A 57,671-nucleotide genomic window follows, 5' to 3' on the forward strand; every position below is an offset into this window, starting at 1 on the left:
ACCGTCACCACGCCACTAGAGGACGAAGATCAACCGGCCAGGCCTCGGGACGAGGTAATTGGCATCGATTTTTGACACGCTGTTGAGTTCTCAAGAATCGGACACACACCATCAACCACCTCAACGAGGAGACCTCCGGGGCAACCCTTCAAACTTACCCGCCTCGATGCGCTGGTCCAAATCGGCTCCGGCTCCGAGGAGCAGACCCAACCGGCCACGCCAGACACGCGGGCATCCACGTCGATGAGACCGAACGAACGGTCCTTCACTCTGTGGTGCCAACCCCGGGACCGGCCTACTTCGCGAGCGAAGTTTCGCTCAGCGGTGGCGTCCGGTGCTCCCTGTCGGGCTGACGAAGAGAACGTTACAGGGCATCCCCCGAGATCTCATAATCGGGCCTCCGGACCCCCGCCCGAGGGCCTGCCGAGGGCCTCCCGAGGCCCTGCCGAGGCCCTCCACCGAGCCGTCGGGGAGACCCTTCCGGACACCCCGGCGAGCCCACCGAGAGCCCTCCGGGAGCGGTTCCACCCCAGGAAGGCGCGCCGCAGGGACGCCGGTCAGCCGAGGCGGGCGAGGTCGACGGTCCAGACCGGGTTGCCCGGCAGGACCTTGACCCGCTCGCCGCTCGCGAAGCGCGTCGACGGCTGGAGGAGGGGGACGAACGGGCTGCGCTGGTTCATCGCGAGCTGCCAGGCGGCATACGCCCCCGCCCGGTTGTCACCCACGGACGAGCGCGCCGCCTCGGTGAGGTCGTCGACGAGCGGGTCGGTGCCGCGTGCCCACCCGGCGCGCGACCCGACGAGCTCGCCGGGCGCGAAGGCGAGGTAGTTCTCGGGATCCGGGTAGTCGGGGTTCCAGCTCCACAGGCTGAACGCGGTGCGTCCGCTGCGGTAGGCGGCGACGGCCTGGGCCGCGGGCGCCGGGTTGAGCCGCACCGTGATGCCGACCTGCGCGAGCTGCGCACGCACGGCCACCGCCAGCGCGCTCGTCGGGATGCCCTGGATGGGCAGGTCGGCGGCGTACGACAGGGGGATCGGCTGGCCCCGGTAGCCCGAGCGCCGCAGCGCCGCCTTGGCCGCCGCGAGGTCGCGCTGGGGCACGACGGGCAGCGTCACCACGGGCGTGGGTATGCCGTCCGCCCCGGTCGTGAGGATGCCGTCCGGAGTCGCCGTGCTGCCCGACGAGGACGGGGCCGGCGTGGCCGCGGTCGTCGACGTCGTGGGGGTCGGGGTCCCCGTGCCGTCGGTGCCGGCGCCGTCACTGGGCGTGGGGGCGGGCGAGGGCGCGAGGTCCTCGAGCGCGCCGACGATGCCGGCGGGGATGAGACCCGCCGCGGGCATGGATCCGGGTGCGGCAGCCTTGCCGAGCGCCACACGATCGAGGCCACGACGCACCGCCTCGGCGAAGTCGGGGTCGGCGGTCCACGGGTTGAGGGCCTTGTCGCGCCCGAGCGCGAGGTAGACGAGCGAGCTCGACCGCATCGTCGTCACCGTGACCGCCGACCGCTGCGGCCGGCCGGTGGCCGCGTCGGCCTGGCTCGGCGAGAGGTCGAGCACGAGGTCGGCGCTGCCGGACCCGATGGCGGCCAGCTGTTGGCGCGCGTCGAGGTTGCGCACGACGATCTCGGGAAAGGCCGGGGTCGCCCCCGACCACATCGGGTTGGCTGCGAGCCGCACCTCGGAGGTGCCGCGGACGCTCTTGATGACGTAGGGACCCGAACCCGCCGAGTGCTGCGACAGGTAGGAGCTCGCCTCGTCACCGGGGCCGATGGTGCCCCGGTGCGCCTTGACCGCCGTCGCGTTGAGGATGCCGAAGGCCGGGTTGGCGAGGATCGCCGGGAGGGCGAAGTTCGAGCCGGGAGAGCTGAGCGTGAAGGTGCGGTCGTCGACCTTGACCGCCGAGACGGTGCCGAGGATCGAGCCGGCCGGACCGGACAGCCCTCGCGCGCGCTGGAGCGTGAAGAGGACGTCGTCGGTCGTCACCGGTGTGCCGTCGGAGAAGACGAGGCCCTTGCGCAGCCGCAGCGTCAACCATCGGCCCTCGGGGGACAGGGTGTACTCGGCCATCCCGGGCACGACCTTCGTCGGGTCGTCGGGGTCGAGCGTCGTCAGCGTCTCGTAGAGCGCGTGCGTGAGCATCGACCCGCTGCGGTCGAACTGCCGCGTCGGGTCGAGCGTCGTGTGGTCGAAGACCGCCCCGACGACGAGCGGCGCGACCGCGGTCGTCGGTGCCGCCGTGGGGGTCGTGCTCGCCGTCGTGCCTCGCGTGGGAGCCGGCGTCGCGGTGCTCGTCGTGCACGCGGCCCCCGAGGCCAGCGCGAGCACGCCGAGGGCCGCCACCGCGGTGGGGCGGACGAGACGTCGACGCATGGACTTCCTTCGGGGCACCCGGACCGGAGACCGGACCCGGGACTTCGGCGGGCACGGAGAGCACGGTGGCAGGTGGCACCGACGGCGACCCGGAGCACCCCTGTCCGTGGTCCGAAGTCTAGCCGCCGGAGCCCGCCGCGGCGCCCGCCTGCTCGGCCGTCGGCGCGAGCACGAGATAGGCCTGCGCGACGAGCACGACCCCGATCGCCACCCACTTGCCCGTGGGCAGCTCGACGCCGTAGCGCCAGCGGTCGATGAGGACGAGCCCGACCTGGAGCATGACGACCCAGCCCATCGTCACGAGGGCCAGCTCGGCGTACCTCAGCGACGACGCATACACCCAGAAGAGGACGAGGAAGGCGCCCGCGCCGAGCACGAGGGCCCGCACGCTGCCGTTCTCGGCCCACTCCTTGGCGAGGACCGCCCCGAGCAGGTCGAGTCCCGCGAGGCAGACCATGGCGACCGTCGCGACGACCGGCACGGGCCAGGCGTCGGGCGCCTTGATCAGCGGGAAGACGTCGGTGACGCTCATGGCTCGTCCTTCGGGGAACGGGCCCGCTCGACCCACGGACCCCTACGCCTCAGAGGACGCCGGTCGCGTCGCTGATACCCCTCAGGCCTGGCCGCCCTCGAACCAGGCGACGAGGGCGGGCTCGAGCGCCGGTACGTCGACGGCGCCACCACCGGTGCGCAGCGACGTCGTGGCCGAGGCCCCGGCCGCCACGGCCTCGCGGGCCGCGACCGGAGAGGTCATCGTCGGGCCGCCCTCGCGGGCGAAGCGGACGAACTCGGCGATGAGCAGCGGGTCGGCGCCCCCGTGACCCGTCGTGTCGGCCGCCGGGATCTCGATGACCTCGTCGGCGTCGTCGCGGTAGGTGTCGGTGCGGCGGGTCCACACCTTGACGAGCGCGCCGGGGCCGTCGCCGAAGTTCTCGAGCCGACCCTTCGTGCCGATGACGGTGTAGTTGCGCCAGTAGTCCGGCGTGAAGTGGCACTGCTGGTAGCTGGCGAGCACGCCGCCCTCGAGGACGAGGTTGGCCATCGAGATGTCCTCGATGTCGACGACGGGGTTGAGCTCGCGCTGCTCGGTGGGCGGCCAGTTGTCGAGGGAGTACCAGTCAGCCATCCGCCGGTCGGAGTTGTCGCGGTGGTCGGTGATGTCGCCGTAGACCGCGAGGGCGCCGACCGCGCTGACCCGGCGGGTGTAGGCGCCGGCGAGCCAGTGGATGACGTCGATGTCGTGGGCGCCCTTCTGCAGCAGCAGACCCGTCGTGTTGCGCCGGTCGGCGTGCCAGTCCTTGAAGTAGTAGTCGCCTCCGGCCGAGACGAAGTGGCGGCACCACACCGCCTTGACCTCGCCGATCGTGCCCGCCTCGATGACATCGCGCATCGCCCGGACCACCGGCATGTGCCTCATGTTGTGCCCGACGTAGAGGCGCGTGCCCGTGCGGTGCGCGGCCTCGAGCACCCAGTCGGCGTGGGCGACGCTCGTCGCGAGCGGCTTCTCGACGAACGTCGGTATGCCGGCCTCGAGCGTGCGCACGGCATGGTCGGCGTGCGCGTGGTCGGGCGTCAGGACGAGCACCGCGTCGATCTCGGCGCGCACGTCGGGAGCGAGCAGCTCGTCGAGATCGTCGACGACGCGTACGCCCTCGATGCGCTCCGCTGCGTCCGCGCGGCCCCGCTCGGCCGCGTCGCAGACGACCGTGACGCGGCTGCCCTCACCGGGACGGTGGGCGTACCTCGCGAGGCTGGCCCGCAGGCCGAAGCCGATGATGGCGATGCGCAGGTCGGGCTGGTCGGGCCGGTGCGGCTGGCGGGGCTTGTCGGTCATGGGTGGGGGCACCTTCCGGGTGGTGGTGGTTCGAGGGTCTCAGCCCTTGGAGCCGCTGAACGCGATCCCCTGGATGAACTGCTTCTGGAGCACGACGAAGAGGAGGAGCACCGGCAGCGTCGCGAGGACCGAGCCGGCCATGAGCGTCGTCGTGTCGACGGAGAACTGGCCGATGAGAGAGGCGAGGCCGACCGACAGCGGCATCTTCGTCGGGTCGTTGTTGACCACGAGCGGCCACATGAGGTCGTTCCACGACCAGAGCACGTCGAGGACGGCGAGCGCGATGAGGCCCGGCTTGGCGAGCGGCAGCATGATGCGGGTGAAGATCTGCCAGTGGTTCGCGCCGTCGAGCTTGGCCGCCTCCTCGAGCTCGCGCGGCAGGCTGAGGAAGAACTGGCGCAGCAGGAACGTCCCGAAGGCGCTGAAGAGGCCCGGCACGATGAGCGCCTGGAGCGAGTTGAGCCAGCCGAGGCCGGCGACGATCTCGTACTGCGGCAGCAGGAAGAGCTGGCTCGGGACCATGAGGACCGACAGGAACAGGCCGAAGAGCAGGCCCCGGCCCCGGAACTCGAAGCGGGCGAACGCGTAGCCGGCCATCGAGCAGAGCACGAGCTGGCCGAGCACCCGCCCGAGCGTCTGGATCGTGCTGTTCCAGAACATCTGGCCGAAGGGGAGCGTGTCGAAGACGTCGCCGTAGTTGCCCCACTGGGGCGAGCGGGGGAAGACGGTCGGGGGCACGGTCAGCGTCTCGCCGAGGGTCTTGAGTGAGGTCATGACCTCCCAGAAGAACGGGCCGACCATGACGACCGAGCCGAGGACGAGGACGGCGTGGACGCCGAGGTGTCTGCGACGCAAGGGCTTCGGGCGCTGCCGGCGGGGGAGCCGGGTCGTGAGCTCAGACATAGTGCACCCACTTCTTCTGGAGCCGGAACTGCAGGGCGGTGACCGCGACGATGACGACGAGGATGACGAGGGCGATCGCGGCGGCATACCCCTGCTGGTTCTCGACGAAGCCCCGCTGGTAGAACTGCGCGACGATCGTCTCCGTCTGCGGGTAGGCCGGGTTCGTCGGCCCGGTCATGACGAAGATGAGGTCGAACGTCTGCAGCGCGCCGATGACGGCGAGGACCGAGATGAAGAAGACGCTCGGGCTGATCTGCGGGAGCGTGATCGACCAGAACTGCCGGATGCGGCCCGCGCCGTCGAGCGCGGCCGCCTCGTAGAGGTCCTTCGGCACGCCCTGAATCGCAGCGAGGAAGATGACGATCTGTGTGCCCAGGCTGAGCCAGATGCCCACGGCGGCAATGGCATACAGAGCCGTGGCGGGGTTGGAGAGCCAGTTCGTGCCCTCGATGCCGACGAGCCCGAGCAGGGCGTTGATGACGCCGACGTCGCCGTTGTAGAGCGTGCGCCAGATGAGGCCGACGGCTGCCGGCATCGTCACGACGGGCAGGAAGTAGAGGACGCGGTAGATGCGTACCCCGCGCAGGCCCTCGGTGCTGAGCAGGGCCGCGATGACGAGCGCCACGGGGATGCCGAGGAGCGCGACGACCGTGAACTTCAGGGTGTTGAGCATCGTCTCCCAGAGCCGCGCGTCGCCGAACAGCTCGCGGTAGTTGGCGAGCCCGACGAACTCCGACCCACCGAACGGCCCCGTCTCCGTGAAGGAGATGAGCAGCGTGCGCACGACCGGCCACAGGTAGAAGACGACGAGGCCGAGCAGGGTCGGGAGGATGAAGACCGCCGCCCAGAAGAGGTCGTTGCGCCGCATCCGCGACATGCCGCTGCCGGATCGACCGGACCGACCGGACCGACCGGGCCGGCGGCCGGGGGCCGGGGTGTCGCCCCGGCTCCCCGACCCCGAGGGGGAGCCGCCCGGCGCGGTCGCGCCGTCGGTCCCCGACGCCTGCTCCCTGTCGGTGAGCACGCCCGCCACGGTCACTTCTCCTTGGCGAGCGCCGCGTTCATCTGGGTGGCGAGGTCCTTCAGGCCCGTCGCCGCGTCGACCTCGCCGTTCCACACCTTCGTGAGGAGGTCGGTCTGGAGGGTCGTCCACGCCTTGGTGTTCTTCGACGCCGGGTAGGGCACGGCCGTCGCGACCTCGTCGACGTAGGCCTTGAGGTTGAACTGCGGCATCGACTTCACCCAGGCCTCCTGAGTGCCCTCGTAGGCGGGGATGACGGCGCCGGCGTCGGCCTGGATCTGCGCGGCGCGCTCACCGCCGAGGAAGCCGACGAACTTCTGTGCAGCGTCCTGGTGCTTCGTCTTGGCGTAGATGACGTTGCCGAGGCCGTGGATGACCGAGACCTGACCCTTGGGACCGGCAGGGACCGGTGCGACGTTGACGGCGTCCTTGAGCTCGGGGACGCCGTTGTACTCGACCGCGGCCCACGAGCCGTTCCAGTACATCGCGACCTTGCCGGCCTTGAACATGTCGCCGGGGCTCGTGTCGGTCATCTGCTGCACCGTCGGCGACGCCCCGTCCTTGACGAGCGAGGTCCAGAACTCGATGCCCTGGAGCGCCTCGGGTGAGTCGAAGCCGCTCTTGGTGCCGGCGGCGTCGATGACCTGGCCATCGGCCGAGGGGATCGTGTCGTAGAAGCCGGCCTGGTCCTCGACGGGAGCCGCCGCGCCGTAGACGCCCTTGGTCTTGTCGGTGAGTGCCCGGGCGGCGGACTGGAAGTCGGCCCAAGTCCAGTCGTCCTTGGGGTAGGCGAGCTTCTTGGCGTCGAAGAGCGCCTTGTTGTACCAGACGCCGATCGTGTCGAAGTCCTTCGGGATGCCGTACCTCTTGCCGTCGTAGGTGTAGAGGTCGACGAGGGCCTCGGGATACTTGGCGAGGTCGAGCTTGGCGCGGCTGATCGTCTGGTCGAGGGGCAGCAGCTGCTGGTTCGCGGCGTAGAGCTTGACGTTGGGGCCGTTCATCCAGAAGACGTCGGGGGCGCCACCGCCGGCGGCGGCCGTCTGCAGGGTCGTGAAGTACTGCTTGAACGGCGTCACCTGGATCTTGACCGTGACGTTCGGGTTCGCGGCGTGGAACTCGTCGGCGATCTTCTGCATGGCCGGCACCTGGTTCTTGTCCCAGATGCCGTAGGAGATCGTGACCGGCCCCGACTCGGGCTGGGCGTCAGCCGTGGCACCGCCGGTGGACTGGCCGCACGCGGCGAGGCCGAGCACGAGCAACGGGGTGAGCGCGGCCGTGGCGGCCAGCGTGGACGTTCTGCGCATTCGCGACTCCTTGGGTGGGGGGCCCGCGGCTGGCTGGAGGCCGCTGCGGTCCGGTGCACGTCATCGGGCAACCCAAGCCTGATCGCTCGTTTGTGCTTGGGCGGGACTACAATCGAGCACATTCGATCACCTGTCAATCCGTAGAGCAGGTCGGATCCCGACCCGGGACAGGTCTGTGGAGCAGGCCGCCGCGGGCCCCTGCGTGCTGTCCGGATGCGTCGACGACCGCGTCGGACGTCGCGGCCGGAGGTCCGCGATGCGGACGCCTCCAGGGGTGGGCGTCAGTCCGCCATGACCTCGCGGAGCCGCTGCGCGACCGGCCACGCGACGTCGCTCCGGTTGGCCAGGACGCACCACGTCACGGCCCGCGACGGTTCGTGCCGGGTCACCGCCGAGACGCCGGCGTCGTAGCCGTTGAGCACCGCCCCGTCACCCGCCCCGTCGAGCCAGACGCCGAGGCCGTAGCGGCGGCCGTCGTCCATGACGTCGGTCCGTGGGCGCAGCATCTCGGCGACCCAGGTCGGGTCGACGATGTGACCCCCGAGGAACGCGTCCCACAACGCGTGGAGGTCGGCGACCGTCGTGTACATGCCACCGTCACCGCTGCCACGGACGGGGAGGTGCAGCACGTTGGTGCGCAGCCCGTCCGCGTCGAGGTAGCCGAGCGCGGCGCGCCCCGGCAGCTCGTCGGAGCGGAGGTATGCCGTGTCGACCATCCCGGCGGGAGCGCAGACCCGCTCCTCGACCGCCTCGTGAAAGGGTGTGCCGGTCAGGCGCTCCACGACGAGGGCGAGCACGACGAAGCCACTGTTGCAGTACGAGAAACGCTCTCCCGCAGCGAACTTCGTCGGTCGTCCACGGAGGGCCGGCAGGTAGCCCTCGGTCGTGGCGAACCGGTGCACCGGCAGGGTCATGACGTAGTCGGACGCATCGAGGTCGGTGTCCTCGTCGAGGTAGTCGCCGATGCCCGAGCGGTGGGAGAGCAGGTGCTCGATCGTGACGTCGCCCCCGATGTCGGGCAGGTCGTCGCCGACGACCGCGCGCACGGGGGTCTCGAGCCCGACGCGACCCTCGGCCACGAGGCTCACCACGGTGAGCGCGGTCAGTCCCTTGCAGACGCTGGCGGTGCCGAACTGCGTGTCGAGCCTGTTGGGCAGGCCGTGGGCACGGTCAGCGAGACCGTGAGCCGAGGCGTGCACGACCTCGCCGCCGCGGTCGACCCGGACGACGCCGGAGAAGCCGTGCTCACGCACGACGTCGGTGACCGCGGCGTCGAGGTCCATGGCAGCCCGGTCCGTCAGGCTCCGACGTAGGTCGCGAGGTGCTCGCCGGTCAGCGTCGCCCGGTCGGCGACGAGGTCGGCGGGCGTCCCCTCGAAGACGACGTTGCCGCCGTCGTGGCCGGCCCCGGGTCCGAGGTCGATGATCCAGTCGGCGTGCGCCATGACGGCCTGGTGGTGCTCGATGACGAGCACCGACTTGCCCGACTCCACGAGCCGGTCGAGCAGGCCGAGGAGGTTCTCGACGTCGGCGAGGTGCAGGCCGGTCGTCGGCTCGTCGAGGACGTAGACGTCGCCCTTCTCGGCCATCTGCGTCGCGAGCTTGAGGCGCTGGCGCTCGCCGCCCGACAACGTCGTGAGGGGCTGGCCGAGCGTGAGGTAGCCGAGTCCGACGTCGGCGAGCCGTTCGAGGATCGTGTGGGCGGCGGGCGTGCGCGCCTCGCCGGCGTCGAAGAAGTCGAGCGCCTCGTTCACGGGCATGGCGAGGACGTCGGCGATGTTGCGCCCGCCCAGCTCGTACTCGAGCACCGCAGCCTGGAACCGGCGGCCCTCGCACTCCTCGCACGTCGACTCGACGGTCGCCATGACGCCGAGCTCGGTGTAGATGACGCCCGCGCCGTTGCAGGCGGGACAGGCCCCCTCGGAGTTGGAGCTGAAGAGTGCGGGCTTGACGCCGTTGGCCTTGGCGAACGCCTTGCGGATCGGCTCGAGCAGCCCGGTGTACGTCGCGGGGTTGCTCCGGCGCGAGCCGCGGATGGCGCCCTGGTCGACGACGACGACCCCGTCGCGCTTGGCGACGGACCCGTGGATGAGCGAGCTCTTGCCCGACCCGGCGACCCCGGTGACGACGCAGAGCACCCCGAGCGGGATGTCGACGTCGACGTCGCGCAGGTTGTGGGTCGACGCGCCGCGAACCTCGAGCGCCCCGTTCGCCGTGCGAAGCGAGTCCTTGAGGCTGACCCGGTCGTCGAGGTGGTGGCCGGTCGTCGTGTCGCTCTTGCGCAGTCCCTCGACGGTGCCCTCGAAGACGACCTCACCACCGGCGGTGCCGGCGCCCGGACCGAGGTCGACGACGTGGTCGGCGATGGCGATCGTCTCGGGCTTGTGCTCGACGACGAGGACGGTGTTGCCCTTGTCGCGCAGCTGGAGGAGCAGCTGGTTCATCCGCGCGATGTCGTGGGGGTGCAGCCCGATCGTCGGCTCGTCGAAGACGTAGGTGACGTCGGTGAGCGACGACCCGAGGTGACGGATCATCTTGGTGCGCTGGGCCTCCCCACCGGACAGCGTGCCGGCGGGCCGGTCGAGCGAGAGGTAGCCGAGCCCGATCTCGGCGAAGGAGTCGAGCAGGTGCTGCAGCCCCCGCAGGAGCGGTGCGACGGACGGGTCGTCGACGTCGCGCAGCCACTCGGCGAGGTCGCTGATCTGCATCGCGCACAGCTCGGCGATGTTCTTGCCCTTGATCTTCGAGCTCAACGCCTCCTGCGACAGGCGCGTGCCCTTGCACTCCGGGCAGGTCGTGAACGTGACCGCCCGCTCGACGAAGCGCCGCACGTGCGGCTGCATCGCGTCGAGGTCCTTGGACAGCATGGACTTCTGGACCTTCGACAGGACGCCCTCGTAGGTGAGGTTGACGCCCTCGACCTTGATCTTCTCGGGCTGGCCGTAGAGCAGCTTCTGGAGCTGGCGCTCGGTGAACGTCCCGACCGGCTTGTCCATGGGGAGCCCCGCGCCGCTGAAGATGCGGCCGTACCACCCGTCCATGCTGTAGCCGGGGACGAGCAGCGCCCCCTCGGAGAGCGACTTGGTCTCGTCGTAGATGGCGGTGAGGTCGAAGTCGTTGACCGACCCCATCCCCTCGCAGCGAGCGCACATACCGCCCTGGTAGACGGCCTCGCGGACGATCGAGGTCTCCTGGCGGTTGCCCTTGTCGGTCTTCATGACGCCGCTCGCGACGCGCGTCGGCACGTTGAAGGCGAAGGCCGTCGGCGGCCCGATGTGAGGGGTCCCGATGCGGGAGAAGAGGATCCGCAGCATCGCGTTGGCATCGGTCGCGGTGCCGACCGTCGAACGCGGGTTGGCCCCCATCCGCTCCTGGTCGACGATGATCGCCGTCGTGAGGCCGTCGAGGTAGTCGACGTCCGGGCGCGCGAGCGAGGGCATGAAGCCCTGGACGAAGGCGCTGTACGTCTCGTTGATCATCCGCTGCGACTCGGCGGCGATGGTCGCGAAGACGAGCGAGCTCTTGCCCGAGCCGGAGACACCGGTGAACGCCGTGAGGCGGCGCTTCGGCAGGTCGAGGCTGACGTCCTTGAGGTTGTTCTCGCGCGCGCCCTGGACGCGGATCATGTCGTGGACGTCGGCCGGGTGGGACCCACCGGAGGGGCGCGACGCGGTCTTCGCAGCGGTGCTCTTCGACTCCATGCGACGTACGCTACGGCCCCGAACCCACCCCGGGCCTCCCGATTCCCGACGACATCACGCGTGACCGGACGGCCACGCGACGGGAGAGGGCGTATGCCGTCAGGGGAGCAGGTCGTCGAGGTAGAGCGGGAGCATCGCCCACCACGTCGGCCAGTCGTGGTCGTAGTCCGTGCCCCAGTCGTCGACGCGGTTGGGGATGCCCTTGCTGCCGAGGACGTGCGCGACGGCCCGGGACTCGCCGACGTCCTCCCAGCGACCACTGCCCGAGGCGAGCACGATCATCCGAGTGCGGAGCACGTCGAGCGCCGGACCCTCGAGACCGGGCAGGAAGCGCAGCGGCGAGCTGAAGTAGAGGTCGTCGTTGACGTGGCCGCCGAGGAAGCGCTCGATGGCGTACGTGCCGCTCATGCACACGGCGGACTGCACGAGCTCGGGGTAGCGGCACGTGATGGCGAGGGCGTTGAAGGCGCCGATCGAGGCGCCCGCGACGGTGACCGGCATCGGCTGGCCGCCGAGGTCGGAGTAGATCGCCGGGATGACCTCGCGGGCGATCGCCTCGTGGAAGCCGTTGAAGAGGGCGAGCTGGTAGTCGGGCGTGCCACGCCCCTCGGCGAGGGCGCGCCCCGCGACGCTGTCGACGGAGTAGACCTTGGCACGGCCGGCCGCGATGAGCGGCTCGAGGTGCGCGATCATCTTGTGCCGCTCGACCTCCTCGGCATCACCGCCGGCGGTCGGGAAGAGCAGCACGGGCGCGCCGTAGGTGCCCCACCTCGCGACGCTGATGTCCTGGCCCAGACGGTCGGAGTACCACCGGTCGGTGACCTTCATGGGTGACCTGCCTTCTCACTTGCGCTCGTCACTCGTAGACGAACTTCTGGGGTCCGGGGAAGAGCCACGCGAGCCCGTCACCGAGACGGTCGCGCCAGTTCTCCCAGTTGTGGCCGTCACGTGACTCCGTGTAGCGCACCGTCATGCCCGCGTGCCGGAAGACCGGGACCATCGACCGGTTCGGGGTGATGAGCGGCTCGTAGACGCCGCACGACATGAAGAGGCGGTCGACGACCGCGGACGGCTTCTCGCGGAAGCGGTTGACGAACTTCACGACGGGGTCGAAGGCCGGGCCGCCGCCGTGGTCGAAGCCGATGTCGGTGAAGACGAGCGAGGCGGACTGGAGCATGAGCGAGCCGAAGAAGCCGGGGTAGCGCACCGCCGTCGAGAGCGACGCGATGCCCCCGAAGGAGCTGCCCATGAGGCAGCGCGCCTCCGGGGTGTCGATGAGGGGGAGTCGCTGGGTGAGCAGCGGCACGAGCTCGCGCGCGATGAACCGGGCGTGCGGCGCGTGGTTGGGGTACTCCTTGAGCCGGTCACGCGGCGGCACGAAGACCGCGACGAGCGGGTCGACGTCGAGCCGGTGGATGAGGTTGTCGAGGACCGTCTTCATCGCCGCGAACTGGAGGTAGTCGGTGCCGTCGTGGACGACGAGGAGCGGGTAGCGCTGCGCCCGGTTGAAGCGCGCCGGCAGGTAGATCTGCACCGGCTGGTCACGTCGCAGGGCCCTGCTGTGGACCTGCTCCTCGACGAGGGTGCCCGGTCGGGCCTCGGGGTCGTGCGCGACCCACTCGGGCACGCGGTAGCCGATGGCCGCACACACCGACGACGATCCCATCGGGCTGTGGGCCAGGCGCGGGTTGAGCGGGTCGTTGAAGCGTTCGTAGTGCTCGCCCTTGCGGATCTCGATCTGGTACTCGACCCGCGACCCCTCGGGCAGCACCGTCGTGACGGCCCAGAGGTCGGACTCGCCGATCCGCTTGAGCGGCAGGGGATCCGGCAGACCGACGACGCGGTGGCGCACCCACACCTCGTCGACGTCGCCCCGGTAGAGGAAGGTCGCACGCTCGCCCTCGATGATCGGGCACCCGTAGCGCTCGACGAAGCGGTCGATCGTCGGGCCGTCGAGCGGCAGTCGCTCGCGGAGGCGGTTGACGGCGAGGCGTTCCATGGCGCTCACGCGACCCCCACCACCGAGACGTGACCGGTGCGGTCGATGACGCGGGCACCGGCCGGCAGCTCGGTCGCGCCGTCGGGGAAGCGCACGACGGCCCCGTCGTCGAGCAGGAGCAGCCGGTGCTCGGCGAAGCGCCGGGCCAGCACCGACATGCGCTCGTGGTCGTCGAGCATCAGCCGCCGCTTGGCGTGCGGCAGGGCGACGATCCCGGGCAGCCGCCCCAGCCCCCGGTCGTGGAGCTCGGCCGCGGCGACGCCGTGCGGCGTGAAGTCGTGAAAGAGGACGACCTCGTCGGTCAGGGCCATCGCGCCGGCCGACCACGCGACCACGGACTGCTCGGGCCGGAGGGTGACGTCGAAGACGCGCAGCGTGCGCAGCAGGGTGCGCACGTTGCCACCGGCGATGACGACCGCCTCGCACTCGTCGAGGAGCGCACCGATCTCGCCCCGGTGCCAGCCGATGGTGCCGCTCTCGTCGAGGGGTGCGGTGGCGCGGACCGAGCCGTAGAGCTCGTCGAGCTCGGCGGCATACCACCGGTCGACCTCGCGCACGGCCTCCATGGCGGACTCCTCGGCGATGGGGCCGACGGCGTGGATCGAGGTGCGGTGCGCGACGGCGTGCACGGCGTCGATCGCCGCCTGGAGGCGGATGCCGTAGAAGGCGCGCAGCTCGTCCATCCGGTCGCGGAAGGCGACCGCCGCCGCCGCGAAGTGCTGGTCCTTGGTCAGCACGTCCATCATCCGGTGGTGCAGGCGCAGGTTGACGCCGCGCCCGTCGAGGTGGCCGGCGAGCTCGCCGTCGTCGGACTCGCGCTCCTCCCAGCCGGAGTTGACCATGGCGATGCGGCCGGTCACGCCGAGGGAGCGCACGGTGGCGCCCACGGTCGTCGTGAACCGCTGGGGGCCGAGCAGGATCGTCGTCGACATCGAGGCAGGAATCAGCCGTGCTCAGCCCGCGTGCACGTGGATCGTGCGGCCGATGTCGTCGAGCATGGCGCGCGCCGTGTCGAAGTCGGGGTGGCGCAGTCGGACCCAGGCGTTGGCCATGTAGCCGGCCTCGACGCCCTGGGTGCCGTGCCCGACCGGTGGGAAGTGGCCGTCGATGACCCACTCGCCGTAGCGCGACTGGATCTCGTCGATGCCGCTGTAGCCGGTGATCGACCCGTCGCGGTCGGGGCGGAGCGCGACGATGCCGGCGGCATACGTGCGCTGCATCTGACGCTCGGGGGCGCGGTGGGTGATGACGTGCGCCCACTCGCGGTAGACGTCGACCTCGTTGGCCGCGGAGTAGACGTCCCAGGCGCCGACACCCGGGGGTCGGGCGCCGATCTCGCTGAACTTCAGACCCTTCGGGCCGTAGAACCACTCCATGTGGGTGGCCGACGTCTCGATGCCGAGCGCCTCGATGACGCGGCGCCCGAGCTCACGCACCTCGCTGTAGAAGGCGTTGCCCGGCTCGTCGATGCGGTTCGTCGTGATGAACTGCGGCGAGATCCAGCGCTGGCGCATCGCCTCGAGGACGTTGGGGTAGTAGTGCGTCGCCCAGTCGTGCACGACCCGGCCGTCGAGGCTGATCGTGTCGTAGAAGCCCTCGTGACCCTCGACGAACTCCTCGATGGCGATCGAGCTCGCACCCTCGCGGGCGTAGCCCTGGAGCGCCTGCTCGAGCTCGTGGTCGGAGTCGACGCGCACCGTGCCCTGGGCGCCGGCGCCCGCGCGGGGCTTGAGGATGAGCGGGTAACCCTCGCGCTCGGCGAACGCGCGCGCCTCCCCGGCCGAGTCGACGGCCGCGCTCGCCGCGGTGGGCACACCCGCCTGGCGCAGCGCCTCCTTCATCGACGGCTTGTCACGGCACAGCCACGTCGTGCGGACGCTCGTGCCGGGGATGCCACAGATCTCGCGGACCTGCGCCGCCGGCATCGTGTGCGCCTCGACCGTCGCCTCGAGCGCGTCGATCCAGACCTTGTCCTGGAAGTAGCGGACCGCCTCGACCATCTGGTCGACGTTCGTCACCGAGCCGACGCGGTAGTAGCCGCGAAGCGCACCGAGCACCTCGTCGCCGAGGTGCGCCTCGTCGGACTCACCGACGCCGTAGACGTTCGCGCCCACCGAGGCGAGGGCGTGCACGAAGCGACGCTGGTTCGCCGGGAACGACGGCTCCACGAAGATGATGTTCACGGCGTCGACGCTATCGGTCCACCGGGAGGCCCGCCACGGACGGCCGCGCGCGCCTCCTGCCGCCGCGCGGGTCGAGCGGCAAAAGCGCGCGCCGGACACTCAGGAGGACGAGACTGGAGCTGCCGCACCTCGGGCAGCACCTCACCCCTTACGGAGGAAGCCATGTCGAGCACCGTCCCGAACGCAGCGTCACCCGACCCGACCGACCCCGCCCCCGACGCACCGAGGACGCGCCGCGAGGCCGCCGCCACGTGGGCGTCCCCCGCGACCTCGTCCGGGTGGTCGGGCGCCCTCATCGCCATGGGCATCCTGTCCGTCATCCTCGGCATCATGGTGCTCGTCTGGCCCAAGGCGACCCTGCTCATCGTGGCCATCCTGTTCGGGCTGCAGCTCATCGTCGCCGGAGCCGTCCGCCTGTCCGTGACGCGCGACCTGCCGAGCGACCCGGGCTGGATCAAGCCGCTCTCCATCGGGCTCGGCGTGCTCTCGATCATCGCCGGCATCATCTGCCTCTTCCGACCCGGCACCTCGCTCGCCGTCATCGCGATCTTCATCGCGATCGGCTGGATCGCCGAGGGCATCGCCGCGCTCGTCCAGGGCTTCGGCTCCGACCGGACGACCGGCACGCGCGTCTTCCTCATCGTCAGCGGCGTCGTCTCGATCCTCGGTGGCCTCGTCGTCGCGATCTTCCCGGGCTCGTCGCTCGTCGTGCTGACCCGCATCGCCGGCATCGCGCTCATCGTCATCGGCATCGTCGAGCTCGTCGCGGCCTTCATGGCGCGCCGCGCCGCCGGCCACGGGAGCACCACGGCGCCGGCCACCGCCTGACCCGCCCGGGGCCACCGGACGGCATACGACAGCGTGGAGGTTCGCGCCCCGTCGAAGGGGTGCGAACCTCCGCGACGCCGGTCGGCTCAGGACGGCTGCGGCAGGTCCTCGAACTCGTAGACGCGGCGGACCTCGACCGACACCTCGTCGAAGAGCGAGGCGAACCTCCCGGCCAGCTCGAGCGCCTGCTCCTTGCTCTCGACGTTGACGAGGGCGAAGCCGCCGATGACCTCGCGCGCCTCGCTGAACGGGCCGTCGGTCACCGTGACACCGGCGCCCTCGGTCTTGCGGACGATCGCGCCGTCCTTGCTCTGCGTCACGCCCTCGGCGGCGAGCAGGACGCCCGACTCGGCGTACTCGGACATGAGCGCGCCCATCGCGTCCTGGAACTCCTGGCTCGGGTTCCACGCCTCGGGGCGGGACTCGTCGATCTTGTGGATCATGAGGTAGCGCATCGGTCTCTCCTTGCGTCTCGTGCCGGGTCCGTCCCAGCCTTCACCACGACGTCGAACGGGCGCGGCCCGACTCGACACTTCGATATTCGAAAGGCTGGCTAGAGCCAGCCGCGCTCCTGGGCCACCCGGGCGGCCTCGGCGCGGGTCGACGTGCCGGTCTTGCCGATGGCCGAGCTGAGGTGGTTGCGGACCGTGCCCGGCGACAGGTGGACGACCCCGGCGATGGCGGCGACGGTGCCACCGCGCAGCGCGACCCCGAGGACCTCGCGCTCGCGCTCGGTCAGCGGGTTGGCTCCGTCGACGAGCGACTCGGTGGCGAGCGACGGGTCGACGACCCGCAGCCCGGCGTGAACCCGCCGCACGGCCTCGGCGAGCTGGCGGGCGGGAGTGTCCTTGACGACGAACCCGGACGCGCCGGCCTCGAGCGCCCGACGCAGGTAGCCCGGGCGGCCGAAGGTCGTGACGACGAGCGTGCGCACACCCGGGAGTGCGTCACGGACGGCGGCCGCGGCGGCGATGCCGTCGATGCCGGGCATCTCGATGTCGAGGAGGCAGACCTCGGCGGCCGAGGCACGTGCGGCGTCGACGACCTCGTCGCCGCGCCCCACCTCGGCCACGACCTCGAGGTCGGGCTCGAGCGCGAGCAGAGCGGCGAGCGCCCCACGCACGAGGGCCTGGTCGTCGGCGAGCAGCACCTTGATCGTCGCGCTCACAACGCCACCTCCAGCACGGTCCCGTGGCCCTCCGGGCCCGTCTCGATCGAGAGCCGACCTCCCGCGGCCTCGACCCTCTCACGCAGCCCGCGTATGCCGTTCCCCTCCGGCCGCTCGCCGAGGCCGCGTCCGTCGTCGCGGACGGTCAGACGGTTCGACTCGAGCTCGACCCAGCAGGCGTCGGCGTCGCTGTGGCGCACGACGTTGGTCGTCGCCTCGCGCAGCACCCAGGCGAGGACCGTGCGGTGGCGCGGGTCGACCGCGCTCGGGTCGTCGGGGACGTGGCCCTCGATGCCGGCGCCGGCGAGCGCCGTGCGCGCCGAGGCGAGCTCGTCACCGAGGCGGGCCACCCGCAGGCCCCCGACGGTCGCCCGGATCTCCGCGAGCGCCTGACGGCTCAGGGCCTGGATCTCGGCGAGCTCGCCCTTGGCCCGCTCGGGGTCGAGGTCGACGAGACGCTCGGCCAGCTCGGCCTTGACCGTGACGACGGTGAGCGAGTGACCGAGCACGTCGTGGACGTCGCGGGCCACGCGCTCGCGCTCCTCGACGATGGCGAGGTCGCGCGACATCCGCTCGTAGTCCTCACCCCGGTCGGTCATGAGCCGGACCGCACCGGTCATCGCACCGACGGCGAAGACGATGATGGCCACGACCCAGGTGCCCTCGTCACGGTCGACGAAGACCGCCACCGCCGTCGCGACCGCCACGCACGCGATGCCCAGGGCGATCGACCACGCGAGCGGCAGCGCGAACATCCCGAACGACACGACGAACGGCAGGAGGCCGAGGCTGCCGGCACCGATGAGCGGGGCCAGCCCGACCGCGCAGCCGATCAGCACGAGCAGGTAGCCGACACCCCGACGCTGCGTCGGCGCGCACCTCCGGTGCAGGCGCTGGAGGTGCTGGGCGCCGAGGCCGTAGACGACGGCGAACGTCAGCACGAGGGCCAGCCCGAGCACGACCTGCCAGACCGGCAGGCCGCTCGAGACGAGCGCGATGACGGGGAAGACGAGGAAGACCAGCCACACCGACTGCACGACCCAGCCGAAGCGCTCCCACGGGCTGCGCCCCGGCGCCGGGGCGGCGGCCGGGGCACCCGGGACGTCGGAGACCGACGCCGACTGGGTCACTGGCGCTCCCGGCCGCGGCGCACGAGGAACACGGCGGCGGTCCCGAAGATCGCGAGCCAGGCGAGCACGTTGACGATCGGCAGCCACAGCGGGTCCTGCGACCCGTCGGGCAGGTAGCCCTCGGTGAGCGGATAGCGCGCCAGGGCGGCATACCCGTAGAGCGGCGTGAACTTCGCGAACGCCAGCAGGGCCCCCGACAGCGGGATGAAGACGTTGCCGAGGAAGGCGAAGATCACCATGGTGCCGCTCGCGGCACCGACCGCTGCCTCGGAGCGGAACGCCGTGCCGACGAGCAGGCCGTAGACGGCGAAGACCGCGGACCCGACGAGGCAGAGCGCCGCACTGAGCACCCAGGCCCGCGCCGACCCGCGGGCGCCGGTCGCGGCACCGAGGGCGAAGGTCAGCAGGATCGGCACGGCCGCGACGGTCATGGCGATGAGGGCCTTCATGGCGATGTAGGAGGAGTCGGCGAGCGGGGTGAGGCCGAGCTGCCGGCCCCAGCCCTGCTGGCGCTCTACGGCCGCGTTGCCGCCGATGCTCGTCGTCGCGGTGACGGCGCCGTAGGCAGCCATGCTGATCATGACGTACATCGCGACGTTGCCGTTGCCGATGGTCGCGTCCTTGGCGTCGACCGTCGCGCCGAAGATGAGGTAGAAGAAGGCGGGCAGCACCGCGGTGAAGAACATGCCCGCCCAGTCGCGCGTGATCCGGCGCATCTCGAGCAGCGTGAAGGTGGCGTTCATCGGACGAGCTCCTCGTCGTGGGTCGTGGCGTCGCGGGTGGCGCGGGCGCCACCGGTGTCATGGGTGTCGCGGCCGTCGCCGGTCAGGGTCATGAAGGCCTGCTCGAGACCGGCGGTGACGATCTCGAGGTCGGTGCCGCCGAGCTCGAGCAGGAGCAGCCGCGCGACGGCGTCGGAGTCGCCGGCCGTGACGAGGACCCGGCTGCCGCGCTCCTCGACCTGGTGCACGCCGTCGACCGTCCGCAGCCTCGCGACGGACTCGGCGACCGAGCCCGGCGGCAGCGTCGCGGAGACCGTGCGCCCGCTCGCCTGCGACCGGATCTCTGCCGTCGTGCCGTCCGCGACGATGCGGCCGCCGGCGACGAGGACGATGCGGTCGGCGAAGGCGTCGGCCTCCTCGAGGTAGTGCGTCGCGAAGACGACGGTGCGGCCCGCACTCGCGTCGGCGTGCATCGTGTCCCAGAAGTCGCGGCGGGCCGTGACGTCCATGCCCGCCGTCGGCTCGTCGAGGACGAGCAGTCGCGGGTCGGGCAGGAGCGCCAGCGCGAAGCGCAGCCGCTGCTGCTCGCCCCCGGAGCACTTGGAGACGCGGCGGTCGGCGAGCGACCTCAGCCCGGCACGGTCGATGACCTCGTCGACCGGTGAGTGGACGGCATACGTCGACGCGATCATCCGGACCGTCTCACGGACGGTGAGGTCGCGCAGGAGCCCGCCCGTCTGGAGGACGGCGGACACCTGCCCGCCGACGACGGCCTCCCGGGGCCGGCGGCCGAAGACCTTCGCCGTGCCGCTCGTCGGCTCGGTGAGGCCGAGCACCATGTCGAGGGTCGTCGTCTTGCCGGCACCGTTCGGGCCGAGGAAGGCGACGACCTCGCCGGGCTCGATGCGCAGGTCGATGCCGTCGACGGCACGGACCTCCGCATCCTGGGACCCGCGGCGGGCAGGGAAGCTCTTGACGAGCGAACGCAGCTCGATCGCCGGCGCCCCCGAGGCGCCGTCGACCGGACGAGGTGTGGTGGTCATGACCCAACTCTCCCGCTCGGCGATGCTCCGCGTCAGCAGCAGGCGTCACGTCCTGCGCGTGACAGGTGTCACGGGGCGGCGAACCGGACAGACTGGCCCCATGGCCGACTTCGAGGTGCACCTCGACTCACCGCTGTCCGCACCCGAGGCGTGGCGGCGGATCCTCGACCTGCGCGCGCACACCGCCGTCATCCCGCTCACGACCGTGACCGGCGAGGCGATGGGCGCGAGCGAGCTCGTCGAGGGGTCGCGCTTCGTCGCGCGGACCGGCGTCGGGCCGGTGGGCTTCGACGACGTCATGGTCGTGCAGTCGATCGTCCAGCCGACGACGCACTCGGCCGGGAGCGCCCGGATCCACAAGGAGGGCAAGGTCGTCCGCGGACGCATCGACCTGCTCGTGACCCCCACGGCCTCCGGGTCGACGGTCGGGTGGACGCAGCGCATCGGGGTGCGGGGCCTGCCCGCGCTCCTGGACCCCGTCGTCGCGAAGGTCGCCGGGGCGGCATACGGCTCGACCCTCCGCAAGCTGCTCGCGCGCGGCTGAGGTGCAGGCGCCCGGCCCGCGCGACACACGAAGTGCCGCGCGGACGCGAGCCGCGTGCGGGGTCACGCCAAGTTGGACGGACTTCGTGTGTCGTGAAGGACCGCGGCGGTCAGCGCCAGCCGAGCTCCGGAGCGACGTGCGTCAGGAGGCTCTCGATGACGTGCGCGTTGTAGTCGACGCCGAGCTGGTTGGGCACGGTGAGGAGCAGCGTGTCGGCGGCGGCGATCGCCTCGTCCTCCGCGAGGTCACGGATCAGCTGGTCGGGCTCACCGGCATACGTCTTGCCGAAGCGCGCCGTCCCGCCGTCGATGTGGCCGACCTGGTCCTGGCTCGCCGACTCGCGGCCGAAGTACGCGCGGTCCCGGTCGTCGACGATGGGGAACACGCTGCGGCTCACGGAGACCCGCGGCTCACGCTCGTGCCCTGCGGCCGTCCACGCGTCGCGGAAACGCTGGATCTGCTCGGCCTGGAGCTGGTGGAAGGGCACGCCGGTGTCCTCGGTGAGGAGGGTCGAGCTCATGAGGTTCATCCCCTGCTCGGCCGTCCACTCGGCGGTGGCCCGGCTGCCGGCGCCCCACCAGATGCGGTCGCGAAGACCGGGCGAATGCGGCTCGATGCGGAGCAGCCCGGGCGGGTTGGGAAACATCGGGCGCGGGTTCGGCTCGGCGAAGCCCCGGCCGGACAGGACGTCGAGGAAGACCTCGGTGTGCTGTCGGGCCATCGCGGCGTGGTCGCCGTCGGTGGGCTCGTAGCCGAAGTAGCGGAAGCCGTCGACGACCTGCTCAGGTGACCCACGGCTGATGCCGAGCTGGAGGCGTCCGCCGGAGATGAGGTCGGCCGCGCCGGCGTCCTCCGCCATGTAGAGCGGGTTCTCGTAGCGCATGTCGATGACGCCGGTCCCGATCTCGATCCGGCTCGTGCGCGCCCCGACCGCGGCGACCAGCGGGAACGGCGACGCGAGCTGGCGCGCGAAGTGGTGGATCCGGAAGTAGGCGCCGTCCGCGCCGAGCTCCTCGGCAGCGACCGCGAGGTCGATGGACTGGAGCAGGGCGTCCGAGGCCGACTGCGTGCCCGAGTGCGGCGAGGGGTTCCAGTGCCCGAACGAGAGGAATCCGATCTTCTTCACGTGCGGTCAACAACGGCGGCGCCCGTGCTCTTCCCGCCGCCGCACACCCACCGGCGCCGGGCGACCGACAATCCGGATCGCCCTCTCGCACCGAACGACGAGGCATGACGCGCCTACGATTTGCCCTCAGCGGGATCCTCGCCGCGGTCGCCGGGATCGCTGCCGGCCACCTCGTCGCAGGCTTCCTCGCTCCCGCATCGTCGCCGGTGCTCGCCATCGGGTCAACCGTGATCGACCTGACCCCCACGCCCGTCAAGGAGTGGGCGATCGCGACCTTCGGCACGAACGACAAGGTGATCCTCCAGGGGTCGGTTCTCGTGGTGACGCTGGTCCTCGCCGCCGTGGCCGGGCTGCTCGCCCGTCGTCGGATGCCCGTCGCCATCGGCTTCATCGTGCTGCTCACCGGCCTCGCCGGTGCGGCCGCGCTGCTGCGGCCGGCGGCCCGCCCGCTCGATGCCCTGCCCGCCGTCGCGGCGATGGCCGCCGGGGTCGCGACCCTCGTCTGGCTCACCGGCCTCGCCCGGACCGCCTCGGGCGACGTCGCCCGCGAGACCACCGGCCCACGGGGCTCGGTCATGACGAACGCCGCCGAGCCGGGGCGCACGTCCACAGCAGGCTCGACCGCCGGACGTCGCCGCTTCCTCGGAGGCGCGCTCGGCGTCACGGCCCTCGCGGTGCTCGCCGCCGTCGGCGGCCAGCTGCGCGCCGGCGCCCAGTCGGTCAAGAAGGTCGTCCTGCCCGCCGCCGCCGACAAGGCGAAGGCGCTGCCGAAGGGCCTCGAGGCGACGGTCTCCGGCATCTCCCCGCTGCGCACCCCGACCGACACCTTCTACCGCGTCGACACCAACCTCGTCGTGCCCCGGGTCGACGTCGACACGTGGACGCTCGAGGTCGACGGCATGGTCGAGAAGCCCTTCACGATGACCTTCGCCGAGCTCGCTGCCATGCCGCTCATCGAGCGCGACATCACCATGACGTGCGTCTCCAACGAGGTCGGCGGCGGCTACATCGGCTCCGCCCGGTGGCTCGGCGTCAAGCTGACCGACGTCCTGGACCGAGCCGGCACCACCGGCAGCCCCGACCAGGTGCTGAGCACCGCCGTCGACGGCTTCACCATCAGCACCCCGCTCGCCGTCGTCCGCGACGGGCGCGACGCGATGATCGCCATCGGCATGAACGGCGCCCAGCTCAGCGACACCCACGGCTTCCCGGCGCGCCTCATCACGCCGGGCCTCTACGGCTTCGTGGGTGCGACGAAGTGGCTCACCAAGCTCACCCTGACGACGTATGCCGCCGACCAGTCCTACTGGACGAAGCGGCAGTGGGCGACCGATGCCCCGATCAAGACGAGCGCACGCATCGACACTCCCGAACCGCTGTCGACGATCAAGGCCGGCACGACTGCCATCGGCGGCGTCGCCTGGGCCCAGCACCGCGGCGTCGGCACCGTCGAGGTCAAGATCGACGACGGGCAGTGGCAGAGGACGAAGCTCGGTCCCGACGTCGGCATCGACTACTGGCGCCAGTGGTACCTCGAGTGGGACGCCAAGCCCGGACTCCACCGCATCGCCGTGCGTGCCACCGACCTCAAGGGTCAGGTGCAGAGCACCGAACGCGCCACGCCGTTCCCCAGCGGGTCGAGCGGCATCCAGGAGGTGGTGGTGACCGTCGCGTGAACGCATACGGCCAAGAACCCGCGAAAAAACCTCTCCGACAAGCAATCCGGAGCCACAGCGGCACCGAATCCCCCATGACCGTGCACCACACAGCCACAAGGAGTGACTGACATGAAGAGCACCATGAAGACCCGTACCGGCCTCGTCGCCCTCGCCATCGCCCTGCCCCTGAGCCTCGCGGCCTGCGGCAGCTCCAGCGACAACACCGCCGCCGCCGGTGGCAGCACGCCCGCCGCGACGTCCTCGGACGCCATGACGAGCACACCCTCCGACACGATGACCTCGTCCGAGTCGATGGACGCCGCTGCGGCCGTCTTCGGTGAGGGCTGCGCCGCGGTGCCGAAGGATGGCGCCGGCTCGTTCAACGGCATGGCCACCGCGCCCGTGGCGACCGCCGCGAGCGCCAACCCGCTGCTCTCGACGCTCGTCACCGCCGTCAAGACGGCCGGCCTCGTCGACACCCTGAACTCGGCTCCCGAGATCACCGTCTTCGCGCCCGTCAACGACGCGTTCGCCAAGATCCCGGCCGCCGACCTCAAGAAGGTCCTCGCCGACAAGCCGACCCTCACCAAGATCCTCACGAACCACGTGGTGGCCGGCAAGCTCTCGCCGGACCAGCTCGCGGGCGACCACAAGACGCTCGCCGGCACGACGATCACGGTCAAGGGCTCTGGCGAGAACTTCACCGTCGGCAAGGCCGACGCCAAGGTCATCTGCGGCAACGTCCCCACCGCCAACGCCACGGTGTACATCATCGACGGCGTCCTGATGCCCTGATCGCCACCTGACCAGGCTGACGCAGACCACGACGACGGGCGACACAATGGATCCCATGTCACGGTTCTCGGTGGTTCCCTCCGGCGATGAGTCGCCGGGGGGACCCGCCCGCCCAGCCACCCTGGAGCAGCTGCTCCACCGAGCGGCGACGGGGGACGAGACGGCGTTCGCAGAGCTCTACGACGCCGTCTCCTCCCGGCTCTTCGGTCTCGTCCGCCGGGTCGTGCGCGACCCAGCCCAGTCCGAGGAGGTCACCCAGGAGGTGTTCCTCGAGATCTGGCGGCACAGCGCACGGTTCGACCCGAGCAAGGGTGCGGCTCTCTCGTGGATGCTCACCATCGCTCACCGCAAGGCCGTCGACCGGGTCCGGTCGGCGGAGGCAGCCCGCCACCGCGACGAGGGATACGGCGCCAGCAACCAGGACGTCACCCACGACTCCACAGCGGAGGCCGTCGTCGAACGGCTCGATGCGGAGCGGGTTCATCGGGCGCTAGAGACGCTCACACCGGTCCAGCGGCAGGCCCTCGAGCTGGCCTACCTCTCGGGATACACCCACACGGAGGTGGCCACCATGCTCGACCTGCCACTCGGGACCGCCAAGACACGCATACGTGATGGACTGATCAGACTACGAGACACGTTGGGGGTGACACTGTGAGCGAAGACATCCACGCACTCTCGGGTGCCTACGCCGTGGACGCCCTCGACGACGTCGAGCGAGCGCGCTTCGAGCGCCACCTCGCCGGCTGCACCGCCTGCCAGGCCGAGGTCGAGAGCCTCGTCGCCGCAGCATCGGAGCTGTCGGTGCTGACCGAGGCCGCTCCGCCGGCGTCGCTCCGGGCCAAGGTGCTCGCCGAGATCGCGACCGTCCGCCCACTGCCGCCCCTCACGGCACCGCAGCACGACTCCGCCGACGAGGACGTCACGTCGTCCACGCCCCCGGAGCCCGTGCAGGCTCCGGCCGCCACCGCAGCCCCCGCCACCGAGGTCGAGCACGCCGACGACCTCACCGAGCGTCGCCGGTCCCGCGCCCCCCGTGGGCTCGCCCGGGGCTGGCGGGTGGTCGTCGCCGCCGCCACCGTGGCCGTGCTCGCCATCGGCGGGTTCACGGTCTGGAAGCAGATCGACAAGGACCCGTCCCGAGCCATCGCCGACCAGGTGCTCGCGGCCCCCGACGCCACGCGCTACGGGCAGCGGCTCGCCGGCGGCGCGACGGCCACCGTCGTCCGCTCCAACGCGCTCCACAAGGCCGTCATCGTCACGTCCGGCATGTCGCAGCCGCCCTCGGGCAAGGTCTTCCAGCTGTGGCTCCAGGACGCGACGGGTCACATGACCTCGGCGGGCCTCATGCCCGGCGGCGGAGACCAGGTGGTCGTGCTGAGCGGCGACGCCAGCCACTCGAAGGGCGCCGGCATCACGGTCGAGCCCGAGGGCGGGTCCGACCAGCCGACCTCCAACCCCGTCGCGTTCATCGCCTTCGCCTGAAACAACCGGTCGCCCGGACGTCGGGCGGTCACGAGCTCGCTCCCGGCTTCCCCAGCTGGAGCTCGTGACCGCCCGACCTCCGTGCCCGCGGCAGGAGTCGCCCCACCCGCTGCCGACCGGTCACCCCTGGTACGGCGGTGCGACGCCCCAGCCCCATCGTGGAGTCGGAGCGTGTTCGACCGGTGCGGCGCCGGGCTGGGAGTTCTCCATGGCGAGCCGGGTGCCCCACTCGAGGTAGCCGATGATCGCCGCCCGGAACTCCGGGTCGGCGGGCAGCTCGGCGTCGTCGGCCGCCAGGCTCATCGTGGCTGCGAACCGGTGCCGTTGCGCTGGAGTGATGGCCAGCCCGAGGTGGTGGCGCAGCATCGACTCATACCCGCCGTGCCGCTCCGTGTACGTCGCAGGACCGCCGAGCACCTCGGCCCACCAGTCCGCGACGTGCGCTCGATGATGCTCCGACACCCCGCCCGGGAAGAAGCCCGACAGGGTCTCGTCGAGCTCGACGCGGTCGTAGAAGCAGTCGATCATCCGGCGCAGCGGCCCAAGACCGCCGGCCCACTCGTAGAGCGTCGGCAACTCCGGTTCGTGGACTCCACCCATGTCGCCAGTCCACCTCACACGGCGGCCTGCCGCACCCGGATTGATCGTGAATGGCCCGGTTGCAGCCATGTCGGGACGTCCGTCGACGGGAGCCGCCGGCTTCGGCAGCAGCGCACGGCCGGGTCGGCCCGGTACGTTCTCGTGCCATGGACTGGGCGATGACCGAGCGTCACGGGCACGGGCTCGTCATCGGGAAGTTCTACCCCTTCCACGCCGGCCACCAGGCCCTCGTGCGCGCGGCGACGAGCTCGTGCGACCGCGTCACCGTCGAGGTCATGGCGCACACCGTCGAGTCGATCCCCGTCGACGTCCGCGTGGGCTGGGTGCAGGCCGAGCACCCGACCGCGCGCGTCGTCGCAGCCCCGGACGACCACGACGTCGACTTCGACTCGCCGGTCGCCTGGGACCTCCACATGGAGGTCATCACCTCGCACCTGGACGGGCCCGTCGACGCCGTCTTCACGAGCGACGCCTACGGCGAGGAGATGGCCCGCCGACTCGGCGCGACGTGGGTGCAGGTCGACCCCGGCCGTGCCTCGACCCCGATCTCTGGCACCGCCGTGCGCGCCGACGTCGCGGGCTCCTGGTGGGCGCTGCCGTCGCCGGTCCGGGCGTGGTTCGCCAAGCGCGTCGTCGTCGTCGGCGCCGAGTCGGCGGGCACGACGACGCTGGCCGACGCCCTGGGCGCGCACTACGGCACGACGGTCGTCCCCCGGTTCGGGCGTGAGTGGACCGACCGGCGTCCTGGCGGGGCGACCGCGCCGTGGCACACCGCCGAGTTCGACCTCGTGGCTCGAGAGCAGGCCGCCCTCGAGGATGCCGGGGCCGCCGCCGCACCGCGACCGCTGCTCGTCTGCGACACCGACGCCCTCGCGACGACGCTCTGGCACGAGCGCCACCTCGGCACCCCGTCGCCCAGCGTGCAGGCCTTCGCCGACGCGAGACCCGCTCCGGCTCTCTACGTCCTGACCGGCGACGAGACCCCCTCCGTCCAGGACGGCACACCCGAGGGCGAGCCCGTGCGCGCAAGGACTCAGGACCGGTTCCGCGAGGAGCTCGCGTCGCGCGGCGTGCCGTGGGTCGAAGTTCGAGGCTCGCGCGAGGAACGGCTGGCCGCGGCCGTCGCCGCCGTCGACGAGGTCGTCGCTGCCGCTTGGGACCTCGCCGACCCGGTGGGCTGAGGGACCAGCGCGACACGGATCGACGATCGCACCGCAGGTCAGCCGCCGGTCAGCCGCCGGTCAGCCGCCGCCGCGGGCCGCGGCCGTCAGGAGACGGCGGGCGGCCAGCGCCGATCACGCCACTCCGCCCAGGAGGCGAAGCCCGCCGGAGGGTCGTCGACGGGTTCGCTGCCGTCGAGCTCACCCGGTGTCGGGACCTCGATGCTCGTGGCCCACGCGTCGAGCTCCTCGTCGGACATGTGCCACGTCGTGCGCGACGCCTCGGCCAGACGCTGCTCCAGACGACGCCGCTGCTCGGCCCGAGTCAGCTCGAGGTAGTGCATCTCCACCCCCGCACCCCGGTCGGCGGCGGCCTGACGCAGCGCGGAGCGCTCGTCCCGGCCCCACAGGCCGTAGTCGATGACGACGTTGGTGCCGAGCTCGAGGGCGCGCAGACCGACCTCGATGAGCCGGCCCTCGATGACGTCCTGCGCCGACGGCGGGTTGTCCTGCCCGTAGAGCGCCTTGACCCACTCGTCCTTCGTCAGACGAAGGGCCCGCTGCTCGACCTCGAGGCGCCGGGCGGCGGTGGTCTTGCCGGTCCCGGGCAGTCCCACGGTGAGGAACAAGGTCGGGGGTCTCATCGATCACCTTCCGTGCGAGCGGTTCGGTTCCATCATCGCCGACCACGTCACCGTTCCTGCGCGAGCAGCGACCCGCTGGCTAGTCTCGACCTCAGAGCCAGCCAGCGTCGAGGGAGGCCACGATGAGGTTCATGCTGATGATGCACGTGGGGCAGGACGACGGCCGCGAGGTGCTCGAGTGGGCCCAGGAGGACATCGCGGCCATGATCGAGTTCCAGCGGGCCTTCGACCGCGAGCTCGAGGAGAACGGCGAGATGGTCTTCAACGCCGGGCTCGCGTGGCCCGACCAGGCCCGCATCGTGACCTACACCGACGGGACTCCCGCCGTCAGCGACGGGCCGTTCCCACCCGGGCGGGAGTTCCTCATCGGCTTCTGGGTCGTCGAGTGCGACAGCGAGGAACGGGCGTACGCCATCGCTGCGAAGGCGTCGTCGTCACCCGGCCCCGGTGGGGCGCCGACGGGCGTCCCGATCGAGGTGCGCCCGCTCGCGGGCCCACCGCCGGTGGACGCCTGACCGACGGGCGCACCGACGACACGGGGAGACCCGTACCGCACCGCCGCCCGGACGGGCCACCCAGCCATCCGGACGCTGACGATCCCGCCGGGGCGCCGGGTCGCGTTGTACGTTGTCGCCATGAGCGACACCCCCGTGTCAGGCGGGTCCACCGGGCCGACGGGCCCGGACGAGCAGTTCACCGTCCCCGTGCCCCACGTGCCGCGCGGCCCTGGTGCCGGCGCGGCCGGGCCCACGACACCTGCGGCTGCGGCTCCGACGCAGGCCATCCCCGTCTTCGAGCCGACGCGTGAGCTGCCCACGGCCGACCCGTCGTGGCCTGCCCCGGCGCCGACCGCGCCACCCGTGCCGCCGAATCCGTATGCCGGACAGCCGGTTTGGCCGGCCACGCCCAGTCCCAGCCGAGCCGCCGACGAGACGGTCGACCCGCTGCTCGGTCAGATCGGCGTCGCGCTCTTCTGGATCACCGTCGGCTGGTGGCTCTTCGTCCTCATCCGCGTGCTCGGCTTCCTCACCCGTCACGGCGTCACCGACACGATCCTCATCCGGACCATCGACCTCGGCGCCGAGGAGACCGTCGTCGCGGCCGTCCTGTCGGTCCTCGCCGCCCTGCTGCTCCTCCTCGGTCGCGGGCGAGCCGGCCGCTCGCCCCTCGGGTGGGCCTCCCTCGCCCTCGCCGTCGTCACGGTCGGCGTCGCCGTGTGGCGTCTCCTGCCGTGACCGGGAACGCTTGAGCGCGAGCGGGATCCGATGCTCACCCCCTCAGCAGCCCAGGTCGTCGCGGACGCCTACGGTCTCGACGGCACGGTGGCCCTGACCGGCCCGGTCGCCCGCGGTCAGCTCGGCCAGGTCTGGCGGCTCGACACCGGTGACGGCAGCCACGCCGTCAAGGAGTGGTTCGCGACGCCCGACCTCGGCGAGGCCTCGAGGGACGCCGACCTCGTCGCGGCGGCCCGCGATCAGGGCGTGCTCACCCCACGGATCCTGCGGACGACCGACGGCGACGTGGCCACGACCGTCGCCACCGCGGACGGCGAGACGGCCGTCCGGGTCTTCGAGTGGGTCGACCTGCAGCCGCGGTCCCGCCGGCTCGACCCGGTCGCGGTCGGGCGCACGCTCGCGGGACTGCACCGGGCGGGCGCGCCGTCGGACGAGGCCGTCGACAACTGGTTCGCGACGGGCTTCGGCGAGCAGCGGTGGCGCGACCTGCACCAGCGGGTCCTCGCGGAGGGCGCGCCGTTCGCCGGGCAGCTCGGCGCGCTCGTCGACGAGCTCGTCGCCGTCGAGTCCGTCGTCGAGCCGCACGAGTCGCCCATCGTCTGCCACCGCGATCTCTGGGCCGACAACGTGCTCGCCACGACCGGCGGTGAGGTCTGCGTCATCGACTTCGAGAACCTCGGCCCGGCCGACCCGAGCCAGGAGCTCGCCATGGTGCTCTTCGAGTTCGGCGACGACGACCCGGCCCGCGCGCGGCGGCTTCACACGGCATACCGCGAGGCCGGTGGTCCGGGACGGGTGTCCCGCCGCGGGCACTTCACCATGCTCGTGGCCGAGCAGGCCCACATCGGCCAGCTCGCCTGCTCGCGCTGGGTCGGTGCGAGCAGCGAAACGGAGCGCGAGCGCCTCGCCGCCTGGTTCCTCGAGATCCCCGACGACCCCGTGACGCTGCCGCGCATCGACCGGGTGCTCGCCGCCGTCACCTGAGCTCGGCGAGCACCACAGCACGCTCTCCTCAGGCCCGGACGACCCGCAGGGTCCGCACCTCGAAGGCACCGAGCTCCACCGGCACCACGCCGTCGAGGACCGGGACCGCGCCGTCGTCGAGCGGCTCCTCGAGGAGCGACGCCGTCGTCACCGAGCCGACCGTGAGGTCGAACTGCAGCGTTCCGCGGGCCCGCCCGCCGAGCGACTCGTAGACCCGGACGACGAGGTCGCCCGAGCGGTCGGCGGCCTCCTTGACGCTCGACACCACGATGCCTTCACCGGTCACGGTGACGAGCGGCGCGACGGCGCGGGCGCCCCTGACCCGTCGGGACGGTGTCCCCATGAGCGCGCCCTCGCGCGTGGCGACGTCGGCGTCGGCCCCGATGACGAGCCCGTAGCGGTGCGTCTGCACACCCTGGTCGGTCTCGGGGTCGGGGAAGCGCGGGGCCCGAAGCAGCGACAGGCGCAGCGTCGTGACGACGTCGTCACCGGCGACGTCGCGGGTCACGTCGTGGCCGTAGACCGAGTCGTTGACGAGGGCGACGCCGAAGCCGCGCTCCTCCGCGAGCACGAAGCGGTGCATCGACGTCTCGAACTTCGCCGCCTCCCAGCTCGTGTTCGTGTGCGTGACCCGCCGGTGGAAACCGAACTGCGTCTCGGCGGCGACGTGCTCGGCGCGCACGTCCAACGGGAAGGCGACCTTGAGGAACTTCTCGCTCTCGTGCCAGTCGGTCCGCTGGTCGATCTCGAGCAGCCGGGCTCCTGGTGCAAGCGAGAGCTCCTGTCGCACGGTGGAGTCGGGCGAGATGCGCCGCTCGACGACGACCCGCGCCACACCCTCCCCGTCGACCGACGCCGACAGCGCGCTCACCTCGCGCAGGTCGGTGACCCTGTTGCGGTAGTAGCGGTCGACGTCCCACGCGTCCCACCGGTTCGGGACGTCCTGGTGCAGCTGGAGGAGGTTGCCCTCGTGGCCGGACGCGATCGCGTCGCGTCCTGTGGCGAGGTCGACGGCCGAGGTGACGAGCCCCTCGGCCGACACGGTCACCGCCACGACACCGTTGTCGAGCACCCAGCCCCCGTCGCGCTCGCTCAGCGACACGGCACACGCCCCCGGGCCGGCGGGCTCCCGCTCGACGACGCCGCCGGCGGGGACTCCGGCACGCTCGAACGGCGCGGCGTTGGCCTCGAGGGCCGTGTCGCCCTCGCCGACGAGCGCCGCGAGCGAGCGCGCGACGATCGCCTCGGCCGCCTCGGTGACCCGGGCGTACTGCTCGACCGCCTCGCGGTGCACCCACGCGATCGACGTGCCGGGGAGGATGTCGTGGAACTGCTGGAGCAGCACCTGCTGCCACAGGGCGTCGAGCTCGTCGTGGGGGTATGCCGTCCCCGCCCGGACGGCGGCCGTGACCGCCCACAGCTCCGCCTCGACGAGCAGGTGCTCGGTGCGACGGTTGCCCTGCTTGGTCCGGTGCTGCGACGTCAGCGTCGCGCGGTGCAGCTCGAGGTAGAGCTCCCCGACCCAGACGGGTGCCTGCGGCAGCTGCTCCCGGGTGCGCTCGAAGAAGGCGTCCGGGTGCTCCCAGCGCACCCTCGGGCTGCCCTCGAGGTCGGCGAGGCGGCTCGCCCGGCCCGTCATCTCGCGGGTCGTGCCGCCCCCACCGTCGCCCCACCCGACGGGCGCGATCGAGCCCGTGGCGGCCCGGCTCTCGCGGAACTGACGCGAGGCCAGGGCGACCTCCGCGCCGGAGAGCTGCGCGTTGTAGGTGTCCATGGGCGGGAAGTGGCTGAGGACGCGGGAGCCGTCGATGCCCTCCCAGAGGAAGGTGTGGTGCGGGAACGTGTTGACCTGGTTCCACGAGATCTTCTGGGTGAAGAACCACTCGAAGCCCGCCCGACGCATCAGCTGCGGCAGGGCCGGGGAGTAGCCGAAGCTGTCGGGCAGCCAGACGCCGCGGCAGCGGATGCCGAGCTCGGTCTCGAAGAAGCGCTGGCCGTGGAGGAACTGGCGCACGAGCGACTCGCCCGAGGGCATGACGGTGTCGCTCTCGACCCACATGCCGCCGAGCGGGACGAAGCGGCCGGCGTCGACGGCCGCCTTGACCCGCTCCCAGACCTCTGGCCGGTGCTCCTTGATCCACGCGTACTGCTGCGCGCTCGACATGCCGTAGACGAAGTCGTCGGTCTCGTCGATGAGCGTCGTCATCGACGCGGTGGTGCGGGCGACCTTGCGGATGGTCTCGCGCACGGGCCAGAGCCACGCGCTGTCGATGTGGGCGTGGCCCAGGGCGGAGATCTCGTGGGCGCTCGCCTCTGCGGGGCGGGCCAGCACGTCGACGAGGGCGGAGCGTGCGTCGGCCGCCGTCTCGGCGACGTGCTGGAGGTCGAGACGGTCCATGGCGTCGTCGAGCGCCTGGAGCACCTGCATCCGGCGCGGTCCGGCAGGCAGCTCGGCCTGCAGCTCGAGGAGCACCTCGACGTCGAGGGCGAGCTCGAAGACGTCGCGCTCGAAGACCGCGAGGTCGAGGCGGCCCGTTCGGTAGAGCCGCGCCGACGAGCTCGTGACGATGTCGCCCTCGCGGGTCGGCACGAAGGGGTTGCCCGCGACGAGGATCGGGTTCGAGGCGGCCTCGACGTAGAGCTCGACGATCTGCCCGGCCTCGGCCTGGTCGGCGACGAGGACCCACTGGTTGCGCGGGTTGAGCGACTTCACCGGCGTGCCGTCGGCGCGGTAGACGAGCCCCTCGCACTGGAAGCCGGTCATGTCGCGGTCGAAGCCGAGGTCGGCGACGACCTCGACCCGGCGTCCGGCCCAGTGCGCCGGCACCTGCCCCGTGAGCCGGAACCACGTCGTGCCCCAGGCCGCACCCCACGGGGTCCCGACGGCATACGGCGTGTAGTCGAGGGCGAGGCCCTCGACCGGCGCGACCGGCTCGCCGGGCAGCTCGTGCCACTCGGCCGCGAGCGGTACCGACTCGGCATGGACGGCCGGGAGGATGCGCTCCTTGAGGACGCGCGTCACGCGCCCCACGGTCAGGGGGATGTCGTCGTGCATGGCTGCCTCTCGGGAGTGCGGGTCCACGGGGGTCGGTCCGTCGACGCGACCCCGACGGGTCCCCGCACGAGTGGCGACCCCCGGCATATCGTGACCGCGTGACGAACATCGGACGCCTCATGCTCGCGCAGGTCAGGTCGATCGGCTCGCGCAACGCCTGCCTGTCGCCGGGCGATGTGCCCGGCGGCCCGTGGGTCGCGCGCGGCGGACGGACCTACCGCACCGGGGCGAGCGGCAGCACGAGCGAGGCCATCACCCGAGCGCGCGCGATCCGCTCGGTCACGAGCGTGCGCGGCTACCAGGAGGTCGGTCGGGCGGACCTCTTCATCCAGGTCATCCCCTTCGCGTCACCGGAGGACGCCCGCGTGGCCGTGACCGAGCTGCGCGCCCTCCCGCGGACGATGCCGCAGAGCAAGGGCCTCTCCGACGTCGGGGAGCTGCGGGCGGTCGAGGCGCCAGACGCGTCCGGCACGACGCACGTGGAGGCGGCCGAGCAGGCGTTCGTCCTCGACGGCGAGCACTCACGCACGCTCACGGTGTGGTGCGTCGTGGGCAGCACGGTCGTCGTGGCGGCGCTCGGTGGGCGGGCCGAGGCGGTGCGGTGGCCGCAGCTCGCGGCGATCGTCGAGGCGCAGGCGGCCGCGCTCGGCTGAGCGGGGCCTCGGCCGACGAGGAGTGTCAGCCGCGACCGAGGATGCGGCTGAGGAAGCCGGAACCGGACGCCTTCTCGGACTCCGCGTGACCCGGGCAGCGCTGGCCCGCGGGCACGGTGCGCATGACCTGGTCGACGTGCTGGCCGCAGCCGGCCCACGTCGTCTTGCCGCAGGTCTTGCAGGTGGCCGCTCGGCACATGGTCGCTCTCCTCGGTCGGTTGATACCCATGGGGGTATGTGTCGTGCCCGACGATAGCCGACGCCGGGCGCGCGTCCAAGCGCGCGCAGCGACGGGGGTGCGGCTCAGCGACGGGGGGTGGCTCGGCAGCACGGGTACGGCTCAGCGGGCGGCATACGGCTGAGCGGCGCCGGAGCGCTCCCGGGTCGGTGAGCGGGAGCGGCGCTGCCGGGACGGGTCAGCGCTGCTGCCAGTCGGGACCGAGGCGGACGACGTCGCCCACGACGACGACGGCCGGAGCCTGCACGCCGCGCTCAAGGGCCAGCTCGGCGATCGTGCCGACCGTCCCGACCGTGGTGCGCTGGTCCGGCGCGAAGCCGCGCTCGACGACCGCGACGGGGCAGTCGGCCGACCGCCCGTGCAGGGCGAGCAGCTCGGTCGTGCGGGCGAGCTGGGTGACGCCCATGAGCAGGACGAGCGTGTGGTCGCCGCCCGTCGGGAGCACCGGGATGTCCTCGTGGCCCGTGACGACCGTGAAGCCGCGCGCGACGCCGCGGTGGGTCACGGGTATGCCGGCCGCCGCGGGCACGCTGACCGCGCTCGTCACGCCCGGCACCACCTCGACGCGTATGCCGTGTGCCTCGCAGGCGTCGCGTTCCTCGCCTCCGCGTCCGAGGACGTAGGGGTCTCCGCCCTTGAGGCGCACGACACCGAGGCCGCGCTGAGCCTCCTCGACGAGGATGTCGTTGATGCGCGACTGCGGCACCGGGTGGTTGCCGGGCGTCTTGCCGACGTCGATGACGCGCACCGAGGCGGGCAGACGGCCGATGACGGCGCGGGGCGCGAGGCGGTCGACGACGACGACGTCGGCCGAGGCGAGCAGCTCGTGGCCGCGGGCCGTGAGCAGGCCGTCGACCCCGGGCCCGCCGCCGACGAGTGCCACCCAGCCGCGACGGCCGTGCGTGCGGGTGCGGCGCAGGTCGAGGGAGCCCGAGACGAGCGCCCGCTCGACCCCGTCGCGGACCGTCACGGCCAGACCGGGGTCGCCGGCGGCATACGCAGCCACGGTGACCCGGCCGTCGGGGGTGGTCACGTCGGCTCGGGCGGCGACGCTCGCGGTCGTGCCTGCGGCGTCCGTGGCGTCGACGCACCAGAGGCGCAGGGCCTCGGCGTCGGCGGCGACCTCGCGGTCGACGGACGGCTCGCCCGTCGCCGTGTGGGCGAACCAAGCGCCGTCGAGATCGGCGGAACCGGCGTAGTCGCGCTCGACCCACTCGACGCGGCCGGCCACGGCCAGCTCGCGTAGGTCCTCGCACAGCCAGGGGGCCACGACCCGTACGACCGCGCCCTCGTCGAGGAAGGCCCGGACCCGGCGCGCGGACACCGGTCCGCCCCCGACGGCGACGACGAGGCGGCCGGTCAGGTCGAGGACGACCGGCAGGGCCGGCTTCAGATCTCCCATTCCTCGTCACCCTCGGGCTGCGTCGGGGCGTCGGCGGCCGTGGGCAGCGTCGCGCCCACCATGCCGGCAGCGACAGTGCGTCCGTCGTGCGCGTCGATGAGCAGGAACGACCCGCCGCGGCGCGAGGTCGAGTAGTTCTCGACCGGGACCGGCGCCGCCAGTCGGAGCGTCACGAGGCCGATGTCGTTGAGCGACAGCGCGTCTGCAGGGACCGTGTGGAGCCCGTCGAGGTCGAGGGCGCCGTCGAGCGACCGGACGGCCGTCTGCACCGTGCGCGAGCCGTGCTTGAGCAGCAGGCGCTGGGCCGGGCGCAGCGGAGCGTCACCCAGCCAGCAGACGACGGCCTTGATGTCCTGCGTCGGCTCGGGGGCGTCGGAGGCAGCGGCGATGACGTCGCCGCGCGAGATGTCGATCTCATCGGTGAGCCGGAGCGTCACCGACTGCGGCGCGAAGGCCTCCTGGAGCTCACGGTCACCGAGGTCGATGCCGGCGACGGTCGTGCGGCGGCCGGACGGGAGGGCCACCACCTCGTCACCGACGCGCACGACGCCCGAGGCCACCTGGCCGGCATACCCCCGGTAGTCGCGTTGCGCCTCGTCGCGGGCCGCACCCTGGGGCCGGATGACGAGCTGGACCGGCAGGCGGAAGGACTCGTTCGCCGGGTCGTCCGACGGCGGGAGCGCCTCGAGCAGCTCGAGGAGGCTCGGGCCGGCGTACCAGGGCGTGCGCGGCGAGCGCTCGGCGACGTTGTCGCCGTCGAGGGCGCTGACCGGGATGGCGATGGCGTCGACGACGCCGAGCTCGCGGGCCACGGCCTGCACCTCGGACTCGACGCGGTCGTAGACCTCCTGCGAGAAGTCGACGAGGTCGATCTTGTTGACCGCGACGACGACGTGCGGCACCCGGAGCAGCGCGGTCACCGCGAGGTGGCGGCGGGTCTGCTCGAGCACGCCCTTGCGCGCGTCGACGAGGAGCACGACGACGTCGGCCGTCGAGCTGCCGGTGACGGTGTTCCGGGTGTACTGCACGTGGCCGGGGCAGTCGGCGAGGACGAACGAGCGGTTGGCCGTCGCGAAGTAGCGGTAGGCGACGTCGATGGTGATGCCCTGCTCGCGCTCGGCGCGCAGGCCGTCGGTGAGCAGCGCGAGGTCGGCGGCGGTGAGGCCACGGTCGCGGCTGACCCGCTCGACGGCGGCGAGCTGGTCGGACAGGACCGACTTCGTGTCGTGGAGGAGTCGTCCGACGAGCGTCGACTTGCCGTCGTCGACCGAGCCGGCCGTGGCGAGGCGGAGCAGCGTCCCGCGGGCCGCACCGGCGACGGCGACCGGGTCGAGGACCGGCGTGGTCTGCGTGGAGGCACTCATGTCAGGCTGTCCTTGTCTTGGGGCCCCCGCGACGTATCGGAGCGAGGGACGAGCGGAGAACGTCGTGGGGAGTTCAGAAGTACCCCTCCTTCTTGCGGTCCTCCATGGCTGCCTCGGAGATCCGGTCGTCGGCGCGCGTCGCGCCGCGCTCGGTCAGGGTCGAGGCGGCCACCTCGACGACGATCTCGGCGTTCGTGCGGGCCGGGGACTCGACGGCCCCCGTGCACGACATGTCGCCGACGGTGCGGTAGCGCACGAGGCGCGTCTCGACCGTCTCGTCGTCACGCGGGCGGCTCACCGGCCCGACGGCGAGCCACATGCCGTCGCGCTGGAAGACCTCGCGCTCGTGGGCGTAGTAGAGCGGTGCGAGCGGGATGTCCTCGCGGTCGATGTAGCGCCAGATGTCGACCTCGGTCCAGTTGCTGATCGGGAAGACACGCACGTGCTCGCCCGGCCGGTGCCTGGGATTGAAGAGGTTCCACAGCTCGGGGCGCTGGTTCTTCGGGTCCCACTGGCCGAACTCGTCGCGGAGGCTGACGATGCGCTCCTTGGCGCGCGCCTTCTCCTCGTCGCGACGGCCGCCGCCGAAGACGCCGTCGAAACGGTTGTCGTTGATGGCGTCGAGCAGCGGGAGCGTCTGGAGCGGGTTGCGGGTGCCGTCGGCGCGCTCGCGCAGCCGGCCGTCGTCGATGTAGTCCTGCACGCTCGCGACGACGAGCCGCAGGCCGAGCCGCTCGACCGTCTCGTCGCGGTAGGCGAGCACCTCGGGGAAGTTGTGGCCCGTGTCGACGTGCAGCACCGGGAAGGGGATCGGCGCCGGCCAGAAGGCCTTCGTCGCGAGGTGGAGCATGACGACGGAGTCCTTGCCGCCGCTGAAGAGCAGCGCGGGACGCTCGAGCTCCCCGGCCATCTCGCGGATGACGAGGATCGCCTCGGCCTCGAGGGCGTCGAGGTGGGTGAGGCGGCGGTCGTCGGCGTCGCCCGCGGGCACGACGGCGAAGGCCGTGTCGTCCGCAGCGCTGTCGTCGGCGGCCACGCGAGTGGTCGGGGTGCTGGTCGTCGTCATGTGTGGAGTCCGCACTCGGTCTTGGCGAAGCCGGCCCAGCGACCGGCACGAGGGTCCTCGCCGGGCTCGACCCGGCGGGTGCACGGCTCGCAGCCGATCGACGGGTAGCCATCGGAGAGAAGGGAGTTGACCTCGACCTGGTGCTCGGCGGCATACGCCAGGAGCTCGTCGAAGCTCCACGCGGCCAGCGGGTTGATCTTGACGAGGCCGTTCTTGGCGTCCCAGGTGACGAGGGGCGTGTCGGCGCGGGTGGGGCCCTCCTCGCGGCGGACGCCGGTGACCCACGCCTCGTACAGCGGGAGGGTGCGAGCCAGCGGCTCGACCTTGCGCATCTGGCAGCACAGTGCCGGGTCGCGCTCGTAGAGGCGGGCGCCGTACTTCTCGTCCTGCTCGGCGACCGTCAGCTCGGGCATGACGTTCACGAGGGTGATCGGCAGGTCCTCCGCGACGATGTCGCGCGTCACGAGGGTGTCGGAGAAGTGGTAGCCGGTCTCGAGGAAGAGCACGTCGACCCCCGGAGCGAACCGCGAGACGACATGCGGCAGCACGGCATCCGCCATCGAGCAGGCAACGGCGAGGCTGCCGTCGAAGTGGAAGGCGGCCCAGGCGGCGACCTCGTCGGCGGTCGGCTCGTGCTGCCCGTCGGCGCCGAGCGTCGCGGTGAAGTCGTCGACGATCGCCTTGAGCTCGGCCTCGCTGCGCCGCCTGCGGGGCACCTTCGGGGTCGCGAGGGGAACTGCGGTCACAGGAGTGCTCCTTCGTCTGCTCGGCGGGTCCACGACGAGAAGGTCTCGCCGGACTCGCGCTGGTCGAGGAAGGTCCGCACGACGCGCTCGACGTAGTCGGGCAGGTCGTCGGCCGTCACCTTGAGGCCGCGGACCGTGCGTCCGAGGCCGGCCTCGTCGCGGTCGACGGAGGCGAGGCCGCCGCCGAGGTGCACCTGGAAGCCGGGCACCTGCTCCCCGTCGATCGTCACGAGCTGGCCCTTGAGGCCGATGTCCGCGACCTGGATGCGGGCGCACGAGTTCGGGCAGCCGTTGACGTTGAGGCTGATGGGGGTGTCGAGCTGCTCGGTGACGTCGGCGAGACGCTGCTCGAGCGCAGCGATCGTCGTCGCCGCCGTCGCCTTGGTCTCGACGATGGCGAGCTTGCAGAACTCGATGCCGGTGCAGGCCATCGTGTGCCGCCGGAAGGGGCTCGGCGCGGTGCTGAGACCGAGCTTCTCGAGCCGGGTGACGGCGCCGCGGACCCGGCGGCCCGGGACGTCGAGGACGACGAGCTTCTGGTGCGGGGTCAGGCGCAACCGGTCGGAGCCGACCGACTCCAGGAGGTCGGCCAGGCCGGTGAGCACGTCGCCGCTGATGCGCCCGACGGTCGGGGCCGCGCCGATGTAGCGCTTGCCGTCCTTCTGCAGGTGCACGCCGACGTGGTCTCCGGGGCCGCTGGCAGGCGCCGGCGGCGGCCCGTCGGGGAGCTCGCGACCGAGGTACTCGTCCTGGAGCACCTGGCGGAACTTCTCGGGACCCCACTCGGCGAGGAGGAACTTGAGGCGGGCCTTGTTGCGCAGGCGGCGGTAGCCGTAGTCGCGGAAGATCCGGATGACGCCGTGCCAGACCTCAGCGGCCTCCTCGGGTCGCACGAAGACGCCGACGCGCTCGGCGAGTCGGGGGCTCGTCGAGAGGCCGCCGCCGACCCAGAGGTCGTAGCCGGCGCCGAGCTCGGGGTGGACGACGCCGACGAGGGAGATGTCGTTGATCTCGTGCACGACGTCGAGGCTCGGGTGGCCCGTGATGGCCGACTTGAACTTGCGCGGGAGGTTGGCGAGCTCGGGGTCGCCGATGTAGCGGTCGAGGATCTCGTCGATGACGGGCGTCGGGTCGATGATCTCGTCCTGCGCCACCCCGGCGAGCGGGCTGCCGAGGATGACGCGCGGGGTGTCGCCGCACGCCTCGGTCGTCTGGAGACCGACGGCCTCGAGCCGCCGCCAGATCTCGGGCACGTCCTCGACCCGGATCCAGTGGTACTGGATGTTCTGCCGGTCGCTGATGTCCGCGGTGCCGCGGGCGAACTCGTGACTGATCTCCGCGAGGACGCGCAGCTGGGCGAGGTTGATCGCGCCGCCGTCGAGGCGGACGCGAAGCATGAAGTACTCGTCGGACAGCTCGGTGTCGTCGAGCTGCGCGGTGCGGCCGCCGTCGATGCCGGGGCGGCGCTGCGTGTAGAGGCCCCACCACCGGAAGCGGCCCGAGAGGTCCTGGGGCGGGATCGACGCGAAGCCCTCGCGCGAGTAGATCTGCTCGATCCGCTCGCGGACGCCCAGGCCACCCTCCTCCTGCTTCCAGGTCTCGTTGGCGTTGAGCGGCTCGGTGCCGTCGACCTTCCACTGCCCGTTGGAGCGGCCGGCACGGGGGGGCCGGGTGCCGGGGCGCACCGGGGCCGTGCCGGTCGCGGAGTCGGTGACGGTCATGTAATCGAATGTATAACCAGTGATTATCTCGGCCCAAACGGGTCCAGAGTGCGGCCCTTTCCCACCCAGCCGGTGGGAATGCCGTCCGGGAGCCCCGCGGTCTCCTGGGTCAGGGACCGGCGAGCTGGCCGGAGTCGACGGCCTGGACGATGCCGAGCACCGTCCGGAGGTAGGCCTGCGAGTGGTTGTAGGAGAGCACCGCCGCCGTGAGGTCGGCCGGGCGCGAGAGGTCGCGGCCACCGGCACAGAGGTAGTTGGCGGCGGCGAGCGCCGCGTCCTCGATGTTCTGCGGGTCCTCGACGCCGTCGCCGTTGCCGTCGGCGCCCCAGATGCGCCACGTGCCGGGGATGAACTGCATCGGACCCACGGCGCGGTCCCAGACCGGGTCCCCGTCGTAGCGGCCCCCGTCGGTGTCGCGGATCGCCGAGAAGGAGCCACCCGAGAGCGCCGGACCCCGGACCGGCGGGACGGCGTCGTGCGACGCGTCGAGCGTCCGGCCGCGGAGCGAGGACGACTCCACCTCGCCGATGGCGGCGAGCAGCATGACGGGGATGTGGCAGGCGCGCTGCCGCTCCGCGGCGGAGGCGTATGCCGCCCAGATGATCTCGTCCTTGGTGCGCGCAGTCGGCCGCGAGGTGCCCTTGGGAGGCACGGTGACGACGACGGGGATCTTGATGACCGCCTTGGGTCGCCAGGGCGTGGGGTTGGCGCTCGACCCGCCGCCCGGCTCGAGGGTCGCGGCAGGGACGGCGGGTGCCTGCTGCGCGAGGGTCGAGGCCGCGATGCGGATCTCGTCGAAGACGGGGAGCACGAGATCGCCTGCGACAGAGCCGAACCCACTGTCGAACGGCGGTGGTTCCGGCTGCGTCGAGCCATCGGTGCCGGATGTGGTCGCTGCGCCTCCCGGCACCAACGGTGAGAGCAGGGGTGCGGGTGTCGGGGTCGGTACGGACGGAGCGGTGTCGGCCATGGCCTGCGCTGCCGACCCGAGCAGGGCCGTCGCCACGGCGACGGAGGCGGCGACGGAGGCGGCCACGGCTCGTGCCGCGGTCCATCGTCTCGGCTTCGCCCCTGACATGTCCGTGTCCCTCCTCGGGCGCGTGGCCGCCCACTCACCAGTACAGCGCGAAATCCTCGACCGTGGCGACGAACGCCGAGTCCCACAGGACCACGGGCCATCCTGCCCTCCGGCCCGACTCGTCACGACGGGAGGGTCCCCCGGCCGTCACCGGCTCGCGGCGGATCGCGGCGCGACGGCACCGGACTCGTCCTGAGCCGCGTCGGTGCTGCCTGCGACGGCGGACGCCTGGGGCCGGGGCGCCCAGTGCCCGACAGGCGTACGCGTACGACCCGGTGCCGGAGACGGCTGACGGCGGCGCTTCACGAGGAGCCAGGCGGCGCCGATCACGGCCGCCACGGCGAGCACGGCGCACGCCAGGGCCAGCTGCCCCGAGACGGGCGCCCGCGACACGACGGGGGCCGGGTCGGAGGAGCTCGGGCCGACGACCCAGTGCACGGTGCTGCGCACGTCGTCGAGACCGCGCCGGTGCACGACGACATCGACGTCGACCGGTCCACCTGCCGGCAGCTCGAGGGCCGCCGACCAGCGCGACGGCGTCACGGCGATCGCCGTCACCGGCGCCTGCGCCACGGCGGGACGCGCGTCGACGCCACCCGACGAGCTGCCCCGGACGGTGACGGACACGCCCGTGACGGGCCCGGGGGACGGTCGACGCGTGTCGAGCACGTCGATGAGGGCCACGCTGGCGCCCGGACGGTTTGGCCGCAGGGCGAGGGTCTGCTGGAGGTCGGCGACCGGCCGGTCGTCGATGACGCTCGGCGCCTGCTCGCTGACGAGGCGGGGCGAGACGGCGGGCTGCCCCGTGGCGAGGAGACCGGCGAGGGCGACGACGACGAGCAGGCCGACGGCCTCCACCGCGACGAAGGCTCGTCGGGCCTGCCCCTCCTGCAACCCCCGAGGGTGCAGGGCGCGAGTCGTCGCGAGCGCGACGAGCCCGACGAGGCCGGCCAGGACGACCTTGGCGAGCAGGACGCGACCGTAGGTGGTGAGCAGCGCGGCGTCGACCGAGACGACGACGTCGCTTGCGAGGTAGACCCCGGTAACGGCGACGACGACGACCGAGACCGTGGCGGAAGTGCGGAAGCCCCGCAGGACCGAGCGGACGTCCGATCGCGAGAGTCCCAGCCGTACGGCGCGCACGCCGAGCAGCGCGAGGGCGGCCACGGAGCCCGCCCACAGGAGGGCGGCGACGAGGTGCACCGTCGAGGTGACGACCCACGTCGGGCCGCCGCGGACCCCGAAGTGACCGATGCTCACGGTGAGCAGGCCCGCGCCGAGGAGCGCGGTCGTGGCTGCGACGTCGCGCGACACCCGCCCCGAGGCCGACCGGTCCGGCCGGTCCGGCCGGTTCGGCGGTGCCGGTCGGAGCGCGAGCGCCGCGCCGAGCAGGGCCGCCTCGCGCAGCCCCCACCGCAGCAGGTAGCCGGGGGTGAACGCCGCGGCGCCGAAGCGGACGAGGTCGACGAGCGCGACGGCCAGGGCCGCCGTCGCCCCGACGACGAGGAGACGGAACGCCTGACGGCGGAGCCAGGCCCGCGGCATACCGCTCGTCGGCTCCGGCAGGCGACGGAGCAGGCGTCCGACGACGACGGCGCCGAGCCCGGCGCCGATCCCCGCGAGGACGGCCCACCGGCCGACCAGCTCGAAGAGGTCCGGGTTGCTCTCGCTCGGACCGGCAGCCTGCACCTCGCTCTGCACGCCGAAGGCGAAGATGCCCGCGGACTCGTGGAGGTCGTCGCTCGACAGGGTCCGCCAGGACACGTGGTACGCGCCGACCCCGAGCGCGGGGATCGTGGCCACGACGGTCGCCGGCGCCTCCTGGTCCTCGTCGCTCTCGACGAGCGTCATCGACGTCGGTGCCACGCGGTGACCGTCCGGCTCGGTGACGGTGATCTCGGTCGAGGCGAGGACGACGTGCTCGGTGAAGCGCAGCTCGATGCTGCGTGGGGCTGCCGCGAGGCTGGCCCCATCGGCCGGGTTGCTCGACGCGAGGTAGGCGTGGGCCGAGGCCGGGCCCGCGCCGAGGCCGACGAGCAGGGCCGTGCCGAGAGCCACCACCAGGGTGAGCAGGGCCCGTCGGAGGCCCATCAGAGCACCGGGACGTGCTCGAGGCGGAGGCCGCCGTACTCGATCGTCACGTCCTCACCGGCGCGGAGCGCGCCACCGGTGTTCTGGTAGACGAAGTAGTACGTCGCGCCCGCGCGGTTGATGTGCCCCTGTCGCATGACCGAGACGCGGTTCGTCGAGCCGTCACGGGCCTCGCTGCGCAGCACCGGCGGGTGCTTGACGTCGGCCTGGAAGCGGCTCGCCTTGTCGACGTCGAGGACGACGTAGCTGACGGTGACGAGGCCCCCGTCGCCGACGACCGCGACCCGCGAGATGCGGACGCCGAGCGCCGTCTCCATGGCGGCGGAGTGCGGGACCGGTCGCCCCGGGTCGTCGCCGCCTCGCAGCGCACGGGCCCCGAGGAGACCGAGGACCGCGACGACGAGGACGGCGACGACGGCGAGCGCGGCCCTGGCCCGGCCCTCCCGACCCGTCCGCGTGGACGGGTCGGAGGGGCCGGAGGGACCGGCCGGCTGGACCGGCGGAACTGCTGTGGTGGTGCTCATTCGGACTGCCCTCCGATGCTGCCGGCCGGGGTCACGGGCAGGTGACCCCGGCACGAGGTGGGACCGGATCAGGGGATGCTGTTCCGGGTCGAGACGAAGCTGTCGAACCAGGCCGTGCCCGCCGTGCTCGACGTGGTGCCGGCGATGACCCCGAGACGAGCCGTCTCGATCTGCATTGCCGTGCCGGTGTTGTTGCCGGACCGCGTGTCACGCAGGGTGCCGTCGACGCGGAGGGTCAGCGACCCGCCCGTCCCCTGCACCCAGTCGACGCGGATCGTGTGGTTGCCCGCCGCCAGGCTGAGCGCGTTGCTCGTCGTGGCGCCGAACGCCGCGCGGTTCATCACGGTGCGGAGCGTCACCGCCCCCGTGCCGACACGGTGGTACTGCACGGCGAACGACTGACCCGTGGCGCTGCGCCCCTCGAACACCGTCAGCCATGCCGTCGTGCTGGTGCCCGACGAGAGGGTGTTGGCGTTGAAGGAGAACTGCGCGCGGTAGGTCGTCTCGGCCGACGGCGTGGTGTCGGTGACGTACGCCGGGGTGGCCGAGCCGGTCGCGACCATGCCGTAGTTGCCGGTGCCGAGCGGTATGCCGGCAGCCAGGGCTGTCGTGACCGCACCGCTCCGCGCCGACCAGCTCGACAGCGAGGTGCTGTTGAACGTGTCGCTGAAGATCGCGTTGGGTCGGGTCACCTGGACCGTCACCGCGGACGCGTTGCTCCAGCTGCCTGCGGCGTCCTGCACGCGGAGGTTGAACGAGACGGTGCCGGGCTGGATGCCGGTCAGCGGGATCGCCGCCGACACCCCGGTGCCCGAGTCGGTGACCTGGACCCGCGTGGCCTTGCCGGCGCCGGGGTCGGTCGTGCCGGTCCAGAACTCGGCGCCCTGGAAGCGCGGCCCGACGTAGGTCGGGACCGGGGCCTCCGTGACCGGCGCGGACAGTGTGACCGTGGCCGAGCCGTTGGTCGGGTTCGGCGAGGCCGTCACGGCCCCGAGGACCGGTGCCGTCTTGTCGACGAAGAGCCGCACGAGGGCGTTGCTCGCGGTGAGGCTGCCCCAGTTGCCGGCGGCGTCCTTGCCGTGCACGTAGACCTGGTGCTCGCCGGGCGTCATCGCCTTGACCTGGGTCAGCGGGATGAGGCCGTAGACCTGCTCCGTCGGCGAGTCGAAGGCACCGTCGACGGCGATGAGGCTGAGGCCCTTGCCGAAGGTCGGTGTCGTGCTCGTCGGGTCGATGAAGGCCTCGCCGGCGAGCACCGGGCTCTGGAGCCCGTTGCCGGCGTCGCGGTCCTGCAGCTCGGCAGAGATCACGAGGTAGCCGGGGTAGGACTTCGAGCTGGCGACCGCGTTGGTCGGGTTGGGCCCGACGGTGGCGGCGTTGACGGCCGGCGCGGTGAGGTCGACGGTGAGGTCGACGGGCACGGCCGGCCCCCAGATGTTCTGGGAGTTGCGGCTGTGGACCCACACCTGCGAGGTCCCCTCGCCGAGAGCGAGGACGTCCGCGGCCGGGATGGTCCCGGTCTCGGCGACCTTCGTCGCGACCCGGTTGAGGGTCATCGCGTGGCCGGAGCCGTTGGCGCCGGCGGCCGCACCGAGGAAGTACTCGGCGCCGGTGATCGTGCCTCCGGCCGCGGTGTCGTCACCGGTCGCGTTGACCGTGACGGCGCCCTTGCCGCTCGCGGGCGACGGGCTCACCGAGAGTGCGACCGTCTGCGGGCCGGACTTGGCCACGTTGAGGATCACCGACCCGACGACGCCCCAGTTGCCGGCGGCGTCGAGACCGCGCACGAACACCGTGTGCTTCGTCGACGTCAGGCAGTGCAGGTCGACGGGAGGCACCGGCGCAGCACAGTCCGCGGCGGTCGCCACGGCTGGGATCGTGCCACTGACCGTGGTGGTCTCGACGCCGAACGGCCCGGTCATCGGGACGCCGCTGCCGACGCCCACGGTGACCGCGTCGTCGACGACGAACTCGGCCTGGCTGACGGTGCCGCGGCCCGTGGTCGCGTCACTCACGGTCGCGGTGACGGTGACGGGGCCCGTGGCGTCCGTCGGGTTCGGGGTCGCGGTGATCCCTGTCGAGACCGGGCCCACTCCGTCGGTCGAGGGTGCGGGCGCGTTCGTGTCGAGGAAGGTCATCATGCCGCCGAACGCCACCGACAGCGGGTCGGCCGTGGTCTGGCCGGCGTTGTCGAGGCGGGCCGAGGACTCGTAGACCGCGATCTTCGACTCGGGTCCGGACGGGACGGTGACGAGGGCGTCGACGCTGACCCCGGGGTCGACCGGCACGACGACGGACGGCTCCGGGAACGCGAGACCGTGTCCGTCGTGCGACAGGACGACCTGGTCGGCGCCGAGCGTGCTCATCGAGTGCAGCTCGGACCCGACGTTGACGTAGCGCAGCAGCACCGTGTGGCCCTGGTCGGTCGGCACGGGGTCGCTCGACGGCAAGGGCTTGCCGTTGATGAGCCGGTAGGCCGGGTGGAACTCACGCATGTCGAAGGACGTCGGGTGGGCGTTGAGAGCGGGGTCGATCTCGCTGAGCACGAGCACCGCCTCGTCCTGGTAGGTCTGGCCGTATGCCGTGCCGTCGCCGAGGACGACGAGCGCGCCGGCAAGACCCATCGCCACCTGCCGGGCTCCGCCCGAGGTGTGGCCGGCCTCGTAGAGGAACGTGCCGGGTCGGCCGGCGGTGAAGACGTAGCGCGCGGTCGCTCCCGGCGCGATGCCGGTCGTCGCGGCCGCCGTCGGCAAGCCCTCGCTGATGGACGCCGCGGGCTGCCCGGGCAGGGCGAGCGAGGTCGGCTCGTCGAGTCCGTTGTGCAGCGTCAGCACGACCCTGTCGCCCTGGCGGGCGATGATGGCCGGACCGGGCGCGGTGGCCGCCCCGGCCGAGGTCGTCGAGTAGCCCCAGATCGGGATCGGTTGTCCGAGAACCTGGTTCGTGCCGGGCTTGGCCCAGAGGTCGCACGCGACGATCTCAGGGTCGGGCGCGGAGGCCGGGGTGACGGTGCAGCCGGGCGTGTTCGGGGTCAGCTTGCCGACCGGTGCCGCCGGCGCGACCGCGGGTGCGGCGGCCGGGGCGACGGAGGAGGCGACGGCGGAGGCCGAGGTGGCCGCGGAGGCCGACGAGACGGCATACGCGGTCGTGGCGGCGAAGGGGACGGTCGCGAGCGCGGCGGCGACGGCGGAGACGCCGAGGCGGTGCCGGAGGCTGGGTCGAGAGGTCATCGTTGTCGTCCTCAGCTCGTCGGGCAGCCGGCGGGCGGGTCGATGCGGAAGACCGTCATCATGCCGCCGAAGGCTGCGCCGTAGTTGGTCGCCTGCTGGAGCGCGTGGCTGTGGGCCACGTGGTAGTACTCGCCGCACTCGTTGTTCACGGTGATGTTCGACGGGTAGGTGCCCTTCGTGCCGAGGTAGGGGCTCTCGCTGAACCACGTGTCGGCACCCACGAGCAGCTGGTCGGTGATGACGGGCAGCTGCGTCGGGATCGGGTTCGACGTCGCGTCCCAGTGCTCGACGTCGCGCCAATCCATCAGCGCGTCGACGGTCTGCCCGGGCATGACGTCGATGTCGTACTTGAGGTACGAGAGATCCTGTGGCGCAGTGGCGCTCGTGCCCTGGAGGGCGTGCCCGTCCTTGTTGACGACGCGTTCGTCACTCCCGTGCGGGTGGAAGGGGTAGTTGCCCCGTCCCGCGTTGAGGTAGCGGATGACCGCCGGGAGCGGGTTGCTGGCCGCGTCGTACGGCTTGATGTGCACGAGGGCGCCGTAGGGCTGGCTCGGCAGCCACGACGCGTTGTTGGGCGCGAGGGTGTCGGGCATGCTGCGGCCGTTGATGAGGTAGTAGCGCGCGTTGTAGGCGCCCCAGTCGACCGGCTGCGAGCGCTCGACGGCCAGGTGCACCTCGGGGTCGATCTCCGAGAGGAGGAAGACGTACTCGTGCTGCGGGTTGAAGGCCGAGTCGGGGCGGGCGTTGACCTGCCCGGCCGCGCCTGCGGGTCGCACGACGAGGGCTCCGTAGAGGCCCATCTGCTGCTGCTTCGTCACATCGGTGCCGCTCGAGTAGAGGTACGTCCCGGGCGAGCCGGCCGTGAAGGTGTAGGTCACCGAGCCGCCCGAGGCACCGGCCGGCTGGACCATCGAGGTGAGGGAGCCGCCCGTGTCGAGCTGCGGCTGGGCCGGGTTGCCGTTCGCCTTGACCGCCTTCTGGCCCGGGAAGAGGATCGAGGTCGCCTCCGGCAGGTCGTTGTGCAGGATGACGGTGACCGGCTGGCCGGACGTGACGCAGAGGACCGGGCCGGGCAGCTGGAACTGTCCGGAGCTCATCCCGTAGCCCCACATGTAGATCGAGTTGCCGTCGGGGGTCGAGACGTAGCCCGTCCGCGCGGTGAGCGAGAAGGTCTGCTGCGGGTCCGTCTGGCAGAGCAGCCCCTCGGACGTCGCAGCCTGGGCACCGGCGGTCGAGCCCACGGCCACGGCGGCCACGAGGGCGCCGACGGCCGCGAGGATGCCCGTGCGCCGTCGGGTACGCGCGGCACTCGCCGCGTCGCCCGGGTGGCGTCGTGATCGGTTGAGTCGCATGATCGTCCTCCGTCGGCTCGTCAGGTGTTGGGCTGGGTCTGGGGCCCGTAGGTGCCGGGCGCGCCGACGCGGAGGACGGTCATCATGCCGCCCCAGCCGGGTCCCCCGCCGTTGCCCAGATAGGCGTAGTTGCGGTCGTAGAGCAGGTACTCGCCGGGCTGGTGGGGCGTGACGAGCACGTCCCGGCTCTCGCCGGGCCCCACGTCGACGGTGTTGGTCTCGAGGTAGTTCGTGTAGCCGTCGCGGCCGCGGAGCAGGCTCGCGTCCTTGGCGATGACCTGCATGTCGACGTTGTCGAGCGTCAGGGCGTGGTTCTGGTAGCCGAGGTTCGACATCCGCAGCAGCACCGTCTCGTTGACGTTGCAGGTGATGAGCGAGCTGATCGGCTGGTACTGCAGCCGACCCGCCGCCGCCGACGTCGGGTTGCCCCCCGGCGCGATGGTGTCGGGGTAGCCGCGCCCGTTGAGCAGCCAGAAGCTCGGTGCGTAGTCGGTCCAGTCGCTGACCTGGATGTGGGCGTCGCGGTAGTGGGCGGCCGACCACAGCTCGGTGATCATGAAGGCGAACTCGCGGTCGTAGCGCGTGCTGCCGTCGCCGTCGTTGTACGCGTACTTGGTGCCGATCGGGTGGCCGGCCAGCGGCGTCTTGTTCTGCTTCGGCCGCACGAAGACCATGCCGGTCATGCCCATCTGCACGTGCTCGACGTCCTCGAAGTGGCAGTGGTACATGTACGTGCCGGCGTCGCGGGGGCGGTAGAAGTAGGACAGGTCGCGCCCGATCGGCACGGCGAGGGAGAGCTCCGGCACGCCGTCGAAGAGCGGGATGGCATTGACGAAGCCGTGCCAGTGCAGCGTGTGACCGTCGAAGAGGTCGGGCCGCATGACGAGTCCGAGGTTGGACAGCGTGATCGTCACCTCGTCCAGCTCGTCGAAGGCGAGCATCGGCGCCGAGATCTGCGCCTTGCCGCGCGTGGCCGCCACCTGGGTCGCCGACATGCCCGTGACGTCACGGAAGCCGAAGACGTAGGTGTCGAAGGGCGACGGCGCGAGCGAGTCGGGGAAGAAGGGCAGGTCGTCGGGCGAGCCGGCCGGCATGCTGACCCAGCCGTCGGTGCCGGCCAGGTGCACCGACTTGGCGGGGCCCGTGGCGGCGGCCTGTACGACGGTCGGGCGGGCGGCCTGCTGTCCGAAGCTGAGGCGCGTGCCGAGGAAGACGCTGCCCACGGCGCCCGCCCCACCCAGCATGACGGCTCGTCGGCCGAGACCTGAGCCCGCCGTGCGCCGTGCGGCGTCTGAGCGTGATTCGTCGGTCATGAGGTGCTCCTGAGGTCGGTCCGGCTCCTGCGCCGGACGGGTGGTGAGTGGGTTGGCCCCCGGGGCGCCGGGGGATCCAGTGGGAGTGACTGGGATGCCCCGGGGGCCGGACTGTGGGGTTACGGGTAGTACTGGTCGGAGCCGGAGTCGAACCGTCTTGCCGTGCCGACGACGGTTGGCCGTTGCTGGTTGTCGATGTCGCGCGCGGCGGCATTGACGACTGCGGTCCACTGGGTGGTGATGCCGAAGAGCGTCTGGCTGCCGTAGGTGACCGTCGTCGTCCCGCGTCCCTTGCCGTATGCCGTGGCTGCCGTCCCCGAGAGGTGGTAGTCCGCCCGCAGGCGTGGCGGCAGCAGGGCCGTGACGATGGCCGCCTCCCGGAAGGCCGGGAAGGTGCGGGCCGCCAGGACGGTGACGGTGAGGTCGGGCGTCGGGTCCTTGAACCCCGGCGTGTCGCTGACGGTGACGCCCACCCCTCCGTCGGTGCCTGTCGTCGTCTGGATGACGCCGCCCACCGGGTGGAGCGTGCCCGGGCCTCCGACGACGGCCATGTCCCACGTGTCGACCGAGTTGGCCGTGCCGTCGGGCAGGGTGCCGCCGATGCCGTAGACGTAGCCGCCGACGTAGGTGCCGGCGCGGTTGTCGTTGAAGACGTTGTCGAGGAGCACCGGCTTGCTGAAGGTCGACTGCCCGGTGACCTTGACGAGCGCGAAGGCGCCTGCGGTGAGGCCGCTGCTGTTGAGCTTGGCCATGAGCGGGTCGCTGTTCGGTCCGGTCGCGAGGCCGGCGGGGGCCGGCAGTCCGTCCGAGGTGACCGCGGTCGCCGTCGTCATGTTGCCGGCGACGGTGTTGTCGACGATGGTGACGAACGGCGCGTCGTCGAGGGCGATGCCGCCACCCTCGTGGGCCGACACGTTGTTGGTGATCGTGTTGTTCGTGATGGCGATCGTCTGCGGGTCGGACCGGGTGACGTGCGTGCCGGCCACCTGGAGCAGTCGGATGCCGCCGCCGTCGTCGCTCGCGAGGTTCGCGTCGATGACGTTCGCGTCGATCGTCGCCGCACCGGTGCCGGGGCTGAGTCCGGTCGGGCTCGACGGCAGCTCGCCGGCGAGCATCACGGCGCCACCCTCGTCGTAGGAGCTGTTGAACCAGATGGTGTTGCCGGAGACGGTGCCTCCGTCGCTGCCACCCGCGTTCGACATGTAGCCGAAGGCCGTCATCGCGCCGCCGTACTCCGCGGAGAAGTTGCCGCAGATGGCGTTGTGCACGACCTTGTAGCCGTCGCTGCCGGTGAAGAGCCCGATGCCGCCGGCGAGGTTGGTCCCGCCGTTGTTGAGCACCTGGTTGTCGGCGATGAGCGTGTCGTAGTTGCGGTTGTCACCGGTGTACGGCGTGCCCACTCGGATGCCGCCGCCGTAGCTGCCGCTGTTGCCGACGATGACGTTGTCGGTGATGCGGACGCTCCGGTTGTTGTTGTGCAGGTAGATGCCGCCGCCCTGGGTGACGAGGGCACCTGCCGCGCCGTACGGCGTCGTGACGCCGCCGGTCAGCACGTTGACGTTGCCGGGGAAGTCCGACTGGGCCCCGCCGGTGACCTGCAGCCCGTCGATGGCCACGGGGTAGGCCGCGTCGTTGACGGAGGCGCGCGTCGGGTCGTCGAGCACGGTGATCGTCGCGGCGTCGGGCACGTCGAGCTCGCCGCTGTAGGTCAGCGTCCCGAGCCGGGTGATCCAGGCCGTGCCACCGGGCAGGTCGGGGCTGAAGCCGGACCCGTCGATGATCGAGCCGGGCACCCACTGCTGCGAGCCGTCGGCATTCGTCGTGAAGCCGCCCGGGCCCACGCCCTGGATCGCGACACGGTGGTGGACGAGGAGGTTCTCGTTGTACTCACCGCGCGGGTTGAGCGCGGTCGCGGCACCGGGCCAGACGACGACGAGCCAGTGGCGCCTCGTCGAGGACGGCGTGGCAGCCTCGAGCCCCTTCTGGACGGTGTCGTACTGGCTGTTCGGTCGGACCTCGATGACGTTCGGGTTGTAGGTGGTCGAGGCTCCCGAGGCGGGTGTCGTCCCGAGGTTCCAGATGGTCAGGCCGTTGTACGTCGAGCGCTTCGACGCGTTCGTGACGCCGACCTTGAGGGGACCACGAGCGGTCGTGGCCGTCGACGTGAAGGTCGGGACGGTGAAGGTGATGCTCGTGTCCGACCAGGTGCCGTACGTCGTCACGGGGACGTTCGTACCGGCACTGTTCGTCAGCGTCACCGAGCCGGTGCCGCGGGTCGCCCCGAAGCCGGTGCCCTGGATGGTCACCGTCCGGCTGGCGTCGGTGGACCGTAGGTACGGCCGGCTCACGGCGAACAGCTGCGGGTCGGTCGTGCCGAGGTTGCAGCGCGCCGGGTTCGACGCAGTGGTCCCCGGGGCGAGCACGGTCGCGGCCGCCTGGGTGGGCGCGGTGTCGGTCACGGTGTAGAGGCCGGGCCAGCCCTGGAAGTTGGTGCTGATCGTCCGGTAGGCCGGGTTGTAGTCCGGGTTCGGGTCACCCGGCCCGCCGGGGTCGTTGCCCGTGAAGCGGTACATGTTGGGGCAGGGACCGGCCGGGACCGGGCAGTTGTACGTCCCGGTCGAGGGCTCCAGGGCCTCGTAGAAGCCGTTGAAGTCGGTGTGCGTCGTGTCGACGAGACGTCCGCTCCAGTCGTAGAGGCCGACGGGGACGTTGGGCAGGCCCTGGGCCTCGCCGTAGTTGGCGCTCCGCTTGTCGAGGGACAGGCCGAGGTCGTTGATCGTCAGACCCCAGAAGTGCGTGGGGATCGGGACGGGCGTGAACAGGTTGAAGTTCGGTGCGACGGTCTGTCCACTGCGGACGGTGATGAGCTTGGAGTCGCACAGGGGCCGGTCCTGGCCCTCGAAGGGGCTGCCGCCGCCGTCGAGGAAGGCCGGGTTCGTGACGCGCACCGTGTGGAGCGCGCCCGCGCAGCCCGAGATGATGCCGGCTCCCTGCGACGGGGGCTGGGTCGGGGGCAGCGGGTCGTTGCCGGTGCCGGGGCCGTCGGAGGCCGCCTCGGCCACGGTCGGCGGGAAGTTCTCCTGGGAGAGGTAGGTGTCGCCGTCGAAGACGTTGACGTCCTCCTCGCGGGTGACCTGGTACATCGGCTTGCCGTCGACCGGGTCCTTGGGCACCTCGACGGCGACGATGTAGTCACCCGCGTCGAGGCCGCCGAAGCCGTAGTTGCCGTTGACCGTCTGGCCGGCCGCCCCGGGCGTGTTGTCGGACGGGCCGACCTGCACTCCCATCATCGGTGCCTCGACGCAGAGGTTGTTGGCGTCGGGACCGGACTCGGGCAGGGCGAGCTGGTCGGTCAGCTCGGTGCCGTCCCACTGGCGAGCGGTGCAGCCCCGCGGCGGAGCCCACTCCTCGCTCGGGTAGTGGTCCTGGACCTCGGCGCCCTTGACGAGCGCGCCGCGCTCGGGGTCGGGGTTCGGGATGGTCGCCGGAGCGGTGGGGTCGGTGTCGTGGGCCGGGTTGGGCACCGACAGCGGCACGATCGCCTTGCCCTGGCGGCACGCGTTCGCCTTGTCCTCGGCCGTCGTGGCCGAGCAGGGCACGGAGGCGTAGACGTGGACGTTCACGTCGGGGATGCCGGGCTGGTAGTCCTCGCTCACCGCGTCGGCCGGGTCGAGCTCGTTGCGCGTCACGTCGTAGGACACGGTGGCGGCGATGCCGCCGTTCTCGTTCGTCGCGTACGGCTCGACGCCCCAGTCGATGCGGCCCGAGAGGCCGATGACGGGCAGGAAGTCGATGTCGACGAGGCCGCCGAGGATGGTTGTCGGGGAGTCCTCGTTGTCCGCCTGGTAGGTCACCCCGGTGGTCCGGTAACGGGTGTTGAACGCCTCGAGGACGAGCCACTTGCTGAGCGGGTAGCCCTCCTTGATGTCGTAGACGCCGTCGTCGCCGGTGTTCACGAGGTTCGTGTACTGGTCCATGAGCGAGTTGTCGCGCTCGCGGACCGTCAGGGTGAAGCCGGGTACCGGCGCCTCGCCCGGGTCGCGCTTGCCGTTGCCGTTGTCGTCGACGAAGACCGTGCCACGCACGTGCGTGAACCAGCCGACGAGCATCTTGTTGCCGACGTCGACGAGGTCTCCGCCGGACACCTCGACGTTGAAGCTCCACAGGATGTAGTCCTGTGCGTCGTCCCAGAGGGTCAGCTGGTAGGTGCCGTCGGGGACGTTCTTGATGTCGAACGAGCCGTTGGCCGCGCCCCGCCCTACGTAGACGGCCGCGTCCCCGGCGGTGAGGTCGGAGAGCGCCACCCACGGCGACGCGATCGGACCGGCGTACTTGGCGCCCGCCCAGCCGGTCTCGGGGACGACCTGCCCGTTCTGCCCGCCGATGTAGGGCAGGCCGGCGACGGCGACGCCCTTGACCTCGCCGGTCGCGGAGGACGCGGGCATGGCCTTGACGCGGACGAAGCCGAACTGGGTCGCGGGCACAGGCTCGGCGCCCTTGATGAACTCGGTGTCGAGGCCGGTGTCGCCCTCCTGCACCCAGATGTCGTGGTCGTGCCCGCCCTCGAGGGTCGTCGTCTGGACCCAGCCGGCCTGGCCGGCGGGCGGGGAGACGGTCGCGCCGTAGCGGTTCGGGCCGAGGTTGGGGATCGTGATGACGCCCGAGGCGTCGCTCGTGCACTTGCCGGTGGAGCGGGTCGTGTCGACGACCGGCTTGCCGTCGGTGCCGAAGAGCATGCGGCCCGCCGAGTCGTGCCGGTAGACGGTGCACAGGGCGTTGCCGTAGTAGTCGGTGCTCACCGGTCCGAGGACGTCGGAGAGGTTGCCGGTGAAGCCGGACAGACCGCGCTCGGCGTCGGCCTCGTAGGTCCCGTCCGCGGGGACGTTGTCGTTGAAGACCTGGATCTTGATCGTGGCGAGCGGCAGGGGCAGCGGCTGCATCTCGACGGCGACGAGGCCCTTCAGCCCCGCCTTCACGGTGAAGTGCGCGCCGTCGATCTTGTAGCCGTCTGCGGTGACGGAGATGAGGTACTTGCCCGGGTCGAGGCCCTCGAGGACCTTCGCGGAGTCGAGGTCGGCCTCGGAGCCCTGCGCGACGATCTTCGAGAAGCCCGACGTGGGCCGCACCGAAGGCCACGGGCAGCTGTCGGCATACGGCTCCGTCGGGTCACCCGCGGCGGGGTTGGCCGGCTTCGTGCTGCCGCCGGGCGCCCGCGAGGGGAGGCACTTGTCGAGGAGCGGTGCGTCCGCCGTCCCCGGGTCGCCGGTGCTGTCCTCGTTGACCATCCACTGGTAGGCCGTGACGTGGTCGCCCTTCTGGATGAAACCCGCGCCGGTGCCGACCGACCGTGCGCTCGCGACGGTCAGCGTGATGCACCCCTTGCCTGCCGCGGTCGTCGACGGACAGGGTCCTCCCGTCGGGGTGGTCACCGCCGGTGCCGCGGCCTGTGCCGCGGCGGGCGCCGCGGGCGCCACCGCCGGTCTCGGTGCGGCGGCCGCTGCTGCCAGCGGTCCACCGACCTGAGCCACTCCGGCGATGGCGAGTGCGGTCAGTCCGGCGATGATCGGGACGCAACGCCTACGCAGCCTTGGCATGTCCACGGCAACCCCCACGTGATGCTCTGCAGGGCTCGGTGCGAGCCCGTCGTCCCGCGAACGTCGCACGCGCCGTCACGGCGCCCTGGCGAGATGGGTGGAGGGCTCAGGCAACTGTCATGGACGGGGTCGGCTTCGGCTCAGGCACCTGTCACGTCGTTGCCAGCGCGCCGTCATGTTCCTGTCATGTTGGCGCCCGATTTGCGCGGAAAGATCCGGGTCTCGTCCACAGATTTCACAGCTCTGTGACCTTTCCCACTCCGCGTTCCCACGCTCAGATCCATACTTGGCGACAGATCGGGGAGGGGGACTCTCATGGCAACAGTCATGGTGGTCGACGACGAGGAACGCGTACGCACGTTGCTGGCGAAGTCGTTGTCGTCCCAAGGACACTCGGTGGTGACCGCTGCAACGGCCAACGCCGCGATAGACCGGCTCGCGTCGAGGGACGTCGATCTCGTCGTGCTCGACCTCGTGATGCCCGGGCTCAACGGCATGGCCGTGCTCAACGCGATCAAGGAGCGCAAGCAGACGACGCCCGTGATCGTGCTGTCGGGTGTCACCGACGTGGGAGCACGCGTCGAGGCGCTCGACCGCGGCGCCGTCGACGTCGTGTCCAAGCCGTTCAGCCTGACGGAGCTCATGGCTCGCGTCCGGCGCAACGTCGGGGCGGCGCGTGCTCCCGCCGACGACGGCTTCCTCGAGGTGGCCGGCATACGTCTCGACGTGGGACGCCGTCGCGCGACGTTCCGGTCGCGCAGCGCCTCGCTCACCGAGCGGGAGTTCAGCCTGCTCGCGCACCTCATGCGACGCGCCGGCCAGGTGTGCCACAGGGAGGAGCTGCTCCACGACGTCTGGCACCTCGACTTCGACCCGGGCAGCAACGTCGTCGAGGTGTGCGTCGGCAGGCTCCGCGCCAAGCTCGGCCAGGACATCCCGGTCGAGACGTTGCGCGGCGTCGGGTACGGGCTCTACGAGGACGCCTGATGGTGCGCCATCGGATGGTCCTCGTCTGGAGCGTCTTCGCCGCGCTCTGCTCGGCCGCGATGATCGCCCTTCCCGGCAGCGAGACGGTGCCGTACCACATCGCCTGGGCGGCCTTCGCGCTCTGCTTCGGCCTCGAGCAGTGGAGCCCGCGGTCCACGTGGGTCGGCCTCGGCGTCTTCACCTTCGTGACCGGCGCGATCCTCGTCTACCGCGTCATGACCGACGTCCTCGAGTGGCAGGAGACGACCGAGATCCCGCTCATGCTCCTGCTCATGGCGCTCATGATCTGGCACGTGCGCCGTCGTCAGCAGGCGCTCTCGGACCTCACGGTCAACGCGGCACGGGAGCGCGCCGACTCGACGATGCGCGAGCTGCTCACGTTGCGCACGTCGCACGAGATGCGGTCTCCGCTCATGATCTCGCGCGGCTACCTCGAGATGCTCATGGACCGGACCCCGCCCGGAGAGGACCTCGCCGACCTCCAGGTCGTCGACGAGGAGCTCGAGCGGCTCACCCGCGTGTGCGAGCGGCTCGTGCGGAGCATGCGCGTCGGGTCCGACCTCGAGGTCACCGAGGTCGAGCTCGACTCGGTGCTCCACCAGACGGCCGAGCGGTGGTCGGCGGTCGCCCAGCGCAACTGGAAGGTCGAGTCGTCGGCGCTCACGCTCCACTGCTCAGGTGAGCGGCTGCGAGCCTGCCTCGACACCCTCATCGAGAACGCGCTGCGCTACACGGAGCACGACCACGACACGGTCCTGCTCTACGCGCGCCCGATGCGCGGCGCCATCGCGATCGGGGTCGCCGACTCGGGCCGCGGCTTCA

Annotated in this window: 47 protein-coding genes (1 of these 47 running past the window's edge); 13 read left to right on the plus strand and 34 right to left on the minus strand. The window is 71.8% G+C overall.

Going from position 1 to position 57,671, the window contains the following annotated elements; all coding sequences use genetic code 11:
* Positions 1–557: 557 nt before the first annotated feature.
* The 12 genes from H283_RS26350 to H283_RS0100065 all read right to left on the minus strand — a co-directional run bounded on the left by H283_RS26350 (position 558) and on the right by H283_RS0100065 (position 15,313).
* The gene (locus H283_RS26350; RefSeq protein WP_020141454.1) at positions 558–2,369 is read right to left on the minus strand and encodes an ABC transporter substrate-binding protein; all 1,812 of its coding nucleotides are present in this window, start codon (positions 2,367–2,369) and stop codon (positions 558–560) included.
* A 118-nt stretch (positions 2,370–2,487) separates the two neighbouring features.
* On the minus strand, positions 2,488–2,901 hold the full coding sequence (locus H283_RS0100015; RefSeq protein ID WP_020141455.1) for a hypothetical protein: 414 nt from the start codon (positions 2,899–2,901) through the stop codon (positions 2,488–2,490).
* 81 nt (positions 2,902–2,982) lie between these two features.
* Positions 2,983–4,203 carry a Gfo/Idh/MocA family protein gene (locus tag H283_RS0100020; protein WP_020141456.1) on the minus strand — a complete coding sequence of 407 codons (1,221 nt, stop codon included), beginning with the start codon at positions 4,201–4,203 and terminating at the stop codon, positions 2,983–2,985.
* A gap of 39 nt (positions 4,204–4,242) precedes the next feature.
* Positions 4,243–5,106: a carbohydrate ABC transporter permease gene (locus H283_RS0100025; protein WP_051103508.1), complete on the minus strand. Its 864-nt coding sequence runs from the start codon at positions 5,104–5,106 to the stop codon at positions 4,243–4,245.
* The gene (locus H283_RS0100030; RefSeq protein ID WP_231372200.1) at positions 5,099–6,130 is read right to left on the minus strand and encodes a carbohydrate ABC transporter permease; all 1,032 of its coding nucleotides are present in this window, start codon (positions 6,128–6,130) and stop codon (positions 5,099–5,101) included. Before H283_RS0100030 ends, H283_RS0100025 begins: the two co-directional genes overlap by 8 nt.
* A gap of 11 nt (positions 6,131–6,141) precedes the next feature.
* Positions 6,142–7,431, minus strand: coding sequence for a sugar ABC transporter substrate-binding protein (locus H283_RS0100035; protein WP_020141459.1), 1,290 nt, complete (start codon positions 7,429–7,431; stop codon positions 6,142–6,144).
* Positions 7,432–7,712: 281 nt separating this feature from the next.
* Positions 7,713–8,714, minus strand: a complete 1,002-nt coding sequence (locus tag H283_RS0100040) for a serine hydrolase (RefSeq protein WP_020141460.1) — start codon at positions 8,712–8,714, stop codon at positions 7,713–7,715.
* A 14-nt stretch (positions 8,715–8,728) separates the two neighbouring features.
* Positions 8,729–11,131 (minus strand): excinuclease ABC subunit UvrA, encoded by a 2,403-nt coding sequence (locus H283_RS0100045; protein ID WP_020141461.1) that lies wholly within the window; start codon positions 11,129–11,131, stop codon positions 8,729–8,731.
* 99 nt (positions 11,132–11,230) lie between these two features.
* Complete coding sequence (locus H283_RS0100050; RefSeq protein WP_020141462.1) at positions 11,231–11,959, minus strand: esterase family protein; 729 nt, start codon at positions 11,957–11,959, stop codon at positions 11,231–11,233.
* Between the two features lie 28 nt (positions 11,960–11,987).
* On the minus strand, positions 11,988–13,130 hold the full coding sequence (locus H283_RS0100055; protein WP_020141463.1) for an alpha/beta hydrolase-fold protein: 1,143 nt from the start codon (positions 13,128–13,130) through the stop codon (positions 11,988–11,990).
* A gap of 5 nt (positions 13,131–13,135) precedes the next feature.
* A complete protein-coding gene (locus tag H283_RS0100060; RefSeq protein WP_020141464.1) occupies positions 13,136–14,062 on the minus strand; it encodes a hypothetical protein in 927 nt (308 codons plus the stop codon).
* Positions 14,063–14,083: 21 nt separating this feature from the next.
* Positions 14,084–15,313 (minus strand): acetyl-CoA carboxylase biotin carboxylase subunit family protein, encoded by a 1,230-nt coding sequence (locus H283_RS0100065; RefSeq protein WP_020141465.1) that lies wholly within the window; start codon positions 15,311–15,313, stop codon positions 14,084–14,086.
* A 162-nt stretch (positions 15,314–15,475) separates the two neighbouring features.
* Between H283_RS0100065 and H283_RS23440 the strand changes: the two genes are divergently transcribed.
* Complete coding sequence (locus H283_RS23440) at positions 15,476–16,141, plus strand: HdeD family acid-resistance protein (protein ID WP_020141466.1); 666 nt, start codon at positions 15,476–15,478, stop codon at positions 16,139–16,141.
* An 86-nt stretch (positions 16,142–16,227) separates the two neighbouring features.
* Here H283_RS23440 and H283_RS0100075 read toward each other — a convergent pair whose 3' ends face one another.
* The 5 genes from H283_RS0100075 to H283_RS0100095 form a co-directional block, all read right to left on the minus strand.
* On the minus strand, positions 16,228–16,596 hold the full coding sequence (locus H283_RS0100075) for a YciI family protein (RefSeq protein WP_020141467.1): 369 nt from the start codon (positions 16,594–16,596) through the stop codon (positions 16,228–16,230).
* A 98-nt stretch (positions 16,597–16,694) separates the two neighbouring features.
* Positions 16,695–17,309 (minus strand): response regulator, encoded by a 615-nt coding sequence (locus H283_RS0100080; protein ID WP_020141468.1) that lies wholly within the window; start codon positions 17,307–17,309, stop codon positions 16,695–16,697.
* Positions 17,306–18,439, minus strand: a complete 1,134-nt coding sequence (locus H283_RS0100085; RefSeq protein ID WP_020141469.1) for a sensor histidine kinase — start codon at positions 18,437–18,439, stop codon at positions 17,306–17,308. Before H283_RS0100085 ends, H283_RS0100080 begins: the two co-directional genes overlap by 4 nt.
* Positions 18,436–19,182: an ABC transporter permease gene (locus H283_RS0100090; RefSeq protein WP_020141470.1), complete on the minus strand. Its 747-nt coding sequence runs from the start codon at positions 19,180–19,182 to the stop codon at positions 18,436–18,438. The genes H283_RS0100085 and H283_RS0100090 overlap by 4 nt, the downstream gene beginning before the upstream one ends.
* Complete coding sequence (locus tag H283_RS0100095) at positions 19,179–20,204, minus strand: ABC transporter ATP-binding protein (protein ID WP_020141471.1); 1,026 nt, start codon at positions 20,202–20,204, stop codon at positions 19,179–19,181. Before H283_RS0100095 ends, H283_RS0100090 begins: the two co-directional genes overlap by 4 nt.
* 100 nt (positions 20,205–20,304) lie before the next feature.
* Between H283_RS0100095 and H283_RS0100100 the strand changes: the two genes are divergently transcribed.
* Positions 20,305–20,748, plus strand: a complete 444-nt coding sequence (locus H283_RS0100100; RefSeq protein WP_020141472.1) for an SRPBCC family protein — start codon at positions 20,305–20,307, stop codon at positions 20,746–20,748.
* A gap of 109 nt (positions 20,749–20,857) precedes the next feature.
* Here H283_RS0100100 and H283_RS0100105 read toward each other — a convergent pair whose 3' ends face one another.
* Positions 20,858–21,874, minus strand: coding sequence for an LLM class flavin-dependent oxidoreductase (locus H283_RS0100105; protein WP_020141473.1), 1,017 nt, complete (start codon positions 21,872–21,874; stop codon positions 20,858–20,860).
* 104 nt (positions 21,875–21,978) lie between these two features.
* On the opposite strand from H283_RS0100105, the gene H283_RS0100110 reads away from it, so the two are divergent.
* From H283_RS0100110 to H283_RS0100125, 4 genes are all read left to right on the plus strand, one after another.
* Positions 21,979–23,550 carry a molybdopterin-dependent oxidoreductase gene (locus tag H283_RS0100110; protein ID WP_020141474.1) on the plus strand — a complete coding sequence of 524 codons (1,572 nt, stop codon included), beginning with the start codon at positions 21,979–21,981 and terminating at the stop codon, positions 23,548–23,550.
* Between the two features lie 111 nt (positions 23,551–23,661).
* A complete protein-coding gene (locus tag H283_RS0100115; protein WP_020141475.1) occupies positions 23,662–24,327 on the plus strand; it encodes a fasciclin domain-containing protein in 666 nt (221 codons plus the stop codon).
* Between the two features lie 46 nt (positions 24,328–24,373).
* Positions 24,374–24,985, plus strand: a complete 612-nt coding sequence (gene sigK, locus H283_RS0100120; protein WP_020141476.1) for an ECF RNA polymerase sigma factor SigK — start codon at positions 24,374–24,376, stop codon at positions 24,983–24,985.
* Complete coding sequence (locus tag H283_RS0100125) at positions 24,982–25,812, plus strand: anti-sigma factor domain-containing protein (protein WP_020141477.1); 831 nt, start codon at positions 24,982–24,984, stop codon at positions 25,810–25,812. The genes sigK and H283_RS0100125 overlap by 4 nt, the downstream gene beginning before the upstream one ends.
* Before the next feature lie 120 nt (positions 25,813–25,932).
* Here H283_RS0100125 and H283_RS0100130 read toward each other — a convergent pair whose 3' ends face one another.
* Complete coding sequence (locus tag H283_RS0100130; RefSeq protein WP_020141478.1) at positions 25,933–26,412, minus strand: group II truncated hemoglobin; 480 nt, start codon at positions 26,410–26,412, stop codon at positions 25,933–25,935.
* 158 nt (positions 26,413–26,570) lie between these two features.
* Here H283_RS0100130 and H283_RS0100135 point away from each other — a divergent pair, with 158 nt between their 5' ends.
* On the plus strand, positions 26,571–27,593 hold the full coding sequence (locus H283_RS0100135; RefSeq protein WP_020141479.1) for an AAA family ATPase: 1,023 nt from the start codon (positions 26,571–26,573) through the stop codon (positions 27,591–27,593).
* A gap of 86 nt (positions 27,594–27,679) precedes the next feature.
* Here the strand turns inward: H283_RS0100135 and H283_RS0100140 are convergent, their stop codons facing one another.
* A complete protein-coding gene (locus tag H283_RS0100140; RefSeq protein WP_028785222.1) occupies positions 27,680–28,216 on the minus strand; it encodes an ATP-binding protein in 537 nt (178 codons plus the stop codon).
* A gap of 122 nt (positions 28,217–28,338) precedes the next feature.
* Here H283_RS0100140 and H283_RS0100145 point away from each other — a divergent pair, with 122 nt between their 5' ends.
* The 3 genes from H283_RS0100145 (at position 28,339) to H283_RS0100155 (ending at position 30,435) form a co-directional block, all read left to right on the plus strand.
* Positions 28,339–28,731: a YciI family protein gene (locus tag H283_RS0100145; protein WP_028785223.1), complete on the plus strand. Its 393-nt coding sequence runs from the start codon at positions 28,339–28,341 to the stop codon at positions 28,729–28,731.
* A 120-nt stretch (positions 28,732–28,851) separates the two neighbouring features.
* Positions 28,852–29,451 (plus strand): hypothetical protein, encoded by a 600-nt coding sequence (locus tag H283_RS0100150; RefSeq protein ID WP_028785224.1) that lies wholly within the window; start codon positions 28,852–28,854, stop codon positions 29,449–29,451.
* Positions 29,452–29,481: 30 nt separating this feature from the next.
* A complete protein-coding gene (locus tag H283_RS0100155) occupies positions 29,482–30,435 on the plus strand; it encodes a phosphotransferase enzyme family protein (RefSeq protein ID WP_020141482.1) in 954 nt (317 codons plus the stop codon).
* Between the two features lie 28 nt (positions 30,436–30,463).
* Here H283_RS0100155 and H283_RS0100160 read toward each other — a convergent pair whose 3' ends face one another.
* The gene (locus H283_RS0100160) at positions 30,464–33,490 is read right to left on the minus strand and encodes a glycoside hydrolase family 38 C-terminal domain-containing protein (protein ID WP_020141483.1); all 3,027 of its coding nucleotides are present in this window, start codon (positions 33,488–33,490) and stop codon (positions 30,464–30,466) included.
* 98 nt (positions 33,491–33,588) lie between these two features.
* Here H283_RS0100160 and H283_RS0100165 point away from each other — a divergent pair, with 98 nt between their 5' ends.
* A complete protein-coding gene (locus H283_RS0100165) occupies positions 33,589–34,143 on the plus strand; it encodes a hypothetical protein (protein WP_020141484.1) in 555 nt (184 codons plus the stop codon).
* 25 nt (positions 34,144–34,168) lie between these two features.
* On the opposite strand, the gene H283_RS27440 is transcribed toward H283_RS0100165, so the two are convergent.
* The 13 genes from H283_RS27440 to H283_RS0100230 all read right to left on the minus strand — a co-directional run bounded on the left by H283_RS27440 (position 34,169) and on the right by H283_RS0100230 (position 55,862).
* Positions 34,169–34,342: a hypothetical protein gene (locus H283_RS27440; protein ID WP_020141485.1), complete on the minus strand. Its 174-nt coding sequence runs from the start codon at positions 34,340–34,342 to the stop codon at positions 34,169–34,171.
* 217 nt (positions 34,343–34,559) lie between these two features.
* Positions 34,560–35,783, minus strand: coding sequence for a uroporphyrinogen-III C-methyltransferase (gene cobA / locus H283_RS0100175; protein ID WP_020141486.1), 1,224 nt, complete (start codon positions 35,781–35,783; stop codon positions 34,560–34,562).
* Complete coding sequence (locus H283_RS0100180; RefSeq protein ID WP_020141487.1) at positions 35,771–37,147, minus strand: sulfate adenylyltransferase subunit 1; 1,377 nt, start codon at positions 37,145–37,147, stop codon at positions 35,771–35,773. Before H283_RS0100180 ends, cobA begins: the two co-directional genes overlap by 13 nt.
* A gap of 73 nt (positions 37,148–37,220) precedes the next feature.
* Positions 37,221–38,213: a sulfate adenylyltransferase subunit CysD gene (cysD, locus tag H283_RS0100185; RefSeq protein WP_020141488.1), complete on the minus strand. Its 993-nt coding sequence runs from the start codon at positions 38,211–38,213 to the stop codon at positions 37,221–37,223.
* Positions 38,210–38,959, minus strand: coding sequence for a phosphoadenylyl-sulfate reductase (locus H283_RS0100190; protein WP_020141489.1), 750 nt, complete (start codon positions 38,957–38,959; stop codon positions 38,210–38,212). The genes cysD and H283_RS0100190 overlap by 4 nt, the downstream gene beginning before the upstream one ends.
* Positions 38,956–40,680, minus strand: a complete 1,725-nt coding sequence (locus H283_RS0100195; RefSeq protein ID WP_020141490.1) for a nitrite/sulfite reductase — start codon at positions 40,678–40,680, stop codon at positions 38,956–38,958. Before H283_RS0100195 ends, H283_RS0100190 begins: the two co-directional genes overlap by 4 nt.
* Positions 40,681–40,789: 109 nt before the next feature.
* Positions 40,790–41,758 (minus strand): lytic transglycosylase domain-containing protein, encoded by a 969-nt coding sequence (locus tag H283_RS28300; protein WP_231372201.1) that lies wholly within the window; start codon positions 41,756–41,758, stop codon positions 40,790–40,792.
* A gap of 147 nt (positions 41,759–41,905) precedes the next feature.
* On the minus strand, positions 41,906–43,849 hold the full coding sequence (locus H283_RS0100205) for a copper resistance protein CopC (protein ID WP_020141492.1): 1,944 nt from the start codon (positions 43,847–43,849) through the stop codon (positions 41,906–41,908).
* Positions 43,849–44,373 (minus strand): hypothetical protein, encoded by a 525-nt coding sequence (locus tag H283_RS0100210; RefSeq protein ID WP_020141493.1) that lies wholly within the window; start codon positions 44,371–44,373, stop codon positions 43,849–43,851. Before H283_RS0100210 ends, H283_RS0100205 begins: the two co-directional genes overlap by 1 nt.
* Before the next feature lie 68 nt (positions 44,374–44,441).
* Entirely contained in the window at positions 44,442–47,603 is a 3,162-nt protein-coding gene (locus H283_RS0100215; protein WP_020141494.1) for a multicopper oxidase domain-containing protein, read from the minus strand.
* Between the two features lie 11 nt (positions 47,604–47,614).
* On the minus strand, positions 47,615–48,955 hold the full coding sequence (locus H283_RS0100220) for a multicopper oxidase domain-containing protein (protein WP_020141495.1): 1,341 nt from the start codon (positions 48,953–48,955) through the stop codon (positions 47,615–47,617).
* Between the two features lie 20 nt (positions 48,956–48,975).
* Positions 48,976–50,268 (minus strand): multicopper oxidase domain-containing protein, encoded by a 1,293-nt coding sequence (locus tag H283_RS23450; RefSeq protein ID WP_020141496.1) that lies wholly within the window; start codon positions 50,266–50,268, stop codon positions 48,976–48,978.
* Positions 50,269–50,387: 119 nt separating this feature from the next.
* Complete coding sequence (locus H283_RS0100230) at positions 50,388–55,862, minus strand: IPT/TIG domain-containing protein (protein ID WP_156022879.1); 5,475 nt, start codon at positions 55,860–55,862, stop codon at positions 50,388–50,390.
* A gap of 315 nt (positions 55,863–56,177) precedes the next feature.
* On the opposite strand from H283_RS0100230, the gene H283_RS0100235 reads away from it, so the two are divergent.
* Together H283_RS0100235 and H283_RS0100240 are read left to right on the plus strand one after the other, a co-directional pair.
* Positions 56,178–56,849 carry a response regulator transcription factor gene (locus H283_RS0100235; protein WP_028785226.1) on the plus strand — a complete coding sequence of 224 codons (672 nt, stop codon included), beginning with the start codon at positions 56,178–56,180 and terminating at the stop codon, positions 56,847–56,849.
* Positions 56,849–57,671: the 5' portion of a sensor histidine kinase KdpD gene (locus tag H283_RS0100240; RefSeq protein WP_081633728.1), read on the plus strand. It continues 326 nt past the right edge of the window; only the first 823 of its 1,149 coding nucleotides appear in the window; the start codon lies at positions 56,849–56,851; its stop codon lies beyond the right edge, outside the window. Before H283_RS0100235 ends, H283_RS0100240 begins: the two co-directional genes overlap by 1 nt.

Source organism: Terracoccus sp. 273MFTsu3.1 (assembly GCF_000383675.1).
Lineage (GTDB): Bacteria > Actinomycetota > Actinomycetes > Actinomycetales > Dermatophilaceae > Terrabacter.

What these genes read in the sequence shown, in the direction of transcription:
- H283_RS26350 (WP_020141454.1), bottom strand. Translation starts at nt 2,369, where the DNA reads ATGCGTCGACGTCTCGTCCGCCCCACCGCGGTGGCGGCCCTCGGCGTG.
- H283_RS0100015 (WP_020141455.1), bottom strand. Translation starts at nt 2,901, where the DNA reads ATGAGCGTCACCGACGTCTTCCCGCTGATCAAGGCGCCCGACGCCTGG.
- H283_RS0100020 (WP_020141456.1), bottom strand. Translation starts at nt 4,203, where the DNA reads ATGACCGACAAGCCCCGCCAGCCGCACCGGCCCGACCAGCCCGACCTG.
- H283_RS0100025 (WP_051103508.1), bottom strand. Translation starts at nt 5,106, where the DNA reads ATGTCTGAGCTCACGACCCGGCTCCCCCGCCGGCAGCGCCCGAAGCCC.
- H283_RS0100035 (WP_020141459.1), bottom strand. Translation starts at nt 7,431, where the DNA reads ATGCGCAGAACGTCCACGCTGGCCGCCACGGCCGCGCTCACCCCGTTG.
- H283_RS0100040 (WP_020141460.1), bottom strand. Translation starts at nt 8,714, where the DNA reads ATGGACCTCGACGCCGCGGTCACCGACGTCGTGCGTGAGCACGGCTTC.
- H283_RS0100045 (WP_020141461.1), bottom strand. Translation starts at nt 11,131, where the DNA reads ATGGAGTCGAAGAGCACCGCTGCGAAGACCGCGTCGCGCCCCTCCGGT.
- H283_RS0100050 (WP_020141462.1), bottom strand. Translation starts at nt 11,959, where the DNA reads ATGAAGGTCACCGACCGGTGGTACTCCGACCGTCTGGGCCAGGACATC.
- H283_RS0100055 (WP_020141463.1), bottom strand. Translation starts at nt 13,130, where the DNA reads ATGGAACGCCTCGCCGTCAACCGCCTCCGCGAGCGACTGCCGCTCGAC.
- H283_RS0100060 (WP_020141464.1), bottom strand. Translation starts at nt 14,062, where the DNA reads ATGTCGACGACGATCCTGCTCGGCCCCCAGCGGTTCACGACGACCGTG.
- H283_RS23440 (WP_020141466.1), top strand. Translation starts at nt 15,476, where the DNA reads ATGTCGAGCACCGTCCCGAACGCAGCGTCACCCGACCCGACCGACCCC.
- H283_RS0100075 (WP_020141467.1), bottom strand. Translation starts at nt 16,596, where the DNA reads ATGCGCTACCTCATGATCCACAAGATCGACGAGTCCCGCCCCGAGGCG.
- H283_RS0100090 (WP_020141470.1), bottom strand. Translation starts at nt 19,182, where the DNA reads ATGAACGCCACCTTCACGCTGCTCGAGATGCGCCGGATCACGCGCGAC.
- H283_RS0100095 (WP_020141471.1), bottom strand. Translation starts at nt 20,204, where the DNA reads ATGACCACCACACCTCGTCCGGTCGACGGCGCCTCGGGGGCGCCGGCG.
- H283_RS0100100 (WP_020141472.1), top strand. Translation starts at nt 20,305, where the DNA reads ATGGCCGACTTCGAGGTGCACCTCGACTCACCGCTGTCCGCACCCGAG.
- H283_RS0100110 (WP_020141474.1), top strand. Translation starts at nt 21,979, where the DNA reads ATGACGCGCCTACGATTTGCCCTCAGCGGGATCCTCGCCGCGGTCGCC.
- H283_RS0100115 (WP_020141475.1), top strand. Translation starts at nt 23,662, where the DNA reads ATGAAGAGCACCATGAAGACCCGTACCGGCCTCGTCGCCCTCGCCATC.
- sigK (WP_020141476.1), top strand. Translation starts at nt 24,374, where the DNA reads ATGGATCCCATGTCACGGTTCTCGGTGGTTCCCTCCGGCGATGAGTCG.
- H283_RS0100130 (WP_020141478.1), bottom strand. Translation starts at nt 26,412, where the DNA reads ATGGGTGGAGTCCACGAACCGGAGTTGCCGACGCTCTACGAGTGGGCC.
- H283_RS0100135 (WP_020141479.1), top strand. Translation starts at nt 26,571, where the DNA reads ATGACCGAGCGTCACGGGCACGGGCTCGTCATCGGGAAGTTCTACCCC.
- H283_RS0100140 (WP_028785222.1), bottom strand. Translation starts at nt 28,216, where the DNA reads ATGAGACCCCCGACCTTGTTCCTCACCGTGGGACTGCCCGGGACCGGC.
- H283_RS0100145 (WP_028785223.1), top strand. Translation starts at nt 28,339, where the DNA reads ATGAGGTTCATGCTGATGATGCACGTGGGGCAGGACGACGGCCGCGAG.
- H283_RS0100150 (WP_028785224.1), top strand. Translation starts at nt 28,852, where the DNA reads ATGAGCGACACCCCCGTGTCAGGCGGGTCCACCGGGCCGACGGGCCCG.
- H283_RS0100155 (WP_020141482.1), top strand. Translation starts at nt 29,482, where the DNA reads ATGCTCACCCCCTCAGCAGCCCAGGTCGTCGCGGACGCCTACGGTCTC.
- H283_RS0100160 (WP_020141483.1), bottom strand. Translation starts at nt 33,490, where the DNA reads ATGCACGACGACATCCCCCTGACCGTGGGGCGCGTGACGCGCGTCCTC.
- H283_RS27440 (WP_020141485.1), bottom strand. Translation starts at nt 34,342, where the DNA reads ATGTGCCGAGCGGCCACCTGCAAGACCTGCGGCAAGACGACGTGGGCC.
- cobA (WP_020141486.1), bottom strand. Translation starts at nt 35,783, where the DNA reads ATGGGAGATCTGAAGCCGGCCCTGCCGGTCGTCCTCGACCTGACCGGC.
- H283_RS0100180 (WP_020141487.1), bottom strand. Translation starts at nt 37,147, where the DNA reads ATGAGTGCCTCCACGCAGACCACGCCGGTCCTCGACCCGGTCGCCGTC.
- cysD (WP_020141488.1), bottom strand. Translation starts at nt 38,213, where the DNA reads ATGACGACGACCAGCACCCCGACCACTCGCGTGGCCGCCGACGACAGC.
- H283_RS0100195 (WP_020141490.1), bottom strand. Translation starts at nt 40,680, where the DNA reads ATGACCGTCACCGACTCCGCGACCGGCACGGCCCCGGTGCGCCCCGGC.
- H283_RS28300 (WP_231372201.1), bottom strand. Translation starts at nt 41,758, where the DNA reads ATGTCAGGGGCGAAGCCGAGACGATGGACCGCGGCACGAGCCGTGGCC.
- H283_RS0100205 (WP_020141492.1), bottom strand. Translation starts at nt 43,849, where the DNA reads ATGGGCCTCCGACGGGCCCTGCTCACCCTGGTGGTGGCTCTCGGCACG.
- H283_RS0100210 (WP_020141493.1), bottom strand. Translation starts at nt 44,373, where the DNA reads ATGAGCACCACCACAGCAGTTCCGCCGGTCCAGCCGGCCGGTCCCTCC.
- H283_RS0100215 (WP_020141494.1), bottom strand. Translation starts at nt 47,603, where the DNA reads ATGACCTCTCGACCCAGCCTCCGGCACCGCCTCGGCGTCTCCGCCGTC.
- H283_RS0100220 (WP_020141495.1), bottom strand. Translation starts at nt 48,955, where the DNA reads ATGCGACTCAACCGATCACGACGCCACCCGGGCGACGCGGCGAGTGCC.
- H283_RS23450 (WP_020141496.1), bottom strand. Translation starts at nt 50,268, where the DNA reads ATGACCGACGAATCACGCTCAGACGCCGCACGGCGCACGGCGGGCTCA.
- H283_RS0100230 (WP_156022879.1), bottom strand. Translation starts at nt 55,862, where the DNA reads ATGCCAAGGCTGCGTAGGCGTTGCGTCCCGATCATCGCCGGACTGACC.
- H283_RS0100235 (WP_028785226.1), top strand. Translation starts at nt 56,178, where the DNA reads ATGGCAACAGTCATGGTGGTCGACGACGAGGAACGCGTACGCACGTTG.